Annotated in this window: 48 protein-coding genes and 1 tRNA gene; 29 read left to right on the forward strand and 20 right to left on the reverse strand. The window is 48.9% G+C overall.

All coding sequences use genetic code 11. The annotated features are described in order from the left end of the window. Positions 1–269 precede the first annotated feature (269 nt). The 6 genes from hpnD to apaG all read left to right on the forward strand — a co-directional run bounded on the left by hpnD (position 270) and on the right by apaG (position 5,328). Positions 270–1,118, forward strand: a complete 849-nt coding sequence (hpnD, locus tag DBY95_RS00010; protein WP_107722942.1) for a presqualene diphosphate synthase HpnD — start codon at positions 270–272, stop codon at positions 1,116–1,118. Then, on the forward strand, positions 1,115–2,422 hold the full coding sequence (gene hpnE, locus DBY95_RS00015; protein ID WP_107722943.1) for a hydroxysqualene dehydroxylase HpnE: 1,308 nt from the start codon (positions 1,115–1,117) through the stop codon (positions 2,420–2,422). The genes hpnD and hpnE overlap by 4 nt, the downstream gene beginning before the upstream one ends. A 95-nt stretch (positions 2,423–2,517) precedes the next feature. Beyond that, on the forward strand, positions 2,518–3,237 hold the full coding sequence (locus DBY95_RS00020) for an SDR family oxidoreductase (RefSeq protein ID WP_003682583.1): 720 nt from the start codon (positions 2,518–2,520) through the stop codon (positions 3,235–3,237). 188 nt (positions 3,238–3,425) lie between these two features. Further along, a complete protein-coding gene (thiL, locus tag DBY95_RS00025) occupies positions 3,426–4,382 on the forward strand; it encodes a thiamine-phosphate kinase (protein ID WP_107722944.1) in 957 nt (318 codons plus the stop codon). Next, positions 4,375–4,863 carry a phosphatidylglycerophosphatase A family protein gene (locus tag DBY95_RS00030; protein WP_199903839.1) on the forward strand — a complete coding sequence of 163 codons (489 nt, stop codon included), beginning with the start codon at positions 4,375–4,377 and terminating at the stop codon, positions 4,861–4,863. The genes thiL and DBY95_RS00030 overlap by 8 nt, the downstream gene beginning before the upstream one ends. Positions 4,864–4,959: 96 nt before the next feature. After that, positions 4,960–5,328, forward strand: a complete 369-nt coding sequence (gene apaG, locus DBY95_RS00035) for a Co2+/Mg2+ efflux protein ApaG (RefSeq protein ID WP_003682575.1) — start codon at positions 4,960–4,962, stop codon at positions 5,326–5,328. A gap of 66 nt (positions 5,329–5,394) precedes the next feature. Here the strand turns inward: apaG and DBY95_RS00040 are convergent, their stop codons facing one another. Further along, positions 5,395–5,691 carry a DUF2288 domain-containing protein gene (locus DBY95_RS00040; protein WP_107722946.1) on the reverse strand — a complete coding sequence of 99 codons (297 nt, stop codon included), beginning with the start codon at positions 5,689–5,691 and terminating at the stop codon, positions 5,395–5,397. A 270-nt stretch (positions 5,692–5,961) separates the two neighbouring features. Between DBY95_RS00040 and DBY95_RS00050 the strand changes: the two genes are divergently transcribed. The 4 genes from DBY95_RS00050 to DBY95_RS00065 all read left to right on the forward strand — a co-directional run bounded on the left by DBY95_RS00050 (position 5,962) and on the right by DBY95_RS00065 (position 10,229). After that, complete coding sequence (locus tag DBY95_RS00050) at positions 5,962–6,687, forward strand: metal ABC transporter ATP-binding protein (protein WP_199903840.1); 726 nt, start codon at positions 5,962–5,964, stop codon at positions 6,685–6,687. Positions 6,688–6,763: 76 nt separating this feature from the next. Further along, on the forward strand, positions 6,764–7,639 hold the full coding sequence (locus tag DBY95_RS00055; protein WP_107722948.1) for a metal ABC transporter permease: 876 nt from the start codon (positions 6,764–6,766) through the stop codon (positions 7,637–7,639). Positions 7,640–7,718: 79 nt separating this feature from the next. Beyond that, a complete protein-coding gene (locus tag DBY95_RS00060) occupies positions 7,719–8,624 on the forward strand; it encodes a metal ABC transporter solute-binding protein, Zn/Mn family (protein WP_049331107.1) in 906 nt (301 codons plus the stop codon). A gap of 267 nt (positions 8,625–8,891) precedes the next feature. Next, positions 8,892–10,229 (forward strand): sodium-dependent transporter, encoded by a 1,338-nt coding sequence (locus DBY95_RS00065; RefSeq protein WP_107722949.1) that lies wholly within the window; start codon positions 8,892–8,894, stop codon positions 10,227–10,229. Between the two features lie 127 nt (positions 10,230–10,356). Here the strand turns inward: DBY95_RS00065 and DBY95_RS00070 are convergent, their stop codons facing one another. After that, a complete protein-coding gene (locus DBY95_RS00070; protein ID WP_107722950.1) occupies positions 10,357–12,333 on the reverse strand; it encodes a TonB-dependent copper receptor in 1,977 nt (658 codons plus the stop codon). Positions 12,334–12,672: 339 nt separating this feature from the next. Here DBY95_RS00070 and DBY95_RS00075 point away from each other — a divergent pair, with 339 nt between their 5' ends. Further along, complete coding sequence (locus tag DBY95_RS00075; protein WP_101756112.1) at positions 12,673–13,446, forward strand: FadR/GntR family transcriptional regulator; 774 nt, start codon at positions 12,673–12,675, stop codon at positions 13,444–13,446. Positions 13,447–13,555: 109 nt separating this feature from the next. Beyond that, positions 13,556–14,749 (forward strand): aromatic amino acid transaminase, encoded by a 1,194-nt coding sequence (locus tag DBY95_RS00080; RefSeq protein ID WP_107722951.1) that lies wholly within the window; start codon positions 13,556–13,558, stop codon positions 14,747–14,749. 91 nt (positions 14,750–14,840) lie between these two features. Here DBY95_RS00080 and DBY95_RS00085 read toward each other — a convergent pair. Further along, positions 14,841–14,916, reverse strand: a tRNA-Arg gene (locus DBY95_RS00085). Between the two features lie 285 nt (positions 14,917–15,201). Between DBY95_RS00085 and DBY95_RS00090 the strand changes: the two genes are divergently transcribed. Both DBY95_RS00090 and glmM read left to right on the forward strand, forming a co-directional pair. Further along, the gene (locus tag DBY95_RS00090; protein ID WP_107722952.1) at positions 15,202–16,068 is read left to right on the forward strand and encodes a c-type cytochrome; all 867 of its coding nucleotides are present in this window, start codon (positions 15,202–15,204) and stop codon (positions 16,066–16,068) included. Between the two features lie 216 nt (positions 16,069–16,284). Then, complete coding sequence (gene glmM / locus DBY95_RS00095) at positions 16,285–17,622, forward strand: phosphoglucosamine mutase (protein WP_004520640.1); 1,338 nt, start codon at positions 16,285–16,287, stop codon at positions 17,620–17,622. 76 nt (positions 17,623–17,698) lie between these two features. Here glmM and lolA read toward each other — a convergent pair whose 3' ends face one another. Beyond that, a complete protein-coding gene (lolA, locus tag DBY95_RS00100; RefSeq protein WP_003682545.1) occupies positions 17,699–18,319 on the reverse strand; it encodes an outer membrane lipoprotein chaperone LolA in 621 nt (206 codons plus the stop codon). A gap of 289 nt (positions 18,320–18,608) precedes the next feature. Here lolA and DBY95_RS00105 point away from each other — a divergent pair, with 289 nt between their 5' ends. The 4 genes from DBY95_RS00105 (at position 18,609) to DBY95_RS00120 (ending at position 22,412) form a co-directional block, all read left to right on the forward strand. Then, the gene (locus DBY95_RS00105; protein ID WP_107722953.1) at positions 18,609–19,439 is read left to right on the forward strand and encodes a ferritin-like domain-containing protein; all 831 of its coding nucleotides are present in this window, start codon (positions 18,609–18,611) and stop codon (positions 19,437–19,439) included. A gap of 15 nt (positions 19,440–19,454) precedes the next feature. Next, positions 19,455–20,399: a cation diffusion facilitator family transporter gene (locus tag DBY95_RS00110; protein ID WP_107722954.1), complete on the forward strand. Its 945-nt coding sequence runs from the start codon at positions 19,455–19,457 to the stop codon at positions 20,397–20,399. 69 nt (positions 20,400–20,468) lie between these two features. Beyond that, the gene (locus DBY95_RS00115) at positions 20,469–21,119 is read left to right on the forward strand and encodes an HAD family hydrolase (RefSeq protein WP_107722955.1); all 651 of its coding nucleotides are present in this window, start codon (positions 20,469–20,471) and stop codon (positions 21,117–21,119) included. Positions 21,120–21,218: 99 nt separating this feature from the next. Continuing rightward, entirely contained in the window at positions 21,219–22,412 is a 1,194-nt protein-coding gene (locus DBY95_RS00120; protein WP_107722956.1) for an amino acid aminotransferase, read from the forward strand. A gap of 64 nt (positions 22,413–22,476) precedes the next feature. On the opposite strand, the gene DBY95_RS00125 is transcribed toward DBY95_RS00120, so the two are convergent. Next, positions 22,477–22,890, reverse strand: coding sequence for a YqaA family protein (locus DBY95_RS00125; protein ID WP_036493788.1), 414 nt, complete (start codon positions 22,888–22,890; stop codon positions 22,477–22,479). A 274-nt stretch (positions 22,891–23,164) separates the two neighbouring features. On the opposite strand from DBY95_RS00125, the gene DBY95_RS00130 reads away from it, so the two are divergent. The 4 genes from DBY95_RS00130 to nth all read left to right on the forward strand — a co-directional run bounded on the left by DBY95_RS00130 (position 23,165) and on the right by nth (position 27,418). Beyond that, positions 23,165–24,388 (forward strand): sugar MFS transporter, encoded by a 1,224-nt coding sequence (locus tag DBY95_RS00130; protein WP_107722957.1) that lies wholly within the window; start codon positions 23,165–23,167, stop codon positions 24,386–24,388. 92 nt (positions 24,389–24,480) lie between these two features. Continuing rightward, positions 24,481–25,104: an alpha/beta fold hydrolase gene (locus DBY95_RS00135; protein WP_107722958.1), complete on the forward strand. Its 624-nt coding sequence runs from the start codon at positions 24,481–24,483 to the stop codon at positions 25,102–25,104. 180 nt (positions 25,105–25,284) lie between these two features. Continuing rightward, positions 25,285–26,664, forward strand: coding sequence for a Na+/H+ antiporter NhaC (nhaC, locus tag DBY95_RS00140; protein ID WP_049344642.1), 1,380 nt, complete (start codon positions 25,285–25,287; stop codon positions 26,662–26,664). 124 nt (positions 26,665–26,788) lie between these two features. After that, entirely contained in the window at positions 26,789–27,418 is a 630-nt protein-coding gene (gene nth / locus DBY95_RS00145) for an endonuclease III (protein ID WP_049323145.1), read from the forward strand. A 58-nt stretch (positions 27,419–27,476) separates the two neighbouring features. On the opposite strand, the gene putA is transcribed toward nth, so the two are convergent. From putA to DBY95_RS00170, 4 genes are all read right to left on the reverse strand, one after another. Further along, positions 27,477–31,082, reverse strand: a complete 3,606-nt coding sequence (putA, locus tag DBY95_RS00150) for a bifunctional proline dehydrogenase/L-glutamate gamma-semialdehyde dehydrogenase PutA (RefSeq protein WP_107722959.1) — start codon at positions 31,080–31,082, stop codon at positions 27,477–27,479. A 223-nt stretch (positions 31,083–31,305) separates the two neighbouring features. Beyond that, positions 31,306–32,832 carry a sodium/proline symporter PutP gene (putP, locus tag DBY95_RS00155; protein WP_107722960.1) on the reverse strand — a complete coding sequence of 509 codons (1,527 nt, stop codon included), beginning with the start codon at positions 32,830–32,832 and terminating at the stop codon, positions 31,306–31,308. 451 nt (positions 32,833–33,283) lie between these two features. Beyond that, entirely contained in the window at positions 33,284–34,078 is a 795-nt protein-coding gene (locus tag DBY95_RS00160) for a formate/nitrite transporter family protein (RefSeq protein WP_107722961.1), read from the reverse strand. 198 nt (positions 34,079–34,276) lie between these two features. Continuing rightward, on the reverse strand, positions 34,277–36,490 hold the full coding sequence (locus DBY95_RS00170; RefSeq protein ID WP_107722963.1) for a RelA/SpoT family protein: 2,214 nt from the start codon (positions 36,488–36,490) through the stop codon (positions 34,277–34,279). Positions 36,491–36,578: 88 nt separating this feature from the next. Here DBY95_RS00170 and DBY95_RS00175 point away from each other — a divergent pair, with 88 nt between their 5' ends. Then, positions 36,579–37,289, forward strand: coding sequence for a GrxB family glutaredoxin (locus tag DBY95_RS00175; RefSeq protein WP_107722964.1), 711 nt, complete (start codon positions 36,579–36,581; stop codon positions 37,287–37,289). Between the two features lie 56 nt (positions 37,290–37,345). On the opposite strand, the gene DBY95_RS00180 is transcribed toward DBY95_RS00175, so the two are convergent. From DBY95_RS00180 to DBY95_RS00190, 3 genes are read right to left on the reverse strand one after another with little or no spacing between them, the layout of a single operon-like run. Beyond that, positions 37,346–37,864, reverse strand: a complete 519-nt coding sequence (locus DBY95_RS00180; RefSeq protein ID WP_107722965.1) for a PqiC family protein — start codon at positions 37,862–37,864, stop codon at positions 37,346–37,348. Further along, positions 37,864–39,525, reverse strand: a complete 1,662-nt coding sequence (gene pqiB / locus DBY95_RS00185; protein ID WP_107722966.1) for an intermembrane transport protein PqiB — start codon at positions 39,523–39,525, stop codon at positions 37,864–37,866. Before pqiB ends, DBY95_RS00180 begins: the two co-directional genes overlap by 1 nt. Then, entirely contained in the window at positions 39,522–40,832 is a 1,311-nt protein-coding gene (locus DBY95_RS00190) for a paraquat-inducible protein A (protein ID WP_107722967.1), read from the reverse strand. The genes pqiB and DBY95_RS00190 overlap by 4 nt, the downstream gene beginning before the upstream one ends. A 404-nt stretch (positions 40,833–41,236) precedes the next feature. On the opposite strand from DBY95_RS00190, the gene DBY95_RS00195 reads away from it, so the two are divergent. Beyond that, complete coding sequence (locus DBY95_RS00195) at positions 41,237–41,860, forward strand: biliverdin-producing heme oxygenase (protein ID WP_107722968.1); 624 nt, start codon at positions 41,237–41,239, stop codon at positions 41,858–41,860. Between the two features lie 173 nt (positions 41,861–42,033). Next, positions 42,034–44,406 carry a TonB-dependent hemoglobin/transferrin/lactoferrin family receptor gene (locus DBY95_RS00200; RefSeq protein WP_107722969.1) on the forward strand — a complete coding sequence of 791 codons (2,373 nt, stop codon included), beginning with the start codon at positions 42,034–42,036 and terminating at the stop codon, positions 44,404–44,406. Between the two features lie 77 nt (positions 44,407–44,483). On the opposite strand, the gene mnmC is transcribed toward DBY95_RS00200, so the two are convergent. Further along, positions 44,484–46,094 (reverse strand): FAD-dependent 5-carboxymethylaminomethyl-2-thiouridine(34) oxidoreductase MnmC, encoded by a 1,611-nt coding sequence (gene mnmC / locus DBY95_RS00205; RefSeq protein WP_107722970.1) that lies wholly within the window; start codon positions 46,092–46,094, stop codon positions 44,484–44,486. Between the two features lie 124 nt (positions 46,095–46,218). Here mnmC and DBY95_RS00210 point away from each other — a divergent pair, with 124 nt between their 5' ends. Then, positions 46,219–46,809, forward strand: coding sequence for a tyrosine-protein phosphatase (locus DBY95_RS00210; protein ID WP_107722971.1), 591 nt, complete (start codon positions 46,219–46,221; stop codon positions 46,807–46,809). 74 nt (positions 46,810–46,883) lie between these two features. Here the strand turns inward: DBY95_RS00210 and cysE are convergent, their stop codons facing one another. After that, positions 46,884–47,702, reverse strand: coding sequence for a serine O-acetyltransferase (gene cysE / locus DBY95_RS00215; protein ID WP_049359705.1), 819 nt, complete (start codon positions 47,700–47,702; stop codon positions 46,884–46,886). A 150-nt stretch (positions 47,703–47,852) separates the two neighbouring features. Here cysE and grpE point away from each other — a divergent pair, with 150 nt between their 5' ends. The 3 genes from grpE (at position 47,853) to DBY95_RS00230 (ending at position 51,125) form a co-directional block, all read left to right on the forward strand. Continuing rightward, positions 47,853–48,413 carry a nucleotide exchange factor GrpE gene (gene grpE / locus DBY95_RS00220; protein ID WP_049336248.1) on the forward strand — a complete coding sequence of 187 codons (561 nt, stop codon included), beginning with the start codon at positions 47,853–47,855 and terminating at the stop codon, positions 48,411–48,413. Positions 48,414–48,717: 304 nt separating this feature from the next. Beyond that, a complete protein-coding gene (gene dnaK, locus DBY95_RS00225) occupies positions 48,718–50,646 on the forward strand; it encodes a molecular chaperone DnaK (RefSeq protein ID WP_107722972.1) in 1,929 nt (642 codons plus the stop codon). Between the two features lie 260 nt (positions 50,647–50,906). After that, positions 50,907–51,125: a hypothetical protein gene (locus DBY95_RS00230; protein ID WP_107722973.1), complete on the forward strand. Its 219-nt coding sequence runs from the start codon at positions 50,907–50,909 to the stop codon at positions 51,123–51,125. A 73-nt stretch (positions 51,126–51,198) separates the two neighbouring features. On the opposite strand, the gene DBY95_RS00235 is transcribed toward DBY95_RS00230, so the two are convergent. The 6 genes from DBY95_RS00235 to DBY95_RS00260 form a co-directional block, all read right to left on the reverse strand. Further along, positions 51,199–52,539, reverse strand: coding sequence for a DUF2868 domain-containing protein (locus tag DBY95_RS00235; RefSeq protein WP_107722974.1), 1,341 nt, complete (start codon positions 52,537–52,539; stop codon positions 51,199–51,201). 754 nt (positions 52,540–53,293) lie between these two features. Next, positions 53,294–53,668, reverse strand: coding sequence for a CopM family metallochaperone (gene copM / locus DBY95_RS00240; protein ID WP_107722975.1), 375 nt, complete (start codon positions 53,666–53,668; stop codon positions 53,294–53,296). Positions 53,669–53,897: 229 nt separating this feature from the next. Further along, positions 53,898–55,643, reverse strand: a complete 1,746-nt coding sequence (locus DBY95_RS00245; protein ID WP_107722976.1) for a DUF927 domain-containing protein — start codon at positions 55,641–55,643, stop codon at positions 53,898–53,900. Further along, positions 55,640–56,740: a DUF7146 domain-containing protein gene (locus DBY95_RS00250; RefSeq protein ID WP_107722977.1), complete on the reverse strand. Its 1,101-nt coding sequence runs from the start codon at positions 56,738–56,740 to the stop codon at positions 55,640–55,642. Before DBY95_RS00250 ends, DBY95_RS00245 begins: the two co-directional genes overlap by 4 nt. Further along, positions 56,737–56,952 (reverse strand): hypothetical protein, encoded by a 216-nt coding sequence (locus tag DBY95_RS00255; protein WP_049351938.1) that lies wholly within the window; start codon positions 56,950–56,952, stop codon positions 56,737–56,739. Before DBY95_RS00255 ends, DBY95_RS00250 begins: the two co-directional genes overlap by 4 nt. 200 nt (positions 56,953–57,152) lie before the next feature. Further along, entirely contained in the window at positions 57,153–57,479 is a 327-nt protein-coding gene (locus DBY95_RS00260) for a hypothetical protein (protein WP_107722978.1), read from the reverse strand. Positions 57,480–57,671 lie beyond the last annotated feature (192 nt).

Below are 57,671 nucleotides of genomic sequence, written 5' to 3' on the forward strand. Positions count from 1 at the left end.
AGATAAAGGGAATAAAGATATGTACTCAAAGGCATTTAACGGAAAACGGAATAGGGCAACTGTGCAGAGGGGGTATTCTTTGATACAGCTGTTGGTGGTGATGCTGTTGGTTTCGATATTGGCGACGTAAGATATTAGGCCGTCTGAAAGATACTTAAGATTAGCTTTCAGACGGCCTTGTTATAAGATGAATTTTTGATATTGGCGTACTTTTTTAAATACAGATAAAATCCCTGCTAATTATTTATAACAATATTTTAGGATACACAGTGCTTGCTTTGGATTATTGTCATCAAAAGGTTGCCGAAAGCCATTCCAGTTTTTTATCCGGCTTTCGTTTTTTATCGGTAGAAAAACGGAATGCGATCACTGTTTTATACGCTTTTTGTCGCGAACTAGACGATGTAGTTGATGGCTGTACCGATCCAAATGTAGCTCAGATAACGTTGAACTGGTGGCGCAGTGATTTGGAGAAAGTGTTTAATAATGAGATGCCTGAGCATCCCGTTCATCAAGCTTTAAAAGATATTCGGGCAAATTTTGATTTGCCGAAGAATGAATTTGAAGCTTTGATTGATGGCATGCAGATGGATTTGGAGCAGGCTCGTTATGGTAGTTTTGATGAATTAAAGCTGTATTGCCACTGTGTTGCAGGGGTAGTGGGGTGCCTTATTGCGCGGATTTTAGGTTTTTCCAATCCAAAAACTTTGGAATATGCGGACAAAATGGGCTTGGCTTTGCAGTTGACGAACATTATTCGTGATGTGGGCGAAGATGTGCGACAGGGAAGAATTTATCTGCCGATAGAGGAAATGCAGAAGTTTGATGTTCCTGCCAACGTAATTATGCAGTGCAAACCGACAGAAAATTTTGCAAAATTGATGCAGTTTCAAGTGAATAGGGCGCGTGAAACTTATCGTGAAGCGATGTTGCTTTTGCCGGCTGAGGATAAGAAATCGCAGAAAGTCGGCCTGATTATGGCGGCTATTTATTATGCGTTGTTGAATGAAATTGACCGTGATGGTGCGCAAAATGTGTTGACTTATAAAATTGCGATTCCTTCTCCCCGTAAAAAACGTATTGCTTTGAAAACTTGGCTGTTTGGATTTAAACCATGAATACTAAGCGTCCAAAAATTGCCGTGATTGGTGCCGGTTGGGCAGGTTTGTCTGCGGCGGTTTCCCTGATTCATCGAGCTGATATTTCTTTGTTTGAGGCTGGGAGACAGGCAGGCGGTAGGGCGCGTGCCTTGTCTGGGAAAGATGATGGATTCAGCTTTTTGGATAATGGGCAGCATATCTTGTTGGGTGCGTATCATGGTGTTCAAACTTTGATGCAACATATTGGCGTTCAACCTGAATCAGCCTTTTTACGCCAGCCTTTGCGATGGTATATCCATGAAGGATTACAATTTCAGACGGCCTCTCTGCCTGCGCCTTGGCATTTGCTTGTCGGTATCCTGCGTGCGAAAAATCTTTCTTTTTCATTGAGAATCAAATTGCTGTCGGATATGTCGGCATTGCAACGTTGGGCTGCTCATCATAAAACCGATTTGACGGTTGCGAAGTGGTTGAGAACACGAAATATTCCCCGCAGCCTGCTTGGCCAATTTTGGCAACCTTTGGTCTGGGGTGCTTTAAATACGCCATTAGAACAGGCATCGTTGCGCATTTTATGTAATGTATTGAATGATGGCGTGTGGTCTGAAAAGGCGAACAGCGATTATCTTTTGCCTAAGCAGGATTTAGGGCGGATCGTAGCCGAACCGGCTTTGGATTTCTTACTCACGCATGGTGCAAAAATACATCTTGAAACCCGTATTACACATTTAAACCATCATATCGATGGCCGAATTGAAATCAATGGCGAAGTATTTGATGCGGTAGTTTTGGCTGTTGCTCCATATCATGTTGACGCGCTTTTGCCTGAAGATACGCCTGACTATATTCAGACGGCCTATCAATCGTTGCATTACCATGCGATTACCACGGTTTATTTGCGTTATGCCCAAGCAGTCAAACTGCCTGCACCTTTAACCGGATTTGCCGATGGTACGGCGCAATGGGTGCTGCGTCGGGGGGCATTGGGTTTACTGGATAATGAAGTTGCGGTTGTTATCAGCGTTTCCGATTGCACTGAGGCTTGGAAGGATAAAGATTTGGCCGAGAAAGTTCATGCGGACATTAAGCGGGTTTGTCCGGATTTGGGTAAGCCTGAAGCCGTACGCATTATTACGGAAAAACGCGCGACTACGGCGACAACGGTTGATTTTGTACAACCTGATTTCTCATGGCTGCACCATCGCCGTATTTATCCGGCCGGCGACTATCTCCATCCTCGCTATCCGGCAACATTGGAAGCTGCAGTTCAGTCAGGCTTTGCCGCGGCTGAAAAGCTTATGCTGGATTTGCGGGTTGAATAAACTGAGGCCGTCTAAATGTTCAGACGGCCTTTTTGACTTTACAAAACTTACCAAGCCGATACAATATCTGAAACCATAAAGTTCAAGGAAAAGTCATGACGACATTAGCGAACAAAACCATCTTGATTACCGGCGCATCCCAAGGTTTGGGCGAGCAGGTTGCCAAAGCCTATGCGGCTGCCGGAGCGACTGTCATTTTGGTGGCGCGTCATCAAAAGCGTTTGGAAAAAGTATATGATGCCATTGTGGCTGCGGGCAGCCCTGAGCCGTTTGCCATCTGCTTTGATTTGATGAGTGCAGAGGAGAAAGAGTTTAAGCAATTCGCGGAAACTATTGATGAAGCAACCGGCGGAAAATTGGATGGCGTGGTGCATTGTGCCAGCTATTTCTATGCCTTGTCGCCATTGGATTTCCAAACTGTATCGGAATGGGTCAACCAATACCGTATCAACACCGTTGCGCCTATGGGCTTGACCCGTGCGCTGTTCCCATTGTTGAAGCAATCCGAAGACGCTTCTGTGATTTTTGTCGGCGAAAGCCACGGCGAAAAACCGCAAGCCTATTGGGGCGGTTTCGGTGCCTCCAAAGCCGCGCTCAATTATTTGTGTAAAGTGGCCGCGGATGAGTGGGAACGTTTTGACAACCTGCGTGCCAATGTTTTGGTGCCGGGTGCCATCAATTCGCCACAACGTATCAAATCTCATCCGGGCGAATCGAAAAGCGAACGTAAAAACTACGAAGATGTCCTGCCGCAATTTATTTGGTGGGCAAGCCAAGAGAGCAGGGGGCGGACAGGCGAAATCGTCTATCTGTAAATCTACCTGCTCAGAGTGGTTTGAAAACATGAGGCCGTCTGAAATCTATATTTTCAGACGGCCTTTAACTTATTGAGTTTTATATCTAAATAATATGAAAGTTTGATGTTTGGACATGTTAGCAGGCAAACATCAGGCTGGCACAAAATTAGATATAGTAATCTAAGTTATAGTTATATTGGATAAATATGACGGAATTTGACTTTATCAGACAATATTTGCAGCGACAAAAATCGGAAGGTCTAATTTTAGGCATAGGGGACGATGCCGCTATTATTCGCCCAAGTAACGGATTTGATTTATGTTTTAGCGCTGATATGTTGGTCAAAGGCAGACATTTTTTTGAAGATGTTTCGCCTGAAGATTTGGCATGGAAAATGCTTGCAGTAAATTTATCCGATATGGCCGCTATGGGTGCCAAGCCGCGTTGGGTGTTGCTCAGTGCTGCGTTGCCTGAATTGAATCAAGACTGGCTCAAACGGTTTTGCGATAGCTTTTTTGCTTTGGCCGCGCGTTTTGATACGGTGTTGATTGGTGGCGATACCACCAAAGGCGATTTGGTCTTTAATGTAACGATAGTAGGTGAAGTTCCGACAGGGTGTGCCCTGCGGCGTGATGCGGCCGAAGTCGGCGACGATATTTGGGTATCGGGTCGGTTGGGTTTGGCTGCCGCTGCGTTGAACAAACATCTTGGGCATTATCAATTGCCGTCTGAAATCATGGCAGTTTGCGATGATAAATTGCTCCGTCCGGAACCGCGCGTTTCATTGGGTCAGGCATTGTTGCCGTTTGCCCATGCCGCGCAAGATGTTTCAGACGGCCTGGCTCAAGATGTGGGGCATATTTTAAAAGCCTCTGCTGTCGGGGCGGAAATATTTGCCGATTGTGTGCCGTCGTTGCCTGAATTGAAAAACGTTTTGTCGCGCGAACAATGGTTGTCGGCAGTATTGGCCGGCGGCGATGATTACGAACTGATTTTTACTGCTGCTCCAGAAGACAGGGAACGCGTTTGTCAGGCAGCGGAACAAAGTGGCGTACCGGTCGCCCGAATTGGTAAAATTACTGACTCAGGCCGTCTGAATATTTTGGATGCCGAAGGCGGCGTATTGGAACTGACTTCTTTAGGATTTGATCATTTTGGCTGAACGTAAACCTACTTTTTCTTGGCTGTTGCACAAACCATTGTGTTTTTTAGGATTCGGTTTCGGCAGCGGCTTATCGCCGGTTGCGCCGGGTACGGCCGGAACGCTGGCAGCATTACCTCTGGCTTTTGTATTGTGCCTGTTGGGCATAGACGGCTGGATATTGCTTTTATTGTGTGTCGCCCTGTTTTTCTGGGGTATCCGCATTTGCGGTTATACCGAGAGGGAACTGGGCATTCAGGATTACGGCGGTATCGTTTGGGATGAAATTGTTGCGATGCTGTTGGTGCTGTCGCTGATTCCGTTTAAGTGGAGCTGGTGGCTGGCCGCTTTTGTTATTTTCCGCTTGTTTGATGCGTTGAAACCATGGCCGATCAAATGGTTTGACCGGCGGATTCATGGAGGTTTAGGCATTATGCTTGATGATTTGATTGCGGCTGCGATGACCTTGATGGTCTTAGGCCTGTTTTATTGGATCGCGTGATACGTTTTAAGTGTTTCGACCCTTTGCAAAAATAGGGCGGACACGCCGGAATTATCCGGATTGAAATAAAATAAATACCATACGGGGTAAACAATTATGAATGAAATCGAGATTAACGTGGAGCCGCGTTATATGGCCGGTCAGAGCGACGTCTATCGCGATCGCTATGCCTTCAATTATCTGATTACCATCTGCAACCGCAGTGATGAAATCATTACTTTGCGTCAGCGTTTTTGGGAAATCACCGACGGACACGGTGAGACAGAGCAGGTCGGTCATGCCGGCCTGATTGAAGAGCAACCTGTTTTGTACCCGGGCGAAGCCTATGAGTACAACAGCGGTTCGCAAATCAGCACGCCTTGGGGCAGCATCGAAGGCGCGTATGAGTTTGAAGACAGCATCGGCAAACGTTTCGTTATCGGGGTGCCGAAGCTTGAATTCAAAGCAGGCTTTACTTTGCAATAGACCGTCTGAAAAATGAAAAACCGGAACATGCGAAATGTTCCGGTTTTGTTTTTTCAGACGGCCTTATCAGTCTTTGCAAGGCTGTACCAATACCCACGGCGCCACGACAACCGCCCACATTTCCTGCTTATCCGATAAAAATGTGCGCGCCATATCATCGCTGATGGCACCGAATTTGCCTTGTTCCATCCAATGTTTCAATGGCGCGGCTTCATCTTCGGCAACATGGCGGGCGACGGCAATCAAATCCAAATCAGGTGCTACATAGACGGCGGCACCGCGTGCGAAGTGGGGTTGCAGCTCTTCCCATGAAATGCGGGCAGTTTCGGTATTGAGTTTTTCGTTTGAGAGTGGAATAGACATAGGGCAATCATCAAATAAAAAATGGATTGTAACCGATATTCGGCCTTTTGCCCGATGCCGTCTGAAAACGAAAGAAATTTACAGGGTTAACGTTATACAGTATCATTTTAATGTTTTAATTTTCTTTCAGACGGCCTGTTGTCCGTATTCGGGCAAGGGCGGTTTTAGGCTTATGAATTCTGTATTGTTGACCGGATTGCTGCAAAGGCTGCTGATTGCGCTTGCCGCATTGGCGGCGTTGTGGGCTGTATATTTTTGGGCGGTGTCGCCATGAGTATCGTGGTGGAAAATCTGACGGTCAGCTATCAGCGCAGGCCGGTGGTGCACCATGTGGATATGGTGTTTGAAGATGGCAAGATGTGGACGATTTTCGGGCCGAACGGCGCGGGCAAATCGACCCTGCTCAAAGCCATTATGGGCTTGCAGAAGACGGACACGGGCAGCGTGCGCTATGAAAATATGGCGCGCAAGAACATTGCCTATTTGCCGCAGCAGTCGGATATTGACCGCAGCCAGCCGATGACGGTGTTTGAACTGGCGGCGATGGGGCTGTGGTATGAAATCGGATTTTTTGGACGCGTAAACGCGGAGCAGAAAAAGCGCGTGATGGCGGCGTTGGAACGCGTCGAAATGCAGGATTTTGCCACGCGCCAAATTGCGCATTTGTCCAATGGCCAGTTCCAACGCGTATTGTTTGCGCGGATGCTGGTGCAGGATGCCAAATTTTTGCTGCTGGACGAACCGTTTAACGCGGTAGATGCGCGGACGACTTATGCGCTGTTGGAAGTTTTGCGCCAGTGCCATCAGGACGGTCAGGCTGTGATTGCCGTGTTGCATGATTACGAGCAGGTGAGGGCATATTTTGCCAACACGCTGCTTTTGGCGCGTGAAAAAGTGACTGCCGGTGCGACTGAAAATGTGTTGACCGATGAGTTTTTGGCACAGGCAAACCGAATGATGCAGAAACAGGAAGCGGCCGATTGGTGCGCGGTTTAATGGACAAGGCCGTCTGAAAGTAAGTATTTTTCAGACGGCCTAAGGCTTTCAGAGATTAATAAAAAAGCGATAAAACATGGATTTATATGAGTTGGTCGTCGCGCCGTTCGCCGAATTTGACTTTATGCGCTATGCCCTGGCATCGATTTTCTGCCTGGCATTGAGCGCGGCGCCTGTCGGTGTGTTTTTGGTGATGCGTCGCATGAGTTTGGTGGGTGATGCCTTGAGCCATGCGGTTTTGCCCGGTGCGGCCATTGGTTATATGTTTGCCGGCTTGAGTTTGCCTGCAATGAGCGTCGGCGGTTTTGCAGCCGGTTTGCTGATGGCTTTGTTGGCCGGTTTGGTCAGCCGGTTTACTTCATTGAAAGAAGATGCAAACTTTGCCGCATTTTATTTGAGCAGCCTCGCCATCGGTGTGGTTTTGGTCAGCAAAAACGGCAGCAGCGTCGATTTGCTGCATTTGCTGTTTGGCTCGGTGTTGGCGGTGGATATTCCGGCTTTGCAGCTGATTGCCGTTTCTGCGAGTGTCACTATTTTGCTGATGGCGGTCATGTTCCGCCCGCTGGTGTTGGAAAGCATAGACCCTTTGTTCCTCAAGGCTGTCGGCGGCAAGGGCGGCTTTTGGCATGTGCTGTTTTTGGTGCTGGTCGTGATGAATCTGGTTGCGGGTTTTCAGGCATTGGGTACGCTGATGTCGGTCGGTTTGATGATGTTGCCGGCGATTACCGCCAGACTGTGGGCAAAAAGCATGGGTTGGCTGATGATTTTGTCGGTCGCATTGGCTTTGCTTTGCGGCTTGGCAGGACTGTTGTTTTCCTACCATATCGAAATCCCGTCCGGCCCGGCGATTATTTTATGCTGCGGCACGCTTTACCTGATTTCCGTCGTGTTCGGTTGGGAAGGCGGCATTTTGGCAAAATGGCTGCGCCGCAAGAAACACCGCACGGCATGATTTTTCAGACGGCCGCTTGAATAATCAGGCGGTCTGTTTTATGATGATGTTAATGTTACGTTATATCACTGGAGAGAATATGAAACATTGGAAACTCGGCATCGTTGCCGCATTATTGACCGGTGCCGCTTATGCCGCTCCGCTGCCTGTTGTTACCAGCTTCAGCATTTTGGGCGACGTGGCCAAACAGATTGGTGGCGACCGTGTGGCCGTTCAAAGCTTGGTGGGCCCCAACCAAGACAGCCATGCCTACCACATGACCAGTGGCGACATCAAAAAAATCCGCAGTGCCAAATTGGTATTGCTCAACGGTTTGGGCTTGGAAGCCGCCGATGTACAGCGTGCAGTCAAACAGAGCAAAGTTCCTTTCGCCGAAGCGACCAAAGGCATTCAGGCTTTGAAAGCAGAAGAGGGCGGCCATCATCATGACCACGATCATGAAGGCCATCATCACGATCACGGCGAGTTTGACCCGCACGTTTGGACCGACCCCGTCCTGATGGGTACTTATGCGCAAAACGTTGCCAATGCGCTGATTCAAGCCGACCCTGAAGGCAAAACCTACTATCAGCAACGTTTGGGTAACTATCAAATGCAGCTGAAAAAACTGCACAGCGATGCGCAGGCTGCCTTTAATGCCGTACCTGCCGCCAAGCGTAAAGTCTTGACCGGACACGATGCGTTTTCTTACATGGGCAAACGCTACAATATTGAATTCATCGCCCCTCAAGGCGTGAGCAGCGAAGCCGAGCCGTCTGCCAAACAAGTGGCTTCCATTATCCGCCAAATCAAACGCGAGGGCATTAAAGCCGTCTTTACTGAAAATATCAAAGACACGCGCATGATTGACCGTATTGCCAAAGAAACCGGCGTTAATGTCAGCGGACGTTTGTATTCCGATGCATTGGGTGGCGCACCGGCAAACAGCTACATCGGCATGTACCGCTACAATGTCAAAGTTATGACCGATGCCATGAAAAAATAAAGCGGCTTAAGGATAAAGGCCGTCTGAAACCTTAAAAACAAGGTTTCAGACGGCCTTTTATATGCTTATTTTTGAAATAAACCGTCAAATTTAGAATATAAAAATAAAATTTGTGCTATTGAAAGTTTAATTATCAAAAATTCATGCTAATTTGCCTGGTAAGTACGCACCATCCGTGCGAATTGCTTATCGGCTGTCCGTCAGCCACTCACGGCTTGACTTCACCCTGTTACAATTCGGCATCTTCACGTTTCTTAATATTACATCATGAGCAACCATTCGTCTTGGTCATCCAAAATCGGCTTTGTGCTTGCGGCGGCAGGCTCGGCCATCGGTTTGGGTGCAATTTGGAAATTCCCTTATACAGCCGGTACCAACGGCGGCGCCGTATTCTTTCTTTTATTTTTGATTTTCACTATTTTGGTAGCCTTGCCGGTTCAATTGGCCGAGTTTTACATCGGCCGTACGGGCGGTAAAAACGCCATTGATTCCTTTAAAGTATTACGTCCGGGTTCGCAGTGGCCGTGGGTTGGCCGCATGGGCGTGGCCGCATGTTTTATTTTGCTGTCGTTTTACAGCGTGGTCGGCGGCTGGGTATTGAACTACGTCGTGCACAGCTTTACCGGCGAAATTCACGTTGGCGCAGACTTTAAGGCACTGTTTGAAAATACGATTTCGTCACCATTTGGCTCGCTATTTTACCAAGGCTTGTTCATGCTGATTACTATTTGGGTGGTCAAAGGCGGCGTTTCAGACGGCATTGAAAAGGCAAACCGCGTGTTGATGCCGGGTTTGTTTATCCTCTTTATCGCGCTGGCTATTCGTTCACTGACCTTGCCCGGTGCAATGGACGGCGTGGCATTTTTGTTGAAACCGGATTGGTCGTATTTGAAACCCGGCACGATGCTGACTGCTTTGGGACAGGCATTTTTTGCCTTGAGTATCGGCGTGTCCGCGATGATTACCTATGCTTCGTATTTGGGTAAAGATCAGGATATGTTCCGTTCCGGCCATATGATTATGTGGATGAACCTGTTTGTATCGCTGCTGGCCGGTTTGGTGATTTTCCCTGCGGTATTTGCCTTCGGTTTTGAACCCGGCCAAGGCCCTGGTTTGATTTTTGTCGTGCTGCCTGCGGTTTTCATGAAAATGCCGATGGGTACATATTTGTTTGCCGTGTTTATGCTGTTGGTTGTCTTTGCCACGCTGACTTCCGCGTTTTCCATGCTGGAAACCGTTATCGCGGCAACCATCCGCCAAGACGAGAAAAAGCGCAGCAGCCATGCTTGGGTAACCGGCATTGCGATTTTTATAGTCGGTATTCCTTCAGCGCTGTCTTTCGGTGTATGGAGCGAGTTTAAAATTTTCGGCAAAACCATTTTTGATTTGTGGGATTTTATTATTTCCGCCGTCATCATGCCGATTGGCGCATTGAGCGTTGCCGTGTTTACATCATGGGTTCAGGACAAACAGTCTGTCTTGCGCGATGCAGGCATGGGCAGTACCATTCCGAAACAGCTGCTTTATCTGTGGCTGGGTGCGCTTCGCTATCTTGCGCCGATTGCGATTATTGTGGTGTTCATCAACTCTTTGGGTTTGATTTAATCCGATAGTGAGCAAACAGTCCGGCGTTGCATTGCTTCGCCGGACTGTTTGTTTAAAAACATCATTAAAAATATTAAGGCCGTCTGAAAATTTTTCAGACGGCCTTTTTATAGATGCGCGAGGCTGATTAGAACTTCGCTTGCAGTCTCAGCCATGCAGTACGGCCGGGTTCGTTCACGCGCATGGTTTGTGTACCGGCAGAAGGGTCGCCGCCGCGGCTGACGAATTCAGCATAGGTTTTGTTGAACACGTTGTCCACGCCGCCTTGCAATGTGGCGTATTTACTGAATTTCCAACCGGCATTGAGCGAGAGTACGCCAAAGCCCGAAGAAGCGCCGATGTCTTGGCCGACGATATTGCCTTGGCCTTTGCTGTAACGGTTTTGTTTGGCTACGACGCGCCATAATGCGCCCGCGCTGAATTTGCCGTTGTCAAAGGCGAGGGTGTTGTTCCACTCGAGCGGCGGCGTTTGTGCCAAAGGTTTGCCGTCGGTACGGTTTTTGCCGTGGGTGTAGGCGAGGCTGGTGCCGACTTCCCAGTTAGGCGCAAATGTCCATTTGACTTCGGCTTCGCCGCCAAAGCGTGAAGCGTTGATGTTGCGTACGTTGAAATTCATGCCTTGGCGCTCCATCATGATGAAGTCTTTGATGTCGCTGCCGAATACGGATACAGACGCGTGGAGGTTAGGACGTTTCCAGATTACACCAGCATCGATTTGGCGGTTTTGCTCTGCGCGGATGGCTTTGTTTTCAGAGCGCAGGCGTTCCCAGTAGTCAGGCGCACGTTCGGCAATACCGAAGCCGGCATAGTATTTCAGGCCGTTGTCCGTATTTCTTTCCCAGCGCAGGAAGCCTGAGTTCAAATTGAATTTTTGATGTTTCAAAACGGGGTCGGTCACGCGCGCGGTATCGTAATGCGCTTTGACTTGGTCATGGCGCAAACCTGCTACCCAGCGTTGATTGTCGGTTTGCTGCCAAGAGGCTTCGGTGAAAATACCCCATTGTTTGAAACTTTGGTTGGGCATATAAGGCTTGTGGCTGTAACCGTCGCCGCCACGCTCATGACGCGCGACGTGGACGTCATCCAAATAATCCAAACCGGTTTGCAGGTTGAGCTTGTCCCAGTCGAAAGTGGCTTTCAGACGGCCTGTATCGGTATTGCGTTTAGGGTTGTTGGCATTTTTAATCTGCTTGCCGGCAGGATTGTAGATGGTACGCAGGCTGTATGTGTCCATCACGTGGTCGATTTCGCTTTTACCGTAGCGCAGTTCCAATTCGCTGAACCATGGTGTGAGGTTGCGTTGGGTAAAACGTATGTTCCACGCATCACGGTCGAATTTGCTACCGTCCATCATACGGTCGGCGTAGGCAACCTTGGCTCTGCTGCGTTCGTATGTGCCGGCAATGGTGGTGTTTTCTGTCGGAGTAACACCCAGTTGTAACATTTGGCTGTCGCGTTTGAAGTTGGAGTGAATGCGGTTGCCGTCGCCGTCTTTGTAATCGTCGGCTTCGTTATGGGAGATATTGGTACGGACATAGCCGTATTTGCCGCCAAACTCGGCTTCCAGCGAGCCGTCAAGGCGGTCGTTGCTGCCTGCTGTCAGAGTGGCATTGATGTTGTAAGGTTTTTCAGTGAAATCAGGATCTTTACGGATAAATTGCACTGAGCCGCTGACCAAACCCATGCCTTGGGTAACGGTTTGTGGGCCTTTGGTGACCACGACTTTATCAAATGAATTTGGGTGGATATAGGCGGTCGGCGGGGCCATGCGCATACCGCAACCGCCATAAATAAACTGGTCGTCGGCATTGACGGAGAGGCGCGAGCCGCCCAAACCACGGAACAGCGGATCGCCCGAGCTGCCGCCTTTGCGGATGATGCTCATGTTGGGCACGGATTGTAAAAGGTCTGCCCCGTCTCCGGCAGGGAGGGGTTGCAAAGCAGCTTTGGGGTTGAAAGTAACGCGATTGGCTTTTTCTTGTTGTGTGCCGGTGACGGTGACAGGGGAAAGGGTAACCGTTTCTTCAGGTGTAGGATCGGTATCTGCCCATGCTTGGGATACGGCTAAGGCAATGGGTAAGATAAGTAATGGTGGGTATTTCATATCGTTTCTCTCTATTATTAGGAATTATGTTAACTAATACCTAAGTATTATATATAAAGTCTAGTTAAATAGAAGCAGTGGGATTTTAATCTAAATCAATATTTTCAGATTTTGGGCGCATAGGTTGTTTATTAAGATTGGTCATACCAAAATATTGATTTGAAGGCATTGGTGAGGTTACTTGATAAAAATGAATGTGTTTGAATTAAACTGCTTGCGATGGAGAGAATGGCATTTCTTGACGAAAAAATAGGGGATTGATTAGAATGGGCGGCCAATTGGTCAATCCAATTTATGGCCATTTGAATACAACTGTCCTTCAATCATCAGGAATACAACATGACGAAATTGGTTCGTCCGCAAAAAATCAGCGATCAGGTCTTAGCCGTTTTGGAAGAACGTATCGCGACCGGCATTTATGAAGAAGGCAGTAAATTGCCTCCCGAACGTACGCTTGCGGAAGAATTCGGCGTATCGCGTCCGTCAGTCAGGGTGGCATTGAATATCTTGATTGCCAAGCAGGTTTTGGAAGCGCGGCAGGGCGATGGCTATTATGTTTCCGTCAAGCCGCAGCAGGATTTTTTACAAAGCTGGCAGGAGTTGCTCGGCAAACATACCAATTGGGAAACAGACGTTTTCGATTTCAGCTGTCACGTTGAGGGCTGTATGGCGGCACTAGCTGCCGAAAGACGGACTGACACCGATTTGAAACGCATTGATTTCTGGCGGCAGAAGTTTGAAACGGCCTGTGAAAGCGGAAATTTGGAGCATCAAGCCGAAGCAGACGTCAGCTTCCATCAAACCATTGCCGATGCCGCACACAATATCCTGTTCAGCCACCTTTCCAGCAGCCTGTTGAAAATGCTTTATCAGCAAACACGCAGCGGCATTATCTATATCCATCAAACCGAAGACCCGCGCCCGACACTGATTGCCCAGCACCGCGCTATTTTTGAAGCCATTGCCCAGGCTAAACCGGCCGAGGCTGCTGAAGCGGCCAAACTGCATTTAAATTATGTCGCCCGCCGCATTTTGCAGGACAGGGAATATCAAAGCCGCAGCGAGCATGCGGACGTATTGGCGCAAAATGATTTGAAACGGGTGGATTGGTAGCGTTTAAAAATAATCAGGCCGTCTGAATTTTTCAGACGGCCTGATTTTGCAAATAAGACCTTTTAGTGACACAATCTTCCTCATTCTGTCTAAAAACAAAGGAAGCACCATGTACCGTCATGTCGAGTATTATCCGGGTGACCCGATTTTGAGTTTGGTTGAAACCTTCAAGCGCGACGAGCGTTCTGAAAAAGTCAATTTGAGCATAGGCATTTATTTTGATGACGAAGGCAGAATGCCGGTTTTGGAATCTGTCCGCCGGGCAGAAGCAGAGCGTGCGGCCGTACCGCGACCATCGCCTTATCTGCCGATGGAAGGTTTGGACACTTATCGGAGTGCTGTTCAGCGTTTGCTGTTTGGGCAGGATAATCAGGCGCTGGCAGAAGGGCGCGTTGCAACCATACAGACTTTGGGCGGTTCGGGGGCGTTGAAAGTCGGTGCCGACTTTTTGCACCGTTGGTTCCCCGATGCAAAAGCCTATGTCAGCGATCCGACTTGGGACAACCATAAAGGCATTTTTGAAGGCGCAGGTTTTGAAGTGGGGACGTATCCTTATTACAACCCTGAAACCGTCGGCGTGAAATTTGAAGAAATGACTGCGTTTTTCAAAACATTGCCGGAAAACAGTATCTTGATTTTGCACCCTTGCTGTCAAAACCCGACTGGCGTCGATATGTCGCAAGCGCAATGGGATGAAGTGTTGGATATTATCAAAACGCACAAGCTGATTCTGTTTATGGATATTGCCTATCAAGGTTTCGGCGAGGATTTGGACAGCGATGCTTATGCGATTCGTAAAGCCGTCGAAATGGGACTGCCTTTGTTTGTCAGCAACTCTTTCTCGAAAAACCTGTCGCTGTACGGCGAGCGCGTCGGCGGTTTGAGCGTAGTGTGTCCTAATAAGGAAGAAGCAGAGCTGGTGTTCGGACAGTTGAAATTTACCGTCCGCCGCATTTATTCCAGCCCTGCCGCGCATGGTGCATACATCGCTTCTGATGTGATGAACAGCAATGATTTGCGTGCTTTATGGGAAAACGAGGTTTACGCCATGCGCGACCGCATCCGTGCCATGCGTCAGAAACTTTATGATGTTTTGACGACCAAAATCCCCAATCGCGATTTCAGCTATTTCATCAAACAGCGCGGCATGTTCAGCTATACAGGCCTGACCATAGAGCAGGTACACCGCCTGCGTGACGAGTTTGCCGTTTATCTGCTGGATTCAGGCAGGATGTGTGTGGCAGGATTGAATGCATCGAATATCGATTATGTGGCGGAAGCATTTGCCAAAGTGTTGCAATAGCCGTTCAATCTGAAATTGAATGTAGTTTTATTTGAAGTAAATCAAAAGGCCGTCTGAAAAATTTTCATCTTTCAGACGGCCTATTTATAATTGGCGCACCCAACAGGGATCGAACCTGTGACCTCCAGCTTCGGAAACTGACACTCTTCCAACTGAGCTATGGGTGCGAAAGCCGTAAGGTTAACGCATATTGGCTTTATTGGCAAAGTTTATCTTGAAAGTGTCTGAAAGTGGCATTGGCGGTCACTTTTTTGCATAGCTGGAATAATCAATTAACTACAAAGGCTTAGCAGAATTTAGATGGCCTTTTGAGGATTTTTGCGTATCTTTTTCTCAAGATGGATTGGAAAGCCTTTGCGAATTCAGTATAATCCAGCAAAATATTGTTAACTGCGTTTAACACATAAACTATAACTTACAGCACAACCTAACCTAACGGCGAGGCCTACCAAATGAAACAACTCCGCGACCACAAAGCCCAAGGCTCTGCATTGTTCACCCTTGTGAGCGGTATCGTTATTGTTATTGCAGTGATTTACTTCCTGATCAAACTGGCGGGAAGCGGTTCATTCGGCGATGTTGCCGAAACAACCGAAGCTGCGACTCAAACCCGTATCCAGCCAGTCGGCCAACTGAAATTGGGCGATGGTATTCCAGTCGGCGAGCGTCAAGGCGATCAGATTTTCAACAAAATCTGTATTCAATGTCACGCGGCGGACAGCATCGTCCCCAAAGCGCCTAAATTTGAAAACAAAGGCGATTGGGCACCTCGCATTGCCCAAGGTTTCGATACCTTGTTCCAACACGCTCTGAACGGTTTCAACGCAATGCCTGCCAAAGGCGGTGCAGCTGATTTGACCGATCAAGAATTGAAGCGCGTCATTACTTACATGGCCAACAAAGCCGGCGGTACTTTCCCTGATCCTGATGCCGCAGCTCCTGCCGATGCAGCCGCTTCCGGTGAAGCCGCTTCAGCTCCGGCGGCTGAGGGTGCGGCTCCTGCAGAAGCCCCTAAAGCAGATGCGGCCAAAGCAGATGACAAAGGTGCGGCAGCTCCAGCAGCCGGTGGCGCGGACGGCAAAAAAGTTTACGAAGCCAACTGCCAAGCATGTCACGGCGGTGCGGTTCCCGGTGTTCCTCATGTAGGTAAAAAAGAAGACTGGGCTCCTCGTATCAAACAAGGTAAAGACACCCTGCACAAACATGCAATCGAAGGCTTTAACGCAATGCCTGCCAAAGGCGGTAACGGTAGCCTGAGCGATGATGAAGTGAAAGCTGCAGTTGATTACATGGCTAATCAGTCTGGTGCTAAATTCTAAGATTTGATTTTGAATCTCGAATAGAAGGCGCATTCTGCAAAAGGATGCGCTTTTTTCGTGCAGGAAATCCGGATCTTGCTATAATACTGAAGTAGTAAATTATTCTCATGATCAAGGGGCGTCTGAAAGATTCAGACGGCCTTCGAATACAATCAAGATTCTTTTAAAGAAGTTCAACAATATTCACATACGACAAAACAATCACGGAGTTATCTCATGGCAAAAAAATATTTCGGTACTGACGGTGTACGCGGCGAAGTCGGTCAGTTTCCTATCAATCCTGATTTTGTCCTGAAATTAGGCTATGCGGCAGGTCAGGTTTTGGTGCAGCACGAAGGCGAAATCAAACCAACCGTCTTGATCGGTAAAGACACGCGTATTTCAGGCTATATGCTGGAAGCTGCGCTGATTGCCGGTTTTACCGCCGCCGGTGTCAATGTTATTCAAACCGGCCCTCTGCCGACTCCGGGTGTAGCGTATTTGACCCGCGCTTTGCGTTTGTCTGCCGGTGTGATGATTTCTGCTTCCCACAATGTTTATTCCGACAACGGCATTAAATTTTTTGCCGAAGGCGGTGTGAAGCTGAGCGATGAAATCGAGTTGGAAATCGAAGCCAAAATCGATGAGGAAATGAAAACCCAGCCGTCCAGCCGTCTTGGCCGTGCGCGCCGGATTAATGGTGCGGATGATCGCTATATCGAGTTCTGTAAATCCACTTTCCCAAGCCATTTGGACTTGCGCGGTCTGAAATTGGTGGTCGATACCGCCAATGGTGCGGGCTATGCAGTTGCGCCTAAAGTATTCCACGAATTGGGTGCGCAAGTAGTAAGCATCGGTGATGAGCCAAACGGCTACAACATCAATGAGAAATGTGGTGCGACCCATCCGAAAGCTTTGCAAGCGGCTGTGTTGCAAAATGAAGCCGATTACGGCATTGCCTTGGATGGCGATGGCGACCGTTTGATGATGGTTGACCGCAATGGCAAAGTGTATGACGGCGACAGCCTGATTTATGTGATTGCCAAAGCACGTGCGCACGAAGGCGTGGAAATCGGCGGCGTAGTGGGTACAGTGATGACCAATATGGCGATGGAAGTTGCTTTAAAAGAGCAGGGCGTTGACTTCTGCCGCGCCAAAGTGGGCGACCGCTATGTGTTGGAACAGCTTCATCAACGCGGTTGGCTGATTGGCGGCGAAGCCAGCGGCCATATTTTGTGTATGGACAAACACAATACCGGCGACGGCATCATTTCTGCGCTGCAAGTTTTGGCTGCACTGCAAACCTTGAATCAAGACCTTGCCACCGTTTGCGCCGATTGGCAGCCGTATCCGCAAACCATGATCAACGTCCGCATCAAAAAAGGTCAAAACTGGCAGGACGCTTCCAAAGAGGCTTTGGCTGAAGTGGAAAAAGAACTCGAAGGTAAAGGCCGCGTGGTCTTGCGTGCATCCGGTACTGAGCCTGTCGTGCGCGTGATGGTGGAAGCCAAGCAGGCAGACTGGGCGAAAAAAGGCGCAGAAAAAATTGCCGCTGCCATTCAAGGTCAAAAGTAACAGTGTGTTTGATATTGAATTGAACTAAATAAAAGGCCGTCTGTTGTTCAGACGGCCTTTGTGTTTTATTGGAAGCTTAGTTGCTCAAGACATCAACGCCTTTAGGAGGCGTAAATTTGAACATACCGCTGGAAAGGTTAGGCTTGGTGTTCAAACCGCTGAAGCTGATGCTGGTTTGGTTGCCGAAGCTGTCTTTCAGCTGCATGGCGGCGAGGTTGTCGCCTTTGAAGCCGATGCGGATGTATTGGTAGCCGGCGTTGTTTTTCTTAGGCGTAGCCAAAACGTAGTCGATACCGTTGGCAGAACCGTCTTCTTTCAGCGTGTAGCTGCTGTCCAATGCTGTTTTGTTGGAAAGGATGGCGGCAGGGCTATCACCGATGGTTTGGTCTTGTGAGGACTTGGTTACTTGCGCCAAATCTACGTCATAGAGCCAAATGGTTTTGCCGTCGCCAACGATGGTTTGTTTGTAGGGTTTGGTGTATTCCCATTTGAACAAGCCAGGGCGCAGGATTTTGAATGTACCGTGTGTGGTTTGGGTTTTCTTTTTGCTGTGAACGGTTTGGCTGAAGTTGCCGCTGATACCGTCAGCGTCATTATTGAATTTTTTCAGGGCATCCACTGCGCCGGCTTGTGCAAAGCCGATGGCTGAAGAAAGCAGCGCGGCAGCGGTCAGGGTGAACAGTCGGGTAGTTTTCATGTTTTGGTTCCTTGTTCGGAGAGATGGGTTCAGTATAGACGTTATGGTGTAACAGGCAAGGGGCTGAATGGAGGGTTTAATTTGTGTAAATATGAAAAATCCAATCAAGTGACTGAAATAATTTCATTTCTTCAGACGGCCTGCATTTGGTTTTGACGTTTTTTTAATGAAGCACACGATGGTTTGGTGTGGTATTTAATGTCATTTTACGGAAAGCGTGAAATTATAGTCTTTCTGTTTGCTTTTTAAAACGGTTATAATATTTATCTTTTTAAAACAATGGTTTTGTATGTATCTGAATCCTTATCCTTTATTGGAACAGGCTTTGCTGTCGGACAATCCGGATGAAAAGGGAAGGTTGACGCAGGCCTTGTTTGCGCATTTGGGCAAGGCGGAAGGTTTGACGGTTGATGAGTCGCAACCCGTGGATTGCCGTTTTGCCGGTCATCCGTTACGTCCGTGTTTGGTTGCGCCTTCGGAAGTTACGCCGCGCAAGATGAATACGGTCGAAGGCTATGCGGCCATGTTGCATGCGATTGCGCACATTGAATTTAATGCGATTAATCTGGCTTTGGATGCGGCGTATCGTTTTCGCAATATGCCGTTTCAGTTTGTACGCGATTGGGTAAGGGTGGCGAAAGAAGAAGTGTTTCACTTCGGCTTGATGCGTGGCCGTCTGAACAGTTTGGGCTACGATTACGGCGATTTTGAAGCGCACGGGCATTTGTGGGATATGGCGTATAAAACTGCTTACGATCCCTTATTGCGCATGGCTTTGGTGCCGCGGGTGTTGGAAGCGCGCGGTTTGGATGTCACGCCGGGTATTCGTGCAAAAGTGGCACAGCGCGGCGATGTGGAAACCTGCGATGTGTTGGATATTATTTATCGCGATGAAGTGGGGCATGTCGCCATCGGCAATCATTGGTATCAGCATCTTTGCCGTGAGCGCGGTCTGGAACCGGTTGCACTGTTCCGCAGCCTGATTGCGCGTTACGATATGTTTATCTTCCGCGGCTACGTCAATATCGAAGCACGGGAACGTGCAGGATTCAGCCGTTTCGAGCTGGATATGTTGGAAGATTTTGAGAAAAGTTTGAAACAGGATAAAAAGGCCGTCTGAAACGGTAAAATCATCATGGCACATCATCACAATCATTCGCACGCGCACACGCATACCGCCAACAAGCAGGTATTGCGCATTTCATTTTTCGTCATTGCCGGATTTATGCTGGTTGAGGCGGTTGGCGGCTGGCTGACCAACTCTTTGGCCCTGCTTTCTGATGCGGGGCATATGTTCAGCGATGCGTTTTCGCTGGGCGTGGCATTGTGGGCATTCAAACTTGGCGAGAAACAGACTACGCTGCAAAAGACATTCGGTTACAAGCGTTTTGAAATTTTGACGGCGATGTTTAACGGATTGTCGCTGGTGTTGATTGCGGCGATGATTTTTTATGAAGCAGTTAAACGATTGTTTTATCCGCCGGAAATTTTGACAGGCGGCATGTTGGTGGTCAGTATCATCGGTTTGCTGGTCAACATCGGCGTCGCCGTTTATATATTGAAGAATGGCGATACCGAAGAAAACGTCAATATGCGCGGCGCGTATCTGCATGTAATCAGCGATTTGTTCGGCTCGATAGGGGCGATTGTAGCAGCGGTACTGATGATGGCGTATGGCTGGCAATGGGCGGATACGGTTGCCAGCGTATTGGTGGCGGCTTTGGTAGGGCGCAGCGGCTGGAAGCTGTTTAAACAGACTTTGCACATTTTGATGGAAGGCGCGCCGGAAAACATCCATACCGATGAGTTGCTCAGCGTTATCCGCAATACGGAAGGCGTAAAATCCGTTCACGACTTGCATGTTTGGACAATTACCAGCAATATCCACGTTTTATCCTGTCATATTGTTGTAGATGGCAACATGAAGGTTGCAGAGTCCGAACAAATTGTCTACCGCATTGAACATGAATTGGGGCATCACAACATCGGGCATTGTACGATTCAGATTGAAAGCGAACAGCATCCGCATAAAGATGAAGTTTTGTGTTCGCAGGAAATGCACGAACACCATCACCATTAACCATATTCAGGCCGTCTGAAACTTGTTGAATTGTTCAGACGGCCTTCTAAAATCATCAAAGGAATACTTATGACTCAAGCCGTATTATTCGACCTTGACGGCACGCTTGCCGATACAGCACTTGATTTGGGAGGGGTGCTCAACACGGTATTGCGTCGACACGGATTGCCAGAAAAAAGCATGGATGAAATCCGTCCGCAGGCCAGCCACGGTGCGAGCGGTTTGCTCAAACTTGGTGCAGACATTACGCCCGACCATCAGGACTATATGCAATGGCGCAAAGAGTTTTTGGACGAATACAGCCGCTGCTATGCCGACCAAACCATCTTGTTCGACGGCGTAAACGAAATGCTGGAAGCCTTAGTTCAACGCGGTATCCAATGGGGCATTATCACCAACAAGCCTATGCGCTTTACCGATGTCCTCGTGCCTAAGCTCGGGTTTGCCGTGCCTCCCGCCGTGATTGTCAGCGGCGATACTTGCGATGAACCCAAACCCAGCGTGAAGCCTATGTTTTATGCATGCGAACAGATTGGTGTTGAGGCGCAGCGATGCTTTTATGTCGGCGATGCAGAGCGCGATATGCAGGCAGGCAAAAATGCAGACATGACAACCGTGCTTGCCGATTGGGGCTATATTTCTGCCGAAGACCAAACTGAAAACTGGCTTGCCGATTTCCGTATTTCCACGCCTTTGGATTTGTTGGCAATCTTGCGTTAAAACCCTGTAATAATCCGTTTTCAGACGGCCTGAAACGGCGTAAAATCGTACTAAGTTTGTATTTTTTTAACCGTTTTACTACTTGTAAAGAGAAAAATCATGTTCTTCAAGCATATCGAAGCAGCTCCTGCTGATCCGATTTTAGGTTTGGGTGAAGCGTTTAAAGCCGAAACCCGTCCCGAAAAAGTCAATCTCGGCATCGGCGTGTACAAAGACGCATCCGGCGCGACGCCTATTGTCAAAGCCGTCAAAGAGGCTGAAAAACGCCTGTTGGAAAGCGAAACAACCAAAAACTACCTGACCATCGACGGAGTTACTGACTATAACGAGCAAACCCAAATTCTGCTGTTTGGCAAAGACCACGAAATTATCGCCAGCCGTCGCGCCAGAACAGCGCAAAGCCTTGGCGGTACAGGCGCATTACGTATTGCGGCCGAATTTGTCAAACGCCAGTTGAACGCGCAAACCATCTGGATTTCCAATCCGACTTGGCCAAACCACAACGCCATCGCCAAAGCGGTCGGTATCCAAGATAAACCTTATCGTTACTATGATGCCGCCAAACACGGTTTGGATTGGGACGGTATGATTGAAGATTTGAGCCAAGCGCAAAAAGGCGACATCGTCCTGCTGCACGGCTGTTGCCACAACCCTACCGGCATTGACCCTACGCCCGAACAATGGGAAACTTTGGCAAAACTTTCTGCCGAAAAAGGCTGGTTGCCACTGTTTGATTTTGCCTACCAAGGCTTCGGCAATGGCTTGGAAGAAGATGCCTACGGCTTGCGCGTGTTCTTGAAACACAATACAGAATTGCTGATTGCCAGTTCTTATTCTAAAAACTTCGGTATGTACAACGAGCGCGTCGGTGCGTTCACTTTGGTAGCCGAAGATGAAGAAACAGCAGCCCGCGCCCACAGCCAAGTCAAAACCATCATCCGTACCTTGTATTCCAACCCGGCTTCACACGGCGCGAACACCATTGCGCTGGTGTTGAAAAATGATGATTTGAAAGCACAATGGATTGCCGAACTCGATGAAATGCGCGGCCGCATCAAAGCCATGCGTCAAAAATTTGTCGAGTTGCTCAAGGCTAAAGGTGCTAGCCAAGACTTTGATTTCATTATCGAACAAAACGGTATGTTCTCTTTCAGCGGCTTGACTCCCGAACAAGTTGACCGTTTGAAAAACGAGTTTGCCATTTATGCCGTCCGCTCCGGCCGCATTAATGTTGCAGGTATTACCGATGACAACATCGACTACCTGTGCGAAAGCATTGTGAAAGTCTTGTAATTGTCGAATTAAAGGCAAAGGCCGTCTGAATCATTCAGACGGCCTTTATTTTTGACTTGTAAGCTTATCCGGCAACTGCGTTCATTCCCCAATAAATCATGGCATAGCGCAGCAGTTTGCCTGTAATCAGAATGATGGCGCAATGCAAAGCATTGAGCCTGAGCCAGCCTGCGGCAAGGGGGAGTGCATCGCCGATAATCGGCAACCATGCGAACAATAGCGGCCAAATCCCCCATCTTTGTATACGCGCCAATACTTTTTCAGACGGCCTTTTCTTGGCCGGAAACATTCTGCCCATGTAATACGAAACCATACTGCCCAAGCCATTCGCCAAACCGGCACACAAACATGCGCCGAGGGCATGTTGCGGATATTGGTACACAAATGCGGCGTATGCCGCCTCGGATGTACCCGGAAGTAGTGTGGCTGAAGTGAAAGCAGAAGCAATCAGGGCAAGGTAAGCGTAAAGAGGGGGCATGTTTTGAGTTGCATCAAGTGATATTGTAAAAAAGAAATAATAGGTTTAATAAGAGGATTATGCCTTTATTTTTTAATCTAATAAAAGATAAATCCAATATTATTGAAATTTTTAAAATTAAACGACTGAAGGATAATGTAGTCGGCTGTTAGAAAATAGTTTTCAAAGTGACGGATTATCAGTATGATACGGGCGGCTGTTAATGGGTGTTAAGTTTAATGAACTGATTCAAGCTCATTTTTCCAGCAAATCTTAACAAAACGAAAGGCAAATCATGTCTGCGCATTCACAACAAAATCATACTCCTGCACTGGTTGTCCTAACCACACTCTTTTTCATGATGGGTTTCATTACCTGCATGAACGATATTTTGATTCCGCATTTGAAAGATATTTTCGACCTAACTTATGTTCAGGCGATGCTGATTCAATTCTGTTTCTTTACCGCTTATGCGATTATGTCGATTCCGATGGGCTATTTGGTCGGCAAAATCGGCTATAAAAACGGCGTGATTAGCGGCTTCGTATTGACCGCCATCGGCTGTCTGCTCTTCTATCCTGCAGCCGGTAGTCATTCTTATGCAACTTTTTTGGGTGCATTGTTTATTTTGGCTTCAGGTGTAACCCTGTTGCAAGTAGCGGGTAACCCTTATGTGACTTTGCTGTCCAAACCGGGTAAAGAATCTGCAACACTGACTTTGGTTCAGGCATTTAACTCTTTGGGTACGACCATTGCTCCGCAAATCGGCGCATTCCTGATTTTGGCTGATGCAACACAAACTGTCAGCAAAGCCGAGCAAATTTCTTCTGTTCAAATTCCATATTTAGGTTTGGCCGGTCTGCTGATTATTTTGGCTGTATTCGTCAAAATGATTCGTCTGCCTAACGCAAACAAAATTGCTGAAGAAGAGAGCGAACACAACCATGATGGCAAACACAGCGTATGGCAATACCGTCATTTGGTTTTTGGTGCGGCCGGTATTTTCTGTTATGTCGGTGCGGAAGTATCCATCGGTTCTTTATTGGTCAGCGTGTTGGGCTATCTGAAAGGTTTGGATCACGCATCTGCCGCGAAATATTTGTCGTTCTACTGGGGCGGTGCAATGGTCGGTCGCTTCTTAGGCTCTGCTATCATGGCAAAAATTGCGCCTAACCGCTATTTGGCATTTAACGCTACTGCTGCTGTTGCCTTGTTGGGCGTTGCTATGTTGGCAGGTAAAGCCAGTGCAGATGTTGCAATGTGGGCATTGTTGGCCATCGGCTTCTTCAATTCGATCATGTTCCCAACCATTTTCTCTTTGGCAACCAAAGGTCTGGGTCGATTTACCAGCAGCGCTTCCGGCGTATTGTGTACTGCGATTGTCGGCGGTGCGGTTGTGCCTGTGGTACAAGGTTGGGCAGCGGATACTTACGGTTTGATGATTTCTTTCGTTGTATCAGCGATTTGTTATGTCTATATCGTCTTCTTTGCTATAAAAGGCTACAAAGCTGATGAATAATCTATCCTGATAACAGGCCGTCTGAAACCTTATGGGATTTCAGACGGCCTTTTTACTTTGTGGCATAATGATTTAAATGACAGGAGGAAAAAATGGCCAAAATCATTTTGCTGCATGGCTTGCACATGCATTCGTGGGTCATGAGACCGCTGGCGTATTTGCTGGAACAAGAAGGTTTTGAAGTTGTGCTGTTCGATTATTGCAGTGTGTTGCACTCAATGAATCGGCATGTTGAGGACTTGGCGCGATGGATTGATGAGAACCATGCTGATGAAACGCTGCACTTTGTCGGCCATAGTTTGGGCGGGTTGGTCTTACGCAATTTTGCAGCGGCATATCCGGATAAAGTCAGCGGCCGTATCGTTACCATGGGTACGCCGCATCAAGGCAGCCGTGCCGCGCAACGTGTGCTCAATTTGGGTTTGCAAAAGCCGGTATTGGGCGGCTCTTACAAAGGGGCATTGGACGGCAGTATGCCTGAGTTGCCAGAGGGTGTTGAGCTGGGCAGTATCGCCGGTAACAAACCGTATGGTCTGGGCCGTGTTTTAGGTTTGCATGGCGAACATGATGGTACGGTTTTGGTCAGCGAAACGCATTGTCCGAATATGCGCGATCATGTCGTTTTACCTGTCAGCCATAGCGGTATGCTGTTCAACCGTAAAACGGTCGAACAAGTAGTGGCATTTTTACATGATGGACGTTTTAAAAAGCAATAAAATTCCATTTATTTTAATTAAAAAATATTTTATTTTAAATAATTCGTTTATTTTAAAGAAAATGGCAAGGATTTGTGAGCGTTGTTTTCGTAAAATAATCAACAGGCCGTCTGAAACCGGTTTTTCAGACGGCCTGTTATGCTAAAATCTGTTAAATACTTATTAAAAAGGCAAAGAACAATGTTTGCTTTCAAATCCTTACTTAATATGCCGCGCTTTGAGGCCATCGCTGTGGCCTTGGCTTTGGTGGCGGCAATGGGTTATACGATTATTTCGCTTGAATGGCTGCCGCATATGTCGATTGTGACGGCGATCGTGGTCTTGCTTTTGTACGGTTTGATGCGTGGCTTGAAATATCAAGACATGCAAAACGGTATGATCGGCGCGGTCGGGCAGGGCATGGGCGCGATTTATCTGTTTTTCTTTATCGGCCTGATGGTCAGCGCGCTGATGATGAGTGGTGCGATTCCGACGCTGATGTATTACGGTTTCGGATTGATTTCGCCGACTTATTTTTATTTCTCGGCGTTTGCGCTTTGCTCGATCATCGGTATTTCCATCGGCAGTAGTTTGACGACTTGTGCGACTGTCGGCGTGGCATTTATGGGTATGGCTGCTGCGTTTCATGCCGATATGGCGATGACGGCAGGTGCGATTGTGTCGGGTGCGTTCTTTGGCGATAAAATGTCGCCACTTTCCGATACGACCGGTATTTCCGCTTCGATTGTTGGCATTGATTTGTTCGAACACATCAAAAATATGATGTACACCACTGTGCCTGCGTGGTTGATCAGTGCGGCATTGATGTTGTGGCTCTTGCCCAATGTTGCCGCGCATGACATGAATAGCGTCGAGGCTTTCCGCGCGCAATTGGAAGCAACCGGTTTGGTGCATGCCTACTCGCTGATTCCGTTTGCTTTATTGGTTGTCCTCGCCCTGATGCGCGTCAATGCCATTGTGGCCATGTTGTTTACCGTTGTGGTGGCGCTGATTGTGACTTACTTCCACAGTACGCCTGATTTGAAACAGCTGGGCGCGTGGTTTTACAGCGGATACAAACTTGAAGGCGAAGCATTCAAAGACATTGCCCGCTTGATTTCGCGCGGTGGCTTAGAAAGCATGTTCTTTACGCAAACCATCGTGATACTCGGCATGAGCTTGGGCGGCCTGTTGTTCAGCATTGGTGTGATTCCGTCTTTGCTGGAAGCCATTCGTGCGTTCCTGACCAATGCCGGACGCGCTACTTTCAGCGTGGCCATGACATCGGTCGGCGTCAACTTCCTGATTGGCGAACAATATTTAAGTATCCTGCTTTCCGGCGAAACCTTTAAGCCGGTATATGACAAACTCGGCCTGCATTCGCGCAACCTTGCCCGTACGCTGGAAGATGCGGGTACGGTCATCAACCCGTTGGTGCCTTGGAGCGTCTGCGGCGTATTCATCAGCCATGCCTTGGGTGTGCCTGTTTGGGAATATCTGCCTTATGCCTTCTTCTGCTACTTGAGTTTGGCTCTGACGCTGGTGTTTGGCTGGACAGGGTTGACTTTGAGTAAAAAATAAACAGTAGGCTGTTTGATAATCAGGCCGTCTGAAAACAATTTCAGACGGCCTTGTTTTACTTGAAGTAGCCGTATCAACATGATTTCACTATAATTGCTGCGCCAATAAAAAAATAATCCAAACAATGAACAAACAAATCCGCCAAGAAATTTTCGAGCGTTTCCGCGCTGCCAATCCTCATCCGACTACCGAGTTGAATTTCAGCTCGCCGTTTGAGCTGCTTATCGCCGTTTTATTGTCTGCGCAAGCAACTGATGTCGGCGTGAACAAAGCGACTGCCAAACTTTTTCCCGTTGCCAATACGCCGCAAGCTATGTTGGATTTGGGGTTGGACGGCGTGATGGAATACACCAAAACCATAGGCCTCTACAAAACCAAATCCAAACACATCATGCAGACATGCCGTATTTTGCTGGAGAAATACAACGGCGAAGTACCTGCTGACCGAGAGGCTTTGGAATCTTTGCCCGGTGTTGGCCGAAAAACCGCCAATGTGGTGTTGAACACTGCATTCGGGCAACCTGTTATGGCGGTCGATACCCATATTTTCCGTGTGGCCAACCGCACCAAAATCGCGCCCGGCAAGGATGTGCGCGAAGTTGAAGACAAGCTGATGCGCTTTATTCCCAAAGAATTTTTGATGGATGCCCATCATTGGTTGATTTTGCACGGCCGTTATACATGTAAGGCTTTGAAACCGCAATGCAGCAAATGTTTGATTAATGATTTGTGCGAATATCCGGCAAAAATGTAAATAAAAACAGATAAAAAAAGGCCGTCTGAATTTCAGACGGCCTTTGATTTGGCTACGATTAGTCGGCAACTGCCATCAGGCTGGCGTTACCACCGGCAGCGGTAGTATTGATACTGCAAGAAATTTCTTCAAATACTTGCAGGATGTCCAGACCTTGTTCGGAAGGCAGGATGCGGATGAGCGCACCGTCGCGGCCGGCCAACTCTTGTTTGCGCTCGCTGCTCAAAGGCTCGATAGCGGCAACATGGCTGATGCCTGCGTTTTCAGGTTTGCTGTTGACTTGCAACAAACCGTCCAAATCGGCTGAGTAGGAAGCCAACGGGCTGTTAGGCTCAACAACGGTTTGGATGCCTGCGGCTGCCAGCTCGGTCAGGGCAGAGAAGGCTTGCAGCAGATTGCCGCCATGTACCCAAACACGTTTTGGAGAGCGCCAGCTCAATGAGTTGCGTTCGCCGGTCGGACCGACCAATACGGTTTCGGCTTTGCGCAGGGTACGGACGCGGGCGTGACCCAAAGCTGCGGCTGCGGCTTTTTTCTCTTCTGCGTTAAACGGCAGTTTGTGAACCAGGGTTTCCAAACGTTTGAGTGCGTCTTCGTCTGCTTGACCGATTCGGCTGAGGGTTGGGGCAACCCATTCAGGAGTACGAACCAGGCGTTGCAGATAGAATGAACCGCCTGCTTTTGGACCGGTACCGGACAAGCCGTGACCGCCGAAAGGTTGTACGCCGACAACAGCACCAACGATGTTGCGGTTAACGTAGATGTTACCGGCTTCGATGCGGTCGCGGATATGGTCGACAGTGCCTTCGATACGGCTGTGTACACCGCTGGTCAGAGCATAGCCTTTGGCGTTGATTTGGTCGATGAGTTGATCCAATTCGCTGGCGCGGTAGCGGACAACGTGCAGTACAGGACCGAACACTTCGCGTTGCAACTCGTTCAGGTTATTCAATTCAAACAGGATTGGACGAACGAAGGTAGAGTTGTTGTCATCAACGTCGGCGGCAGTTTTGATTTCGTGGTAAGCCTTTGCTACGCCTTTCATTTTGTTGATGTGGGCCAACAGGTTTTGTTGGGCTTCAGCATCGATGACAGGGCCGATGTCTGTGGTCAGTTGGGTCGGTTTGCCGACAACCAGCTCGTCCATTGCGCCTTTGATGATGTTGATCATTTTATCGGCAACATCTTCTTGAACACACAAGATACGCAGGGCGGAACAACGTTGGCCCGCGCTGTCGAAGGCAGAGTTCAATACGTCGAGGCAGACTTGTTCCGGCAGGGCGGTAGAGTCCACGATCATCGCGTTTTGACCGCCGGTCTCGGCAATCAGGACAGGGCTGTCGTCGCGTTTGGACAGGGCTTTGTTGATCAGGCGCGCTACTTCGGTAGAACCGGTAAAGATCACGCCGCCGATGCGGGCATCGCCGGTCAGGGCAGAGCCGACATCGCCTGCGCCGAGTACGAGTTGCAGCGCAGAAGTCGGAATACCAGCTTGATGCATCAGGGAAACTGCGTAAGTAGCAATCAGGCTGGTTTGTTCGGCAGGTTTGGCGATAACGGTGTTACCGGCTGCCAATGCAGAAACCACTTCGCCGGTAAAGATGGCCAATGGGAAGTTCCATGGGCTGATGGCAACGATTGCGCCGACAGCTTTGGCATCTTTAGGCAGGGTGTTCTCAGCTTCGTTGGCATAGTAGCGGCAGAAGTCAACGGCTTCGCGTACTTCGGCAACGGCGTTGTTCAGGGTTTTACCGGCTTCGCGGACGGCCAGCATCATCAATGCAGGCGTGTGTTGTTCCAACAAATCGGCAAAACGGCGCAGGCAGTCGGCGCGTTCTGAAGCAGGTTTGGCGCTCCACTCCGGCAGGGCGGCAACGGCTGCACCAATAGCTTCTTGAGCCAAGGCTGCATCGGCAAAGCTGACAGTGCCGACAACATCGTTGTGGTCTGCAGGGTTGCGGACGGGTTGAGCTTCGCCCACGTTACGCGCTTCGCCATTGACGATAGAAGCGGCGTGGAAGTCTTCGGAAGAAGCTTGGTTGAGTTTTTCTTGCAGGTTTTGCAATACGTTTTCGTTGCTGAAATCGACGCCTTGGGAGTTCAGACGGTTTTTGCCATACAAATCGCGCGGCAGAGGCAATGCCGGATGCAGGTGGATGCCTTGTTCGGCGATGGTGTCGAACGGGCTCTTAATCAGGCGGTCGATGCTGATGTTTTCGTCAACGATTTGGTTCACGAAAGAAGAGTTCGCACCGTTTTCCAACAGACGGCGTACCAAGTAGGCAAGCAGGGTTTCGTGTGTGCCGACCGGGGCATACACGCGTACGCGGCGGCCTAAGTTTTGCGGGCCGACCACTTGGTCGTACAGGGTTTCGCCCATGCCGTGCAGACATTGGTGTTCGAAGTCTTTGCCTTTACCCATTTGGTAGATTGCGCCCAAAGTATAGGCGTTGTGGGTGGCAAATTGTGGGAACACGGCATCTTGCGCATCCAAGAGTTTGCGTGCGCAGGCGAGGTAGGAGATGTCGGTGTGGACTTTACGGGTGTAAGTCGGATAGCCTTCCATGCCGTCTACTTGAGCCCATTTCACTTCGCTGTCCCAGTATGCGCCTTTCACCAAACGGATCATCAGTTTTTGGTTGTTGCGGCGTGCCAGGTCGATCAGATAGTCGATAACGAACGGGCAACGTTTTTGGTAGGCTTGAACAACGAAACCGATACCTTTGTAGCCGGCCAAGTCAGGATCGGAAACCAAAGCTTCCATCAAGTCCAAAGACAATTCGAGACGGTTAGCTTCTTCGGCATCGATGTTGATACCGATATCGTATTTTTTACCCAAAAGGAACAATTCTTTCAGGCGTGGCAACAATTCGCTCATAACGCGTTCGTGTTGGGCGCGTGAGTAGCGTGGGTGGATGGCGGAAAGTTTAACGGAGATACCGTTGCCTTCGTAAACGCCTTGGCCTGCGGCATCTTTACCGATGGCGTGAATGGCTTGAACGTAGTCGTTGTAGTAGCGGTTGGCATCTTCTTCGGTGTATGCGGCTTCACCCAACATATCGAAAGAGAAGCGGTAACCCATTTTCTCGCGCTCTTTACCGTTTTGCAGCGCTTCTTCAATGGTTTGGCCGGTTACGAACTGTTTGCCCAACAGGCGCATGGCGTAGTTCACACCTTGACGGATCAGAGGCGCGCCGCCTTTGCTGATCAGACGGCTCAATGCGGAACTCATCTGTTTGTCGTTTGTCGCGGTCAGTTTGCCGGTAATCAGCAGACCCCATGCGGCCGCGTTAACGAAGAGGGAAGGGCTGTTGTTCAAGTGGCTTTTCCAGTTGCCTTCGGAGATTTTGTCGGCAATCAGGCGGTCGCGGGTTGCATTGTCCGGAATACGCAGCAAGGCTTCGGCCAGACACATCAGTGCAACACCTTCTTCACTGGAGAGAGAGAATTCGTGCATCAAGGCATCTACGCCGCTTGCTTTGGTGCGGCTGGAGCGGACTTGGGTAACCAAACGACGGGCAAGCTCGGAGGCGGCATTGCGCTCTTCGTCGGTCATCTGTGCACGTTGCAACATATCCTGAACAGCCTCGATTTCATCGCGGCGGTAGGCATCAGTTACAGCTTGACGCAGAGGAGTTTGTGTTGGAAAAGCGAAGTTAAACATTATTTATGTTCTCCAAAGGTTTTTTCATGGTTTCAGACGGCCTGAATTAAGACTGACAAAACAAGCATTCTGAAGGATAGTAATATCGTAATAAAATTATGATGCGGATACAAGATGCATCCGCATAAATTGCTGTTTTTTCTGATAAGGCTCAGATTATTTTGAAACAGTTTATGTCGTAAAGACGGCCTGCACGGAATCATGCAGGCCGTCTGAAAACGTCTTATTTAGAGGCGCGGTATTCCGCGTCTGCTTTTTCAAAGCGTTCTTGTAATTCGCGTGAAGGTTTTTTGTCGATCAGGGACACCAAAACAATCACGAGTGTGCAAATGATAAAGCCAGGAACGATTTCATAGACAGTAGCGAAACCTGTTTCTTGTGCGGCCAAAGCAGGTTTTTTGATCCACTCGGCCCAAACTACTACAGTCAGTGCACCTGCAATCATGCCGGAGAGTGCGCCGTAGGCAGTAATGCGTTTCCACAGTACAGACAGGATAACAACCGGACCGAATGCGGCACCAAAACCTGCCCATGCGTAAGCCACCAAGCCCAATACTTTGCTGTTAGGATCAGAAGCAATCAGGATGGAAATCACGGCAATCGCCAAAACCATCAGACGGCCAATCCATACCAACTCGGCTTGTTGTGCTTTTTTACGCAGGAAGCCTTTGTAGAAGTCTTCGGTAATCGCGCTGGAGCAAACCAACAATTGGCAAGACAGGGTGGACATTACGGCGGCGAGAATCGCGCTCAAGATGATACCGGCAATCCAAGGGTTGAAGAGCAGGGTGGCCAAAGCGATGAAGATACGTTCGTGGTTGCCGTTCATTTCATCAACGTGGGCAGGGTTGGCACCGAAGTAAGCGATACCGAAGTAGCCGACAGCCACGGCACCGGCCATACACAGAATCATCCAAGTCATACCGATACGGCGTGCTGAAACCAGAGATTTAGCGCTTTCAGCAGCCATGAAACGGGCCAAAATGTGTGGTTGGCCGAAATAGCCTAAGCCCCAAGCGGCGGTAGAGATAATGCCGATAAAAGTAGTACCGGCAAACAGGCTGCCGTATTCCTTACCGGTAGAAGCGGCAACTTGTTGGATGGCAGCGTTCATTTGATCTGCACCGCCCAAACCCAAGTACACCATTACAGGAGTCAGTACTAATGCAAAAATCATCAAAGAAGCTTGCAGGGTATCGGTCCAGCTTACGGCCAAGAAACCGCCCAAGAAAGTGTAGGCGATGGTCGCGCCGGCACCCAACCACATAGCTTGAGTGTAAGACATACCGTGGAACAGGCTTTGGAATAGGGTAGCACCGGCTACGATGCCTGAAGCACAGTAAATAGTGAAGAAGAACAAGATAATCAGTGCAGAAACCACTTTCATCAAGTGACCGCCGGCACCGAAGCGGTGGAAGAAGTAATCAGGAAGCGTCAGCGCGTTGTTGGCGTATTCGGTATGTACGCGCAGACGGCCTGCAACCAACAGCCAGTTGAGGTATGCACCCACAATCAGACCAATGGCAATCCAAGCTTCATTCAAACCGCTCAGGTAAATGGCACCTGGCAAGCCCATCAAAAGCCAACCTGACATATCGGAAGCACCGGCAGACATCGCGGTCACGAACGGACCTAAGCTGCGGCCGCCGAGAATGTAGTCGTCGAAGTTTCGTGTTGAAAAATAGGCGGCGAGGCCGATCAGTAATACGGCGACCAAATAGATCGCGAAAGTGATATACATGGGATTCATGTACTTATTCCTCATCTAACTTTTAAAACGGGTTTGAAATTGCAAGCAATTCATACCCAAACTTTTTTCTAATAAAAATACAGCTTAAAAATCCTGTTTTTTGCGAGAGAGACAGGATAAATTATTTTCAAATACAATAAAATACGAAATCTTAATGCATTAAATTGTAAATAATTTAAACCAGCATACCGCAAAAAGTTGCTTTTGCAAAGCGAAGAACTCAGCCTTTATTCGAAATTGATGCCGCTTTTTGGCTAAGTCATTTAAAAACATAAAAATATATAAATTTTTACTGATGATGACGAAGGAAAGTGTGTGAAACTATCTTTCCTGATGTTTTTGGGGGATTAAAGAGAAAAAGTAATTAAACGACTTGGACTTTCAGACGGCCCTGTGTAGAACCCCCGTATCTGTGTCGGGCAGATACGGGGTTTTTAGAAAAAAGACTACATTAAATAGAAAAATCGTCTTTTAGTAAGTGTTTGTAAGCAAAGAGATAAGAGGCTGCGACAAAGGATGATCCGCCCAGGACGTTGCCTAAGAAAACGGGAATCATGTTGTAGAAAAATTGACCCCAGCTGACGTTTGCGCCCGCCCAAATGCCGGCCGGAATGATGAACATATTGGCAACAAAATGTTGAAAGCCGATTAACACGAAGATCATTACCGGAAACCAAGTTGCCAAAATGCGGCCTGAAGTATGGCGTGAGCCGAAATAGAACCAAATACCCATGCACACCATCCAGTTACATGCGATAGCGGAAACGAATGCACGGCCAAAGTCCATATTAACTTTGGCTTCGGCGATGGCAATGGTTTTAGCCGTAGCCGCTCCTTCTGCCAGGCCGACGTAGTGGCCGAGGAAATAGGCCATGGCAACGGCGCCTGCCAGATTGCCCAAGCTGACGATGAGCCAGTTGCGTACCAGTTTGTAGGTGCTGACGCGGCCGGTCAATCTGCCCAAAGCCATAATCATCATATTGCCTGTTGCCAGCTCGCCGCCGCCGATTAAGATACAAATCAGCGCAATCGGGAATACGGACGCGCCCAAAAGGGCGGCCAGGCCGTTCCATTCAGCCGGAATGCCGCTGATGACGCGCAGGCAGGCAAGATAGCCGAAGCCGACATAGCCGCCGCCTAAAAAACTCAAAATCACCAACATCTTGATGCTGAATTCAGATTTGGCGCAACTTTTGCCGATGGCGTCCTGCAAAATTTCATGAGGGAACAGGTCTCGTGTGTCCATGAAGTTTCCTTAAGGTTAATATAAGAATAAAAATATCTTTCTTTATCATACGGATGGCGAGTTTGCCTGAGAATATGGCGGACAGGAAATAACGGCTGATTGTAAGGATAGAAGCGTAGGTTATATATTGGCAGTTGATGTGTGAAAGGCCGTCTGAAAGCAATACTTTCAGACGGCCTTTAGATGGGGGAATGGGAATTATAAGCGCGTTACGCTTAAAACGCCTTTGATGTCGCCCAGACTGGCTAATACGCGCGGCAGGTCGTTGACTTGGCGGACTTCAAGGGTAAAGCGCATGCTGGCTTCCAAATCGCGCGATTGGGTTTGCACCGCGGTAACGTTAAGTTTATGACGCGCCAGCGCATCCGAAACGTCGCGAAGCAAACCGGAGCGGTCTTGGGCGCGGATTTCAACATCGACGGCAAACACTTGTCCTTCTTGCAGGGCTGCCCAGCTTGCGTTCAACACTTTTTCCGGCGCCTGCTCGGCAAGGTGGCGGAAAGAAGGGCAGGTGCAGCGGTGAACGGAAATGCCGCGGTCGCGGGTAACAAAGCCCACAATATCGTCCGGAGGTGCCGGTTTGCAGCATTTGGCAAGCGTGGTCATCAGGCCGTCTTCGCCGTCAATCAAAATGCCGTTTTTGCCACCTTTTTTGATTTTAGACTGTTTGACGATATTGGTTTCATCAATCGGTACAGGAGGCGGCTCATTCAGAGCGCCGCAGGCTTTGTGGATGGCGCGGTTGGAAACTTCGCCCTGACCGATGGCTGTATAAAGTTCATCGGTTTTTTTGAAGCCGAGTTTTTCCGCCAATGCTTGCAGATTGGGTTTGGGGAAGATTTTTGACAACTGTTTGTCCAACTGGGCGCGGCCTTCTTCGCGCACGGTATCCGCATTTTGCTGGCGGATGTAGGCACGGATTTTACTGATGGCGCGGTTGGATTTGACCCAGCCTTCATAGAGCCAGTTGACGGAAGGGTTCCCCTCTTTGGCGGTAATGATTTCAACGCGTTGACCGTTTTCCAACGGCGTTGACAGCGGTACGATTTGTCCTTCAACTTTTGCACCGCGGCAACGGTCGCCCACGCTGCTGTGCAGGGCGTAGGCAAAGTCAATCGGGGTGGCGCCCGTAGGCAGGGAGAGGACTTTGCCGTGCGGGGTCAAAACGTAAATCGTGTCGTTGAAAAGTTCGGTTTTGAAGGCGGCGGCAAGGTCTTCTTTGCCGCTTTCGGCCATGTTTTCGCGCCAGTCTAGGAGTTGGCGCAACCAAGCGATTTTCTGTTCATAGGCGGAATCACCCTTGCCACCTTCTTTATAACGCCAGTGGGCGGCAACACCGAATTCGTTGAATTGGTGCATGTCGAAGGTGCGGATTTGGACTTCCACGCCTTTGTCTTCCGGGCCGACGATGACGGTGTGCAAACTTTTATAGCCGTTGCCTTTCGGGTTGGCAATATAGTCGTCGAACTCGCCCGGAATCGGCTGCCAGAGGCTGTGGACAATGCCCAGCGTGGTGTAACACTCGGGAATGGTGTCCACCAAAATCCGTACGGCACGGATGTCGAACAGGCCGTCGAAAGTGAGCTTTTTCTTCACCATTTTTTTGTAAATGGAGTAGATGTGCTTCGGTCTTCCGGCAACTTCAAAATGAATATTGTATTTTGTCAGTTCCGTACGCAGGATATTGAGGAAGTTTTCGATGTATTCGAGGCGTTCGGTGCGTTTTTCGTCCAAAAGCAGGGCGATTTCGCGGTATTTTTCCGGCTCTTGATGGCGGAAGCCCAAATCTTCGAGCTGCCATTTGAGTTGCCACACGCCCAAGCGGTTGGCGAGCGGGGCAAAAATGTCGAGGGTTTCTTTGGCAACGGCGCGCTTTTCAGGATTATCGGGAACGTTGCTTAAGAATTGGAGGGTGCGCGTGCGCATCGCCAGTTTGATCAGGACGACGCGGATGTCGGTAACCATTGCCAACAGCATTTTACGCATGGTTTCGGCTTGTTGGGCGCGTTCTTCCGGCGTGGCGAGGCTGTCCACGCGTGCGAATTGGGTCAGTTTTTGTACTTCGTCTACGCCTTTGACCAGCTCGCAAACGGTGCTGTTGCAGCGTTCGGCAACCAATTCTTGCCAAGTGGGAACGTATTTGCCGATGTCGGACAAAATCGTAGCCGCCACGGCATCGGGCAATAAGTCAAGTTCGCTGACGATTTGCATCGAGCCGAGGAAATGTTCCAGCAATGGCTCGCCGTAAGTCGTTAGTGCATCGGCGGGGTAATGTTCTTTAGCTAAGTCAAAGGCCGTCTGAATCAGGTTTTTATCGGAATCGGGCAGCGCGGCAACATAGCCGTCGAACCAAGCGAGGAGGCCTTCCAGCGTTGCACTCGATGTTTGGGGCGTTTGGCGAATAGTGGTCATGGCGTGCGTTTTTTTCTTTTTGATAAAAACGTTGCCATTGTAACAGTTTATTGCCGATAGCCCTAGATTTGTATGCGAATGTGGCACTATGTTTCAGGAAGCCTTGTTTCAGACGGCCTTGGGTGTTATGGTTAACCGTTTTGAAATTTTAAGGAGCATTTCGATGAAACTGTATATTTACGACCATTGCCCGTTTTGCGTCCGTGCGCGGATGATTTTTGGCTTGCGCGATGTGGCGGTGGAAGAGGTCGTTTTAGCAAACGATGACGAAGCTACGCCGATTGGCATGATTGGCTCAAAACAAGTACCGATTTTGCAAAAAGAAGACGGTTCGTTTATGGGCGAGAGTTTGGATATTGTCCGTTACATCGATCAAGGCCGTCTGAAAGAAGAAGTTCGTCCAGAAGTGCAGGCTTGGTTGGATAAAGTGGGTGAATACAATAACAAACTGGTACAGCCGCGCATGGTCAAAATCGGCCTGCCTGAATTTGAGACCGATGAAGCGAAAAAATATTTTATCGACAAAAAAGAGAAAAGTATCGGCAATTTCGAGACTAATCTGAACAAAACGGCGCAATATCTGGAGCGTCTGCATCAAGATTTGGCAGAGCTGGAAGCGCTGGTGTGCGAAGGCAAGGGCTTGGGCGGTGAAATCAGTTTGGAAGATATCCTGACGTTCCCTATTTTGCGCAACCTGACTGTTGTGCGCGGTATTCAATGGCCGCAAAAATTGATGGATTATTTGTTGGCGATGAGCGAGCGTTCCGGCGTAGCTTTGTATTTTGACCGCGCGTTGTAATGAATGTTTGAAATATGAAAAAGGCCGTCTGAAAGTTTTTCAGACGGCCTTTTGGTCTAATAGGCAATCGTATCGGCAACCTGTGACAAACCGTTTTCCAACGATTCGAGCATGGCGGTATAGCCGTCGCCTTGTTGCGGCGTGACGGCGTTAAACGGTTTGCTGCGTCCGTCCGGCCATTGTGCATAACCGCTGATGGTGGTCTGCCCCTGATAGCTGCCTTGGAAGGCTTCGATATAGACTTTCAGGGTTTGGCTGCTTTGGCTGCGTGAAGCAGGCACAAAGGTGCGATGCGGATTGAGGCGGTTGAGCTTGTTGCTGAGGTTTGCCGCCAATGCGCCATCGAGCGGTGCCGCCCAAAGGTGGTTTTTCGCCAGATTCACATGATAGGCATCGATTTGGTAAACGAGGCCGCCGTTGGCAAGCGGTTCGGAAAGGTTGACTTTGACCGCGATTTCGTTGCCTTGTGCTGTCGGACGGATGTACTGGCTGTCGGGCAGGACGAAATATTGTGTGCTTTGCGCAGTGCCGCAGGCGGCAAGCGTCAGGGCGATGGCAATCGGGAAGAGGCGCATTATCGGCTTCCTTTCGGGATAGGGTCTTTGCTGCTGCTGTTGAAAATCAGCGCATTGGGTTTTTCTTTCAAAGTATTAATCACGGGTTGAACGTCTTTTAAGGTTTTGTCCAAACTTTGCAGCGTATTTTGTACGTCGCCGTAGATAGGCGATTGAGGCGATACGCCTTGCAGGGTTTGACGCAACTCTTTCAGGGTTTGGTTCAACTCGTTCGGAATGTTTTGTGTCTGCGGTTTGCCGACCAGTTTGTCGATAGAGCTTAGGGCTGCATTGGCAGATTTGAGTGTGGACTTGAGTTCAGCAAGCGAACCGTTCAAGCCGGCAACGGTTTTATCCAATGGCAGGTTATTGAACTTGTCTAACAAGTCGGCCACTTTTGCCTGCAAATCGTCCAAACCGCCGCCTTGGGTTGCAATAACGGTATCGCCTGCATAAACGGTATGCGGTCGCAGCTTAGGCGAGGAGGAAGGCTGATCGTTCAACTCAATCATTTTGCTGCCAGTCAGCAGGTTGTTGCTGGAGATGGTGGCGGTCAGGCCTTTGTTTAAGGCCGTCTGAAATTGTTGTTTCCAATGTTCTTTGCTTTGTTCGTCGGCATTGATTTCCAAACGGGAAGGCTCGATGCGGATGCGTACGGGAATCCAACCGTTTTCAAACAAATGCAGGCTATCGTTGCGGTCGAAATAAGGGACGTCGGAAACCACGCCGACATTCAGGCCTTTGTATTCAACAGGCGAACCAGCAGTCAGGCCGCGTACGGATTGTTTGAAAAATGCGGTGTAATACAGCGAGCGGTCGTCAGGCAGGTTGGCGACTTCGCTCCGACTGTCGTAAAGCGTGAAGCTGTCTTCGCTTTTGACGTTTTTGCTGTCGCTTGTTTTGGGCGAGTCAAAGGAAATTGCGCCGGACAGCAGGGCAGGCAGAGGGGCGGAGTTAAGTTTGACACCGCTGCCTGTGGTTTCGATATTAATGCCGCTTTCTAGCCAGAAACGGCTGGCGGAATTAATCAGTTTGTCGTTGGGGCTTTGGATGAAGATGGTGTAATGCACGCTTTGGTCGGACGGGTCGAAATGCGCGCTTTCTACTTGGCCGACCATAAAGTTTTCATATAAAACCGGGCTGCTGACGTTGAGGATGCGGTCGTTTTTGCCGATCAAATTCAGGCGCAGGCCGCTTTGACCGATGGCGGCAATCGGCGGAATGTCTTGGACGACAAATACATCTTTGGTTTCTTGGCTTTTACCCGGTGTAAATGCAATATATGAGCCGGAAAGCAAGGTTCCCAAGCCGGTAACGCCGCTTTGGTCGATACGCGGTTTGACCACCCAAAATTGGGTATCGCTGCGGATAAGGTCTTTGGCGTCGGCACTGAGTTGGGCAGTAACTTCCACGCCTTTTTGGTCGTCGCGCAATTTGATGCGGGTAACGCGTCCGACATCGACGTTCAACACCTTAATAACGGTGTTGTTGACTTCGATGCCTTCAGCGCTGTCCATCAACAGCGTAACGACAGGGCCGCGGTTGCGGATGTCTTTAATCAAAAGCCAGCCGCCGGCAATCAGCGCAATCAGCGGAATCAGCCACACGATAGACGTGAAGACATTGGTTTTCTTGACACGCGCCGGGGCGTGGTAATTGGGTGAAGAATCGTGTTTTTTCATTGTGTTAAGGTCTGGTCAGAATCAAGGCCGTCTGAAAGCTGCTGTTGCTTGTCCCAAATCAGACGGGGATCGAAATAATAGGCCGAAAGCATGGTCAAAATAACGACCAGGCAGAAGTAAATCGCCGCGCCACCCGGCACGACGCGCGCCATATTGGTGTGGAACGAACTCATCAAAATAATAATCACAAAAATATCAATCATCGACCAGCGGCCGATGGATTCGGTAATCCGATACAAAACCGACATCTTGTCCGCGCTCATCACAGGCTTGAAGTATGCGGAATAAATCAAAACCGCCATCGCAATAATCTTCAAAACCGGCACCATAATACTGGCACTGAAGATAATCACGGCAATCAATCGGTCGCCGTCGTTCCACATATAAACAATGCCGTTAAAAATCGTGTTGATCTCCAAAGCCGTCGGATTGGACGAAATCATAATCGGCAGGATGTTGGCAGGGAAATACAGGATAAACGCTGCCATTAAAAACGCCAGCGAAATGCTCAGACTTTTCGGGCGGCGGCGGTATAAGTCTGCACCGCATACGCCGCAAGGTTGCTCGTCTTTATTGCGGAAATACAGGCAGCGGCTGCAACAGATTTTGTCTTCAGTGGCCGTCTGAACCGCATGGCCGCCGGTTAAACGGTGAATCTTATAATAAACCCAATGCTGCGGAATCGATACCGAAGTCCGAATCAGCATGACCGACAACGGAAACATCAGGTAAAACGCCGAGCCGAACTCTACTGTAGCAACGGACGAGAGCTTGATATACGCCACCAAAGTGGAAATAAAAAACACATCCACCATAATCCAATGACGCAACCGCACCAATACACGCGTCGCAAAGCGCAGTGCAGGGTAGGCCTTTTCGCGTATCAAAGCCGTATAAACATAAAGGCAGAGCAGTAAAAACAGTAAAGGCGCGCCGAAGGTGAGGATAAACATCACTTCCGCCAGAAAACCATAATCCAGCGAAATCAAAAGCCGCATCATTTGCGGCAACGACAAAATCGATGTCACGCCGAACAAATCCACACGGATATACACCATATTGTAGGCGAAAGCCATCAGAATCAAGGTTGTCAGCGCATAGGCAATCGGCGCGATATACGGATTGTTTTCTACTTCCACAATTTCATGGTTGCATACCGGACAATGGGCTTCCTGTCCCTGACGCAGGCGCGGAATATCCATACGGCAGCCGCAATCCGGGCATTCCACCGTATGTGCAGGCAGTGTCGCATCAGGAAGATAAGACTTGTAGCGCCACCAACGATGGTAGGCAGGAATCCGTTTCATGGTTCGGCAGGGGATAAAGAAGGTGCAAAGAGTGTCGCATTATAAAGGAAAACAGAAGGATAGCTCAAATTTAGGTCGATATTTGATTGAATGGCGGCTGCTTAATAAGGTTTGGGCCGTCTGAAAAGTTTGAAAAGGGTTTAGAAGGTTATTGCTATGGGCTGTTAAATTTTATTAATAGGTCTTAGTTTGGTTTATTGTTATTATATTAAAAATAATATATATTCTCATTAATTAAAAACACGATGAGCCTTGTAGATCTGTGGAAGGTATGCGGTCAACGAATCTGAAGCAGGTTAAAAATTATCTTCTTTGTTTTTAAAACGATTCTTTTCAAATTAGACGGTATTTTTAACCATAAAGGCCGTCTGAAACCATTAGTCTCTTAATTCAAAGGAAACATCATGAGTGAAACACAAGAGCTGACTTTCGCCAAACGCTTGAAAGAGCAAACCACGACAACGCACGACAGCGTTGATAACTTGGTTATGTCCGTTCAGCCTTTTTCCAGCAAAGAAAACTACATCAAATTCTTGAAACTTCAATCTGTTTTCCACAAGGCTGTCGATCATATCTATAAAGATGCCGAATTAAACAAAGCCATTCCAGAGCTTGAATACATGGCGCGTTACGATGCCGTGACTCAAGACTTGAAAGACTTGGGCGAAGAGCCTTACAAATTTGACAAAGAATTGCCATACGAAACCGGCAATAAAGCCATCGGCTGGCTGTATTGCGCCGAAGGTTCTAATTTGGGCGCGGCATTTTTGTTCAAACACGCTCAAAAGCTCGAATACACCGGCGAATTCGGCGCACGCCACCTGGCTCCTCATCCGAACGGCCGCGGCAAACACTGGCGCGCTTTTGTCGAGCATCTGAATGCTTTGAACTTGACTCCGGAAGCTGAAGCGGAAGCCATTCAAGGCGCGCGCGAAGCTTTTGAATTCTATAAAGTGATTCTGCGTGAAACCTTCGGTTTGCCGGAAGGTGCGGAAGCGCCTGAAGGTATGACGCCGCACAGACTCTAAAAAATAATTAAATCAAACAGACAAGGTCTCGGCGTAGATGTTTGCAGGGGCCTTTAATTACACAACAAAGTTTTGTTTGAACGGGTTGCTGTCTTATTAATCATTAATGATTATCAGAAATTTTTATGTATTAACTGATGGATGAACAATCCATTACATCTTGAGTTGATAATATGAAACCATTACAAATGCTCCCCATTGCCGCGCTGGTCGGCAGTATTTTCGGCAATCCAGTCTTGGCAGCAGATGAAGCTGCAACCGAAACCACACCCGTTAAAGCAGAGATAAAAGAAGTCCGCGTTAAAGGTCAGCGCAATGCGCCTGCAGCCGTGGAACGTGTCAACCTTGGCCGTATCCAACAAGAAATGGTACGCGACAACAAAGACTTGGTACGTTATTCCACCGACGTTGGCTTGAGCGACAGCGGCCGCCATCAAAAAGGCTTTGCCGTGCGCGGCGTGGAAGGCAACCGTGTCGGCGTCAGCATCGACGGCGTAAACCTGCCTGATTCTGAAGAAAACTCGCTGTATGCCCGTTATGGCAACTTCAACAGCTCGCGTCTGTCTATCGACCCCGAACTCGTGCGCAACATCGAAATTGTGAAGGGCGCAGACTCTTTCAATACCGGTAGCGGTGCATTGGGTGGCGGCGTGAATTACCAAACCCTGCAAGGTCATGATTTGCTGTTGCCTGAGCGTCAGTTCGGCGTGATGATGAAAAACGGTTACAGCAGCCGCAACCGCGAATGGACAAATACACTTGGGTTCGGCGTGAGCAACGACCGCGTGGATGCCGCTTTGCTGTATTCGCAACGTCGCGGTCATGAGACTGAAAGCGCGGGCGAGCGTGGTTATCCGGTAGAGGGCGCCGGCAGCGGAGCGAATATCCGTGGTTCTGCGCGTGGTATTCCTGATCCGTCCAAACACAAATACCATAGCTTCTTGGGTAAGATTGCTTATCAAATCAACGACAACCATCGTATCGGCGCATCTCTCAACGGTCAGCAGGGCCACAATTACACGATCGAAGAGTCTTATAACCTGACCGCTTCTTCTTGGCGCGAAGCCGATGACGTAAACAGACGGCGCAATGCTAACCTGTTTTACGAGTGGACGCCCGATTCGAATTGGTTGTCGTTGTTGAAAGCGGACTTCGATTATCAGAAAACCAAAGTAGCGGCGGTTAACAACAAAGGCTCGTTCCCGATGGATTATTCTACCTGGGCGCGCAACTACAATCAGAAGGATTTGGACGAAATCTACAACCGCAGCATGGATACAACCTTCAAACGCATTACATTGCGTATGGACAGCCAACCATTGCAAATAGGCGGCCAACATCGCTTGTCGTTTAAAACTTTCGCCAGCCAGCGTGAGTTTGAAAACTTAAACCGCGACGACTACTACTTCAGCGGCCGTATTTTACGCACGTCCAGCACGATTCAGCATCCAGTGAAAACCAACAACTACGGTTTCTCGCTGTCTGACCAAATCCAATGGAACGACGTGTTCAGCAGCCGCGCAGGTATCCGTTACGACTACACCAAAATGACGCCGCAGCAACTGAATGCCGAGTGTCATGCTTGTGACAAAACACCACCTGCAGCCAACACTTATAAAGGCTGGAGCGGTTTTGTCGGATTGGCTGCACAGCTGAGTCAGACATGGCGTTTGGGTTACGATGTAACTTCCGGTTTCCGCGTGCCGAATGCGTCTGAAGTGTATTTCACTTACAAACACCGCTCAGGTAACTGGTTGCCTAATCCGAACCTGAAAGCCGAGCGCAGCACCACCCATACCCTTTCTCTGCAAGGCCGCAGCGAAAAAGGTACTTTGGATGCCAACCTGTATCAAAGCAATTACCGCAACTTCCTGTCTGAAGAGCAGAAGCTGACCACCAGTGGCGATGTCGGCTGTACTCAGATGAATTACTACTATGGTATTTGTAGCAATCCTTATTCCGAAAAACTGGATTGGCAGATGCAAAACATTGACAAGGCCCGAATCCGGGGTCTTGAGCTGACAGGCCGTCTGAATCTGGACAAAGTAGTCTCTTTCGTACCTGAAGGCTGGAAACTGTTCGGCTCGCTGGGCTACGCGAAAAGCAAACTGTCGGGCGACAACAGCCTTCTGTCCACCCAACCGCTGAAAGTGATTGCCGGCATCGACTACGAAAGCCCGAGCGAAAAATGGGGCGTGTTCTCCCGCCTGACCTATCTGGGAGCGAAAAAGGCCAAAGACGCACAATATACCGTTTATGAAGACAACGGCTGGGGTACGCCTTTGCAGAAAAAGGTAAAAGATTACCCATGGCTGAACAAATCGGCTTATGTGTTCGATATGTACGGTTTCTACAAACCGGTGAAAAACCTAACCCTGCGCGCCGGCGTGTATAATGTGTTCAATCGCAAATACACCACTTGGGATTCCCTGCGCGGCCTGTACAGCTACAGTACCACCAACGCAGTAGAAAAAGATGGCAAAGGCTTAGACCGCTATCGCGCCCCAGGCCGCAATTACGCTGTATCGCTGGAATGGAAATTCTAAGCAGTTAACGGATAGCTAAAGGCCGTCTGAAAGTTTTGATGACTTTCAGACGGCCTTTTTTATTTAAAACGAAATCTTTAAACGGATAACAACGGCTGCTGCCGAACAATCGCGCGGATGATGGCGCGGTTGGGGTGTAGTGCGGTTCTCAGCCTTTGTGATAGCGGATGCGGCAAACCGAGTATTTCGGCCGCAATGGCGGCGGCGCAGATGGGGGCTGTCGCCAGTCCGCGCGTGCCGTGTGCCGTATTGACGTAGGCATTGGGCAGGTAAGGGCAGGGGATATTGTCGAGGCGGTAGTTTTTGTCCAATGCCAGTTTGGCGTAGGCGGACTGCATGGCGGCGATGTCGCCGAGTGCACCGACAACGGGCAAGTGGTCGAGGCTGTCGCAACGTAGGGCGGCATGGCCTTGCGTGTCTTGAAGGCCGTCTGAAAACGAATCTTGCTCAAACAGGGATTGTGCCAATGGCGGATTGAGCTGTTGCAGGGCGGCGCGGTTTTCGGCTTCTTCGTTTGGATACCAAGTTTCATCGTTGCTGTTGAGGATAAATGTCGCGCCGTAGCAGTGGCGGCCTTGCCAGCTCGGGCTGATGTAGCTTTCGCCGGAAATGGCACAACGCAGTTTTTGTGAAAACGGGCTGGCGGACACAACGCCGGTTTGGCCGCGGATTTGGCGGAAAGGCAGCGCTGAGATGTTGGTGTCGGAGGCAGTCGGGCTGTGCGCGCCCATGCAGTAAACGATATGGCTGGCGCTGAAATGCGCGTCCGGCGTATGTGCCGTCCATTGTGTGCAGTCATGCGATACTGCGGTCAGCGGCGAGTGTTCGTGCAACTCAATCAGCGGATGATTCAATAAGGTATGCACGACAGTGGGTGGATTCAGCCATACACCTTGCGGCCAATAAAGGCCGTCTGAAAATACGTCTATGCCTGCAATGTGCGCAGCCTCTTCGGCAGATACGCTGCGGTAGAGGTGTTTATGCTGGTGTTGCAAACCCAAGGCTTGATTGCGTTTGCGTTCGCTTTCGTCAAAATTCAAATGCAATACGCCGTCGCCGCCCCATACGTCAGAATCAGGCAGCAAGTCTTCCAACAATCGGCGCGTGTAGCCGTAGCCTGTCAGCAGCAGCTCGGTTTGTTCGGTATCGTGTGGCGAGATTTTGGCGTAGAGCAAGCCTTGGCGGTTGCCGCTGCCTGCCTGCGCTGCTTTTCCGGCCTCCAAAACCGTAACGCGTACGCCGTGTTCCGCCAGTTTGCGTGCGGTCGCTGCGCCGGCAATGCCTGCGCCGATAATCAGGACGTGTTCGGGCGCGGCTTGATGTTCAGGCCGTCTGAACCAAGGTTTTAGGGGAATAGGGGCGGATTGGGGTATGGCTTCGGTTTGCCATTCGATATGATGGAAATGTTCGTGTAAGCGGTCGGTGCGGTGTGGCGGCACCAGCCAAAGGTGCACGTCAAGCAATAGGTCTTCCAAAACATTGACGCTGTTGAACTGAAGGCATTTCATGGCTTGAACGAGGCGGTTGTTCAGACGGCCTTCAAGCTCGGAGGGATGATTCGATAATGGAAAATCGGGAATATGGTTTTCAGGCAGGCAGACAATCAAATAAAGCGGCGCGGTATGTTGTTCGATGGCGCGGCAAAGGGTAGCAAGGGAAGGTGTGGTGTTCCAAGCAAGGCAGGTCATGATGAAAGGCCGTCTGAAAAAAGAGGCTTTATTGTAACGCGGTTTGCGCGGATAGAATATCCGGACGGGTTTTGATAAAATCTTTCGATATTTGTTTTCCCATTGATTTTCATACAGGAATTTTATGCGCCGTCTTTTATTGTGCCTTCTCGCTTCCGGCTTGCCCGTTGCCTGTTTATCTGCGCCGCCGGATAACGGCGGCCAAGCCTTTCAGCCCGAACGGTGGGCAACACCCATTAAACACGATGCCAACTTTTATCGCATCGATGACAAGCTTTACCGCAGCGAGCAGCCCGTTGCCGAAGATGGCGAAGCCATTGTCAAGCTGGGCATTCAAAGCGTGATCAACCTGCGCTTTTTCGACCGCAACGATGACGACCATTTGAAGGCGTATGGTTTAACCTTGCTAAACCGTCCGTTGCTGTCATGGAGCATTAAGCCGAAAGAGATTGCGGAAATCCTATACCTGATTGAAAAACAACAGCAAAACGGCGCGGTACTTATCCATTGTTATCACGGCGCGGACCGTACCGGTTTGATTGCCGGAATGTACCGCATCATCTATCAAGGCTGGCCGGTGGAAGAGGCAAAAGCCGAAATGCAACACGGGCCTTACGGTTATCACAGCATTTGGAAAAACATTGCCAAGCTGTTTACCGAAGAGAAAGTCAAGCAGGTTAAAATGCATTTGGAAGCCTTGCGCAAACGCGGTTGACGCCAAGATTCAAAACATAAAAAGGCCGTCTGAAAGATTTGTTTTTTCAGACGGCCTTTTGAATGGCAGACGGTTTAAATCACAAAATCCGTAGATGATAATTGAATGCTTTGATCCATATCGGCAGACGGGGTTTTGGAAGAGCGGCCGACCGGTTTAGCTGGTACGCCGACGACGGTAATCGAAGACGGTACGTCGGCAACGACCACACTGCCTGCGCCGATTTTGGCATTCTTGCCGATGCGGATGTTGCCCAAAATCGAAGCGTTCGCACCAATCATCACGCCGTCGCCGATTTTCGGGTGTCGGTCGCCGCTTTCTTTGCCCGAACCGCCCAGCGTTACGCCGTGGAGGATGGAAATATTGTTGCCCAAGACGGCGGTTTCGCCGGCGACAAAACCGGTGGCATGGTCGAGCATCAAACCATGACCGAAACGGGCGGCAGGGTGGATATCGACGCCGAACACTTCCGACATGCGGTTTTGCAGGAAATACGCCAGCGTTTTGCGGCCGTTTTGATAAAGCCAGTGGTTGATGCGGTGTGCCTGTACGGCGTGGAAACCTTTGAAATACAACAGCGGCAGCGAATATTCATCACAAGCCGGGTCGCGCTCGTAAATGGCTTTCAAGTCGGCCTCGACACATTTGCTGATGCGGGTGTCCGCACTTAAAGCCTGCTGATAAATTTCAAACAGCGCACGCACGTCCATAATCGGACTGCCGAGCTTGCTGGAAAGATGGTAGGCAAGTACCGAATCGAGCGAATCGTGGCGCAACACGGTTTGGTGCAGGAAGCTTGCCAGCATCGGTTCGGCCGCGGCGGCCGCTTCGGTTTCTTCGCGGATGGTGTGCCACAGATTAAAATCGGTTGAATTCAAATGGTCTTTTTTCATGTTTGAGGCCGTCTGAAGAATAAAATCAGATGGCTATCTTACCGTTTTCCAACGTCTTTTAACAAGGCATTTGATAATCGGCATTCAAATGCTTGAAGTTTTTTCAGACGGCCTTATATATGAAACATCGAATATCAACACGCTAAAAGGATGTCAGAAATGACGGAGCATAACGAACAACATCAACACGAAGCAGAAGAAGCGGCAGCCGTAGAGACTGCCGAAACCGTTGAAACCGAACAAGCAGAACCGACTTACGAAGAGCTTCAGGCGCGTGTCACCGAGTTGGAAGGCCAACTCAAAGACAGTGAGCTGCGCGGTTTGGCAAACGAGCAAAACCTGCGCCGCCGCCATCAGCAGGAAATCGCCGATACCCATAAATTCGCCGGACAAAAATTTGCAGCAGAAATGTTGCCGGTTAAAGATTATCTCGAAATGGCGCTGCTGGACCAAAGCGGCAATTTCGATGCGCTGAAAATGGGTGTGCAAATGACTTTGAACGAGCTGCAAAAAGCATTTGATGCCACACATATTAAAGAAATCAACCCACAGCCGGGTGACAAACTCGATCCGCACCAACATCAAGCGATGCAGGCAGTCGTCAGCGAGCAAGAGCCGAATACCATCGTCAGCGTGATGAAAAAAGGCTACACATTATCCGACCGCGTGCTGCGTCCTGCGATGGTTGTCGTGGCGAAAAAAGAAGATTGAAGGCACCGCTTGATAAAGTTTATCAAGCATAAGATCTTCAGACGGCCTTATCCGGTTTCAAAGCCCGATGTTCCGCTATTGGAAAATCATTCCGATAAACCGGAATCGGAAAATTAAAGCCGGCCGTCTGAAAAAAGAATAAACGGCTTGTGGATAAATAAATCAAGTACTTGAATTTAATTTAAAAAAAAATTCAAATTAAGCCTTGAAAAAAAATGAAGCAACCTTATTTACAAGCCATCGGAACGAAATGTTCCACAGGATTATTAATTTAGAAAAGTTTATTTATTAGGAGCAACATAATATGGCAAAAGTAATCGGTATTGACTTAGGTACAACCAACTCTTGTTTGGCCATTTCTGAAAATGGTCAAACCAAAGTGATCGAAAATGCAGAAGGTGCACGCACCACTCCTTCCGTTATCGCTTATTTGGACGGTGGCGAAATCCTCGTCGGCGCACCTGCAAAACGCCAAGCGGTAACCAACGCTAAAAATACTATTTACGCCGCCAAACGTTTGATCGGCCACAAATTTGAAGACAAAGAAGTTCAACGCGACATCGAATCTATGCCTTTCGAAATCATCAAAGCCAGCAACGGCGACGCATGGGTGAAAGCGCAAGGTAAAGAGCTGTCTCCTCCTCAAATTTCCGCAGAAGTTTTGCGTAAAATGAAAGAAGCCGCTGAAGCTTACTTGGGCGAGAAAGTCACCGAAGCCGTGATTACCGTTCCGGCCTACTTCAACGACAGTCAACGTCAAGCGACTAAAGACGCAGGCCGTATCGCAGGTTTGGAAGTAAAACGTATCATCAACGAACCAACCGCAGCCGCTTTGGCATTCGGTATGGACAAAGGCGACAACAAAGACCGCAAAGTAGCCGTATATGACTTGGGTGGCGGTACTTTCGATATTTCCATCATCGAAATTGCCAACCTCGACGGCGACAAACAATTCGAAGTATTGGCTACCAACGGCGATACCTTCTTGGGCGGTGAAGACTTCGACCAACGCTTGATCGACTACATCATTGACGAGTTCAAAAAAGAACAAGGCATTGATTTGAAACAAGACGTAATGGCTCTACAACGTCTGAAAGAAGCTGCTGAGAAAGCTAAAATCGAATTGTCCAGCAGTCAGCAAACTGAAATCAACCTGCCATACATCACTATGGACGCAACCGGTCCTAAACACTTGGCCATGAAAATTACCCGTGCCAAATTTGAAAGCCTAGTTGAAGACTTGATCCAACGTTCTATCGAGCCTTGCAAAATCGCATTGAAAGATGCCGGCTTGAGCACCAGCGATATCGACGACGTGATTTTGGTTGGTGGTCAAAGCCGTATGCCGAAAGTACAAGAAGCCGTTAAAGCCTTCTTCGGTAAAGAGCCTCGTAAAGACGTGAACCCTGATGAAGCCGTTGCCGTAGGCGCAGCGATTCAAGGCGAAGTATTGAGCGGCGGCCGTAGCGACGTATTGCTGTTGGACGTAACTCCTCTGTCTTTGGGTATCGAAACCATGGGCGGCGTGATGACCAAGCTGATTCAAAAGAACACTACTATTCCGACTAAAGCGTCTCAAGTGTTCTCAACTGCCGAAGACAACCAAAGCGCAGTAACCATCCACGTACTGCAAGGCGAACGCGAACGCGCTTCTGCCAACAAATCTTTGGGTCAGTTCAACTTGGGCGACATCGCACCTGCACCACGCGGTATGCCACAAATTGAAGTTACTTTCGACATCGATGCCAACGGTATCCTGCACGTTTCTGCCAAAGACAAAGGCACCGGCAAAGCCGCCAACATCACCATCCAAGGTTCTTCAGGTTTGAGCGAAGAAGAAATCGAACGCATGGTGAAAGATGCCGAAGCCAACGCTGAAGAAGATAAAAAACTGACTGAATTGGTCGCTTCTCGCAACCAAGCCGAAGCTCTGATTCACTCCGTGAAAAAATCTTTGGCCGACTACGGTGATAAACTCGACGCTGCAGAGAAAGAAAAAATCGAAGCTGCGTTGAAAGAAGCTGAAGAAGCCGTGAAAGGCGACGACAAAGCCGCCATCGATGCTAAAGCCGAAGCTTTGGGTACAGCCAGCCAAAAACTGGGCGAAATGGTTTACGCTCAAGCGCAAGCCGAAGCACAAGCAGGCGAGGGTGCACAAGCCGAGTCTTCTGCTAAGAAAGACGACGACGTTGTAGATGCCGACTTTGAAGAAGTAAAAGACGACAAAAAATAATTGATGCCGTCTGAAAAAAAGCGCGAATCGAAAGGTTCGCGCTTTTTGTCGTTTGGGGAACGTGTAAAGACGCTTTGTCAAAATTGACGGTAAACTTTCAAAACCTTGCTACATCATCGTGTTGCCATAATTCTATTGCCAAATTTTGAACAGATTTCTCCGAATGCTGACAGTCAAAGCCATTAATATTTTGTCCATCGCTTGAGTGCGAATAAGTTCTTAGTTCTTACCTCAAATCAATCCCTTGAAAGAAGATAAATATGAAAAAACTGATTCAAATGACCTCTTTGATGGTTGCAGCTGCCGGTTTGGTATTGGCTCCGGTCGCTTCTGCACACGGCAAACATGAAATGCATCCGAAACAAGAGCGTATGCACAAAAAAGCCAAACCGCAAAAAATGAAAAAACCTGTACCTAAAGCCAAACACCATGCAGCCAAGCCCAAACATCATCAAGAGCATCGCCACGAACATCATTAAGATGAATCCTCAACAATAAATAAGGCCGTCTGAAACCCAAACATCAGGTTTCAGACGGCCTTCGGTTTATCTGTCAAATAGAGCTTTGCCGTTTTTCTTGTGCCAAACGGGTCGGCTCCAGCCAGGCAATGTTTCTTTCTGCCAGCGCATCGCGCCAATAATCCAGTTTGGTATCCAAATCTTCAGAGAAACTGTCTTGATTCAAAAGCTGAATGATAACGCCGCCGTCCGTAGCTTCGGCCAAACGGCTGATTTGACGCAAAATGCCGCGATCGGGAACAGTTTGCGTGCGTACGCCGATGAGAAGTTGCGCCGGAGTTTGTTTCAATTCGGCTTCTAATTGTTCCAAATCTTTTCTGCTGGCGGCCACGCCTTTGTCTATCCATTCTTGCGCCAAAACGCCGGAAAACCAAAGCGGCTCAGGCCATTCCGTTTCCAGTGTAACTGCCCATTTGGGCGCATTATTCAGCGTAATTTTAGATGAAACGGGAACGATGGTTTCCTGAAAATCATCGGCATCAACAATCTTCGTTTGCCATGTGCGGAGGATGTTTTGATAGTAGGACTGATTCAAATCCAAACGTTCGCGAAGGGTTTTTAAAGTAATCTTGCAAGCCAGCCAAGCAAGCAAGCGCGGCAGAATACCATAGCAGATAATGCTGCCGATGAGTAAACCCGCCCAAGCGCGCGCATCTTCGATGTGATTGTTCAGACGGCCTGCAATTACGGCCTGACTGTCGGGAACAGGAAAGCCCAAACGTTCCGGCAGCCATGACAAAGCCTCAACCGTTTTCACCAATGCCGTATTGCTTAACAGCGTACTTTCCCAGTTGAACGTATATTGACGCACCAAAAGCAGCAGCAAAACAGAAACCAACATCCCCGACAGCGTACAAAGCCACAGGCCGTGTGAAGTTGCACCAATCAGCCAACGCGTTTGCGGCTTGCGCCATTCGTCCACATAAAGCCGCAAAATAGCCTGATTGACCGGGTCTTTTCCACGGAACCAAGTTGCCGGACTGCTGATAAAGTGCACATTTTTCAAACGCAGGAATAAAGTCGCCAGCCACACCAGCAGCATGACCGTATTCATGCCCAGAATCCCGGCCAACACCAGAAAAAAGTTCAGTCCCTGATGGTCCATCAATAGATAAGTACTGGAAAAACCGACCGTAAACAACAACGTCGCCGCAACAATCCAAAGCCAAAACGAGCCCGTCTCCACCTGTTGCAACACATATTTTAAATGCTTGTCGCGGTCGATAATTTGAGCGCGGCGTATCAGTTTTTCCTCATTGCCGCCGTCAATATGTTGCAACGCTTCCGTCGCCTGCACAGGATCTCCCGGAAAAATATAGGCACGCTCTTCAAGGATACGGACCAATTCGACAAGTTTTTGCGATGGATTCAACATAAATGATAGGCCGTCTGAAAGATAAAATGGAAACGTCTGTTATACCCCCAAATAAACCCTTTTTTTGCAAAGGTCAAAAAATTAAAAGCAGTTTTGATTTTGGGTATATAGTGGAATAGATGTAAAAAAAGCAGCCCGAAAGCTGCTTATTTTGAGTGTGACGGAGGGACACAAACTAAAGGCATAATTCATTGTTTTATATTATAAAAATAATAAAGCAATCTAAATATACCCACAAATATTCCCACATTTTGCAAAGGTCAAAAAAATAATTTAGCAGTTTAGGCCGGTCATTATAACTTTTTTTGGGGCGTGTTGTTATTTGAGTGATTAGGCCGGCGGCTTCTCTCTCAAATTTAAACCGCTATATATATACAAAATGCACTGGTTACTCTGGTTACCTGGTTACCAGCCCCTAAAAACCTTTATAAATCAACGATAATGCGGTAACCAGTTATGCCCTTGTCATTGGTTACCAGTGCCGGTTAAGTGGTTACCCGCCGCCTTTTGCTTTCTTTTCATGGACTTGCAAAAATCTAGGGACTGCGTTATTACGCGCGCGCGCGTATTGGTGTCGAAATTATTTATTCCACTGCCTGCTTTTTGGGTAGATATGGCGTAAATAGGCTAAAATTGCGCTGTAAGCGTGTTTCATTGATTGGGTAGCAACTGTATTTTTGCCAGACGGGGTGAAAAATACAGTTGCTACACCTTGGTTTTAAAGAACGCGGTTAGCGAGGATGCAGGCTACGGCTTACTTTTTTTTGTTGTGTGCTTTAAGCCATTTTTGCATTTGTTCAATTTCCGCTTGTTGTGCGTTAATAATATCCTCAGCAAGCTTACGCATCTCAGGATCTTTTCCGTATTTTAATTCAACTTCCGCCATTTTTACTGCGCCAATATGGTGTGGCAGCATACCTGCTGCAAAAGCAACATCAGGGTCTTTATATTGCGCAGCAGCCATCATGTCTTGATTCATTTGATTCATACCTTGCATTAATTCTTGTTGCATTGCAGAACCTGTCGACATTTGCATATTCATGTGTGCTTGATGCGGTTGTTCATTAGCTTGGGCATAATTTGAAATTGCAATAGCGCTAAGTGTGATAAAAGTCATAAGTTTTTTCATGTTTTTCGCCTATGTGATAACTAAAGGAACACAAATCATACACTTTGACCTAGGGTTAAAGTCAATATTTATTTCGATACACAAGGGTTGGTATAAGGAAAGGGGCAAACAGTCCTAATTTTTGAAATTTAGGGGCTTCCTGTTGATTTTATGCTTTCTTGGTTGGTCTGTCTGAATGTTTGGACGTAAAAAAGCCCGCCATTGTCGGTAATAGCGGGCTTGCTCTTGGTTATTCGTCAAAGTCGGGCGGGGCTTCTCCCATCAAAACATAGAATCGGCTTGCACTGCCGTTACGTTTGCGCTGGTGTTGCCATCTGCCGTTGTCGGCTTTTTTTAACCATTCGTGATTATGTAGGACTTCACACGCTTTGCGCGGACTATATCCCTTACATACTTCATTTTCAAAGGTTACGGGGACTATCCAATACTCATTTATGCTCCCCTCCTGTTTCCGATAACCTGCGTGATTTTGGTTTGTTGTTTGGGCGTTCCAGTCTGAAAAGCGCATTGACAGTGCGTTAACGTCCATAAAGGCGATCACTTGTTCAATGATTCGGCGGTCTTCGCGGTTTCCTGTGCCGTTTTCTTCAAGCCATTCGTTGAAACACTGCCTTACTCCTGCCTCTCCTGCTCCTTGTCTTATGCCGGTAATAGGGGCGGCATATTCCAAGACGGCGGCCAAAAGGGCGAAGCGGCGGGCGATTCTTCGCGCCTGTCCCTCCATTGGTGGCAAGGTCTCAAGGAATTGGGTGCGGCTGGCTTCTACGGCTTGGGCGGCGGCTTCTTTTCCGTCTTTAAGGATTTGGCGGATAAGGGCGCGGCCTGCTGTTCCTCGCTGCTTGGCTGTGGCTTGGTTGATATGCTCCGACAGTTTCGCGCCATCTGCAAAGCCGTGCAACGTGTCGTAAATGCCATATCTTGCCTCTGCCTGTATGTCAGGTAACCTAACATGATTACCCGCTTTCCATTGGGCGCGGTCTCCTATTAGGCTCTCTGGGTTTATTTCGCCGGTCGAAAGTATCAGATTGCGCCATGTTTTCTGCCGGCGGTTGCCGCCATCTTTTGCGCCTTGTGTTTTTGACACGCCGTTGATAACGCTATAAACCATTTGCGGGATTTTTCGCGGGTCGGCTGATTGCCCGATTTCATCTAACACCAGCAAGCCATCATTGCGGGCTAAAGCTAAATTCTGCAAGCCAAGCGGGGTAGTATCCCAATTTCCTTTAGTGGTTTCAGGGTCGCCCCATACGCTCAAGGCAAGCCGCGCGGCGGTTGTTTTGCCTTTTGAGGAATCGCCCGCCAAATGGAAACCGCCTCCTTCTTCGTTCAAAAGTGCCAAGAATGGCGCGGCCATGCTTAAACCTAAAGCAAGGCATAGGCGGCTATTGTTCTCTGCGTATCGCGCTGCCTGCTCCTGCCATTCCTTGAGGCTGCCTTTTTCTGTGTAACCGTCTTTTTGGCTGGTGTCTCCGTTGTATAGAATGTTTGTGCCGTCTGCATTAACGGCTTCCCCGCCTGCCAGTATGTAGGCGTCCCCGTTCCAACCGGCGCGGTCGGTAATGGTAAAGGCTATCGGGCTTCCCTCTTTCTGCAAATAGTCTGCCAGTCTTTCCCTTTTTGCCCGTCCGCTCATGATGACTAGGCCGAAATTCTGCAAACGCTGCCAGCCTTGAACTGTGCCGATTTCTGCTTGTGGTAGGGCGGCGGTCTTTTGTTGGCGTGTGATTTTGTCTTTAAACTTGATAATCCGATAATACGCGCCGTCATTGTCTTGCCCCGTGCCTATGATGTCGATAGGGTCGGAAAGGAATTGCGGCTCTGATTCGATAATATCGCCGTCTTTATCGGTTCTAACGTTTACCCACCATACGCCCTGATTATCGATTTCAAAGTGAGGGCGCGGGCGGAATAGCTCGATATTCTCAAGGTTGTAATCGTTAGGGCTTTCCTGCTTCGCTGTTTCGGTATTTTTCATGCTGTCTGTCCTCCGGAATGATTGTCTGATTGCTTTTTCTCGTTCAGTTCGTCCAGTGCGTCATAGCCCGGCGTTTTGCTTTGCCATATACTCGCCTTGATTCCCTGCTTAATGGCTCGCATTGCCAAGTCATAAGCGGCTCTGTAACCAACGGGGCGGGGCGTGTCGTTATCGGCAATAATCACAATCTCTTTTATACCGTTCAAAAAGTGAAAATTTGCCAAGCTGTTTGCGCTCAAGGCCGCGCATAAGCCCCAATCGTAAGCCTTGTACAATTCACGGGCGGCAAGGGCGGTTTCTATGCCCTCTGCAATGACAAGACGGCCATTTTCAGGAATCGGGAACAGGTGGACGGCTTGCCCCGATATACTGCCTTTCTTGCGGCTTCTCATTTTCTTGGCCGGTAATGTTTCGCCTGTTACAGGGCCTTTGATTGCCAGTTTCTGGTAGCGCGGGGCGTGTAGTCCGTCCTCTCCGCATGGCTTGTCATAGCTAGGCTGTAAATAGGTTAGGTGTAAGCCTTGTAGCTCTTCGTCCATATCGCGGATAGCGCAAACCATACAGGGGAAACTACCAAGCAACAGCGGCTTATCTTCGCCTGTTGTCCAATAGTCTTTTTCAGGTAGGAAACGGACGTTTTCGGGTAAATGCGCCATGTCCAAACCGCGTGATTTCAAATACTGGATAACAGGGGAATCGGGGCGGATAGGTTCTGTGCTTCTCCACAATGCGGCCAGTTCCTCGATTTGGTCTTTTTCGGGGCGTGGTTGCGCTTGTGGGCGTGTTGGCGGTATCGGCAAAGGGTTTGCATTGTCCATGCCTAAAATGCCTGAAACCTGCTTTAAGGCCGTCTGAAAATCACACCCGAAAAAGTGCATTACCAAGCCGAAACCATCGCCCGCGCCGTTGTTGTAATGGCTGCAAATGAATGTGCCGTTTCCGTCCTTGTCGTCATATCTGAAACGGTCTTTCCCTCCACACGCGGGGCAGGGCTGGTGTTTGTTTTTCAGGTATCGCGGGTCTATGCCTAATGCGGCGTGTATTTCCGGCCAGCGGTATTGCGCGACGGCTTTAATGTCTTGGTATGTTGGTTTCATTGCTCTGCCTCCTCTGATACTGGTTCTAAAACAATTCCGGCGGTCGGGTCGGTTTCCCATATTGCGGGCGTTTCCTGCTCTAGTTGCTCCGTGTCGGCGTGGGCGGGCTGGTTACAGGCTCGGACTACCAAAGCCAAAAGCAACACCCAAAACACCAGCAAGGCGCGGTTAAGATACCGGCGGAAACGGTCGGATTTATTGGTCTGTTTCATGGTTTTATCCTTTGCTCTGCCTCCAGTGTTTCAAAACATGAATCTAATAAAATCAATTAGTTATGAAAACACTAGGGCGAAGTTTGCCCTATGCCGTCTGAAATAGGCGGCATAAAGGCGGGTAAATTTCAGGGAATAGGTGGGCTTAACCGGCGTGGGTTACGCTGTAAACAGCCCATTCTTTCAGGTCGTCTGAATCGTCAGGGCGCGGGATGGGGTCGGTTTTGAATATATCCCTCAAGCTCGGATGACAAATCGAAAGATTCCAAGTTTTCCGCATGGGGGACTAGGGTTTGAATGACTGTGGCAAGGCGTGCCGTGCTTCTGATCGCACTTATGGGGGCGTTGTGGACGGGATGGGCGGCCATGTTGTCGCAAATGGTGTCGATGATTGCGCCCGTATTGGCGATAAATTCGCCGCCGTAATACAGCGCGTCCATGATGCGGTTTGCCAGCTCTAAAGGGATGGTTACCGTTTGGGATTGATTTTGAATGGTTTGGATTTGGGTAGAAGTGCAAGATTGCATTTGAAATGCTCCTAGTTAAATTGAGATTTGAGAAATGCCCGAAATAAGGGGGCGGTGCTCTCTCCTGTAACTAGTCAGGCGTGGACGTTGCCGTTACCACACACCGCCATAAACTTTGATATGCCGTCCAAAGCCTGTAAATAGGCTTCAAACGCCATAAGAGAAAATGGCGATAAAAAATCAGCGCTACCC

It is taken from the genome of Neisseria subflava (genome assembly GCF_003044935.1).
In the GTDB taxonomy this organism is placed as follows: Bacteria; Pseudomonadota; Gammaproteobacteria; order Burkholderiales; family Neisseriaceae; genus Neisseria; species Neisseria subflava_E.

Bases quoted from the DNA above. Each gene is read 5' to 3' on its own strand.
- putP (WP_107722960.1), bottom strand. From the start codon at position 32,832: ATGAATCCCATGTATATCACTTTCGCGATCTATTTGGTCGCCGTATTA.
- DBY95_RS00050 (WP_199903840.1), top strand. From the start codon at position 5,962: ATGAGTATCGTGGTGGAAAATCTGACGGTCAGCTATCAGCGCAGGCCG.
- nhaC (WP_049344642.1), top strand. From the start codon at position 25,285: ATGTTTGCTTTCAAATCCTTACTTAATATGCCGCGCTTTGAGGCCATC.
- DBY95_RS00235 (WP_107722974.1), bottom strand. From the start codon at position 52,539: ATGTTGAATCCATCGCAAAAACTTGTCGAATTGGTCCGTATCCTTGAA.
- DBY95_RS00070 (WP_107722950.1), bottom strand. From the start codon at position 12,333: ATGAAATACCCACCATTACTTATCTTACCCATTGCCTTAGCCGTATCC.
- DBY95_RS00115 (WP_107722955.1), top strand. From the start codon at position 20,469: ATGACTCAAGCCGTATTATTCGACCTTGACGGCACGCTTGCCGATACA.
- DBY95_RS00170 (WP_107722963.1), bottom strand. From the start codon at position 36,490: ATGACCACTATTCGCCAAACGCCCCAAACATCGAGTGCAACGCTGGAA.
- DBY95_RS00135 (WP_107722958.1), top strand. From the start codon at position 24,481: ATGGCCAAAATCATTTTGCTGCATGGCTTGCACATGCATTCGTGGGTC.
- lolA (WP_003682545.1), bottom strand. From the start codon at position 18,319: ATGAAAACTACCCGACTGTTCACCCTGACCGCTGCCGCGCTGCTTTCT.
- DBY95_RS00255 (WP_049351938.1), bottom strand. From the start codon at position 56,952: ATGAAACAGACCAATAAATCCGACCGTTTCCGCCGGTATCTTAACCGC.
- DBY95_RS00120 (WP_107722956.1), top strand. From the start codon at position 21,219: ATGTTCTTCAAGCATATCGAAGCAGCTCCTGCTGATCCGATTTTAGGT.
- DBY95_RS00175 (WP_107722964.1), top strand. From the start codon at position 36,579: ATGTTTCAGGAAGCCTTGTTTCAGACGGCCTTGGGTGTTATGGTTAAC.
- hpnE (WP_107722943.1), top strand. From the start codon at position 1,115: ATGAATACTAAGCGTCCAAAAATTGCCGTGATTGGTGCCGGTTGGGCA.
- DBY95_RS00230 (WP_107722973.1), top strand. From the start codon at position 50,907: ATGAAAAAACTGATTCAAATGACCTCTTTGATGGTTGCAGCTGCCGGT.
- DBY95_RS00245 (WP_107722976.1), bottom strand. From the start codon at position 55,643: ATGAAAAATACCGAAACAGCGAAGCAGGAAAGCCCTAACGATTACAAC.
- glmM (WP_004520640.1), top strand. From the start codon at position 16,285: ATGGCAAAAAAATATTTCGGTACTGACGGTGTACGCGGCGAAGTCGGT.
- DBY95_RS00125 (WP_036493788.1), bottom strand. From the start codon at position 22,890: ATGCCCCCTCTTTACGCTTACCTTGCCCTGATTGCTTCTGCTTTCACT.
- DBY95_RS00065 (WP_107722949.1), top strand. From the start codon at position 8,892: ATGAGCAACCATTCGTCTTGGTCATCCAAAATCGGCTTTGTGCTTGCG.
- DBY95_RS00180 (WP_107722965.1), bottom strand. From the start codon at position 37,864: ATGCGCCTCTTCCCGATTGCCATCGCCCTGACGCTTGCCGCCTGCGGC.
- pqiB (WP_107722966.1), bottom strand. From the start codon at position 39,525: ATGAAAAAACACGATTCTTCACCCAATTACCACGCCCCGGCGCGTGTC.
- DBY95_RS00250 (WP_107722977.1), bottom strand. From the start codon at position 56,740: ATGAAACCAACATACCAAGACATTAAAGCCGTCGCGCAATACCGCTGG.
- putA (WP_107722959.1), bottom strand. From the start codon at position 31,082: ATGTTTAACTTCGCTTTTCCAACACAAACTCCTCTGCGTCAAGCTGTA.
- dnaK (WP_107722972.1), top strand. From the start codon at position 48,718: ATGGCAAAAGTAATCGGTATTGACTTAGGTACAACCAACTCTTGTTTG.
- thiL (WP_107722944.1), top strand. From the start codon at position 3,426: ATGACGGAATTTGACTTTATCAGACAATATTTGCAGCGACAAAAATCG.
- DBY95_RS00075 (WP_101756112.1), top strand. From the start codon at position 12,673: ATGACGAAATTGGTTCGTCCGCAAAAAATCAGCGATCAGGTCTTAGCC.
- DBY95_RS00190 (WP_107722967.1), bottom strand. From the start codon at position 40,832: ATGAAACGGATTCCTGCCTACCATCGTTGGTGGCGCTACAAGTCTTAT.
- DBY95_RS00055 (WP_107722948.1), top strand. From the start codon at position 6,764: ATGGATTTATATGAGTTGGTCGTCGCGCCGTTCGCCGAATTTGACTTT.
- DBY95_RS00210 (WP_107722971.1), top strand. From the start codon at position 46,219: ATGCGCCGTCTTTTATTGTGCCTTCTCGCTTCCGGCTTGCCCGTTGCC.
- DBY95_RS00090 (WP_107722952.1), top strand. From the start codon at position 15,202: ATGAAACAACTCCGCGACCACAAAGCCCAAGGCTCTGCATTGTTCACC.
- DBY95_RS00260 (WP_107722978.1), bottom strand. From the start codon at position 57,479: ATGCAATCTTGCACTTCTACCCAAATCCAAACCATTCAAAATCAATCC.
- DBY95_RS00060 (WP_049331107.1), top strand. From the start codon at position 7,719: ATGAAACATTGGAAACTCGGCATCGTTGCCGCATTATTGACCGGTGCC.
- DBY95_RS00105 (WP_107722953.1), top strand. From the start codon at position 18,609: ATGTATCTGAATCCTTATCCTTTATTGGAACAGGCTTTGCTGTCGGAC.
- DBY95_RS00200 (WP_107722969.1), top strand. From the start codon at position 42,034: ATGAAACCATTACAAATGCTCCCCATTGCCGCGCTGGTCGGCAGTATT.
- apaG (WP_003682575.1), top strand. From the start codon at position 4,960: ATGAATGAAATCGAGATTAACGTGGAGCCGCGTTATATGGCCGGTCAG.
- DBY95_RS00160 (WP_107722961.1), bottom strand. From the start codon at position 34,078: ATGGACACACGAGACCTGTTCCCTCATGAAATTTTGCAGGACGCCATC.
- DBY95_RS00195 (WP_107722968.1), top strand. From the start codon at position 41,237: ATGAGTGAAACACAAGAGCTGACTTTCGCCAAACGCTTGAAAGAGCAA.
- DBY95_RS00110 (WP_107722954.1), top strand. From the start codon at position 19,455: ATGGCACATCATCACAATCATTCGCACGCGCACACGCATACCGCCAAC.
- mnmC (WP_107722970.1), bottom strand. From the start codon at position 46,094: ATGACCTGCCTTGCTTGGAACACCACACCTTCCCTTGCTACCCTTTGC.
- nth (WP_049323145.1), top strand. From the start codon at position 26,789: ATGAACAAACAAATCCGCCAAGAAATTTTCGAGCGTTTCCGCGCTGCC.
- DBY95_RS00130 (WP_107722957.1), top strand. From the start codon at position 23,165: ATGTCTGCGCATTCACAACAAAATCATACTCCTGCACTGGTTGTCCTA.
- DBY95_RS00040 (WP_107722946.1), bottom strand. From the start codon at position 5,691: ATGTCTATTCCACTCTCAAACGAAAAACTCAATACCGAAACTGCCCGC.
- DBY95_RS00020 (WP_003682583.1), top strand. From the start codon at position 2,518: ATGACGACATTAGCGAACAAAACCATCTTGATTACCGGCGCATCCCAA.
- copM (WP_107722975.1), bottom strand. From the start codon at position 53,668: ATGAAAAAACTTATGACTTTTATCACACTTAGCGCTATTGCAATTTCA.
- cysE (WP_049359705.1), bottom strand. From the start codon at position 47,702: ATGAAAAAAGACCATTTGAATTCAACCGATTTTAATCTGTGGCACACC.
- DBY95_RS00080 (WP_107722951.1), top strand. From the start codon at position 13,556: ATGTACCGTCATGTCGAGTATTATCCGGGTGACCCGATTTTGAGTTTG.
- grpE (WP_049336248.1), top strand. From the start codon at position 47,853: ATGTCAGAAATGACGGAGCATAACGAACAACATCAACACGAAGCAGAA.